This is a genomic window from Microbacterium sp. NPDC060132, assembly GCF_042729675.1.
Taxonomy (GTDB): domain Bacteria; phylum Actinomycetota; class Actinomycetes; order Actinomycetales; family Microbacteriaceae; genus Microbacterium; species Microbacterium sufflavum.
In genome coordinates this window covers 169,884-225,280 of sequence record NZ_JBHWXU010000002.1, presented here as the reverse complement: position 1 = coordinate 225,280, position 55,397 = coordinate 169,884, and the positions used below count along the sequence as shown (strand labels likewise).

Sequence of the window (55,397 nt, the reverse complement as noted above, 5' to 3'; positions counted from 1 at the left end):
GGGACGGGGCCGAAGGCGGCGACACCGGCACTCGACCGCCGCGCACGCGCAGGCAGGAGGGCGGGGTCGCCTAGAGTCGGCGGCCGCGGCGTCGGCGCACAGCGATGACGCTCGGAGCGAGCGTCGAAGGAGCGGTGGCGGCCGAAGGCATGTCGCGACAGTAGCGCGGCCGTCGTCGCCACCGCAAATCCGCACCGTCATCCGACGGCGGCGGCCTCCAGCGGCGCGGCGAAGAACGCCAGCTCGTGTGCGCTCGAGGTGCGGAACGCGCGCCGCATGCGCTCCCGTCCGGAGGCGTCAGACCGCGATGCCGCCGCGGTCGCGAATGCGATGGCCTGCGCCGTCGCCTCCTCGAACGCCGGATCGGCGTAGGTCGACAGCCACGAGGCATAGGGGTGATCGGGATCACGGGCCTCCGCGCCGAAGTCTCCCGCGTGCAGCCGCCTGCCCAGATCGGTGTACAGCCAGAAGCACGGCAGCACGGCGGCGACGAGCTCGGCATGATCGCCGCCGAACGCGACCGATCGCAGATGGTCGAGGTACGCGGTGGTCGCGGGCGCGGGTTCCGCCGCGAACGTCTCCGCGCTCACCCCGCGCTCGGGCGTGAGCCACGACGCGTGCAGCTCCAGCTCCCCCACGATCGATCCGTGCGCCGCGTGCGCCCAGAACGCCTGCTCCGCCGAGGTGGGGGCGGTCCGCGCCGCGGCCGCGAGCACCCTCGCGTACTCGCGCAGATACAGCGCATCCTGCGCGAGGTAGAACAGGAACGGCTCGCGCGCGAGTGTGCCGTCGGCGAGACCGCGGAGGAAGGGCAGCGCGTCGATCCCGTCGCGCACGTCGGCGATGTCCTGCCACCAGTCGCCGGCGATCTCCTCCGCCGTCTGCCGGGTTTCCAGGTCGCCGCGGTCCCACATTCCAGCGAAATGATGGACGGGCCCATGTCCCTGCCCCACGGCGAGCGCACCCGCCGCCCGCAGCGACTCTCGCAGCCAGGCGCGCGCGGCATGCACCGCGTCGGACGGCGTGAGACCGCGGGCGAGCAGGGTGGCGAGCGCCGACGACAGGGAACAGCCGGTGCCGTGCGTGTTGGTGGTGGGGATGCGCGCTCCGGGGAACTCGTCCCGCAGGCCGCGGTCCGCGTCCACAAGCGCATCCGGCGCCTCGTCACCCGTGAGATGCCCGCCCTTCACGAGCACCGCGGCGCCGATGTCGGCCGACAGCTCCTCAGCAGCGGCGAGCGCATCCGGCCAGTCGGTGACGGGGCGACCGACCAGCACGGCGAGCTCGGCGAGGTTCGGCGTGACCACCGTGGCGCGCGTCAGCAGCCCCCGCAGTTCACGCTCCGCGTCGGGGGCGAGCAGACGGTCGCCCGATGTCGCCACCATGACCGGGTCGAGCACCACCACCGGGGGACGCTGCACATCGAGCCAGTCGGCCACCGTGCGGATGACCTCGGCGTCGGCGAGCATCCCGATCTTCACGGCGTCGATGACGATGTCGTCGGACACGGCGTCCAGCTGCGCGCGGAGGAAATCCGCCGGAGGAACGTGGACCGCCCGCACTCCCCGCGTGTTCTGCGCCGTGAGGGCGGTGAGCGCCGCCATCCCGTATCCGCCGTTCGCGGCGATCGCCTTCAGGTCGGCCTGGATGCCGGCGCCGCCCGACGGGTCGCTGCCGGCGATGCTGAGCACACGCGGCACGACCCCCGCCCGCCAACGACGACGGAACGCGGAGGCCGTCTCCGCGGGGTCCGCGGCGGCGCAGAGCGCGGAGACCACGGCGAGCCCCGCCGCGCCTGCGGCCTGGAGCGCCTCGGTGTCATCGATGCCGACCCCGCCGATCGCGACGCACGGGAGCGGGCTCTCGGCCGCGAAGGCCGCGAACCCCTCGACGCCGAGCGGCTCCGGGTGGTCCGGTTTGGTGCTCGTGGGGCGGATCACCCCGACACCGAGGTAATCGATGGTGCCCTGCGGCAGTGCGCGCACGGCATCGAGGTGTTCACGGGTGTTCGCGGTGAGTCCGATGAGCGCGTCCGGACCGAGCAGCTCTCGCGCACGCCGCACCGACGCATCGGCCTGGCCGAGATGCACGCCGTCGACCCGCGCGCCGCGCGCCCGCGCCTCGACAGCGGCGTCCAGACGATCGTTGACCACCAGCAGCGCCCGCCCGTCGATCACGGCGGAGAGCGCGATGAGCTGCTCGACGGTCTCCTCGTGCGCGGCGTTCTTGTCGCGCAGCTGCACGATGCGTGCGCCGCCGTCGACCGCGCGGCGCACGGTCTCGACCACACCGCGCTTCCCGCACAGCCCGGGATCGGTGACGAGATACAGCGAGAAGTCGGCACTCATCGGGTCTCCTCCGACACGCGGGCGCCCGCGGCGACGTCATCCGCGGTCACGGCGTCGAGCGCGTCCAGCAGCGCGACAGCGAAAGTGCCGGGCCCTGCGGCGACCGGGGCGGCGTGCTCGGCCGCCACGGTGTAGACGAGGGTCGCCGCGGCGACCGCCGTGAGCGCATCGTCTCCCGTCTGCCGAGCGGTTCCGAGGAAGGCCGCCATCACGGCGCCCAGAGCACAGCCGCCACCCGTCACGCGCGTGAGCAGTTCGTGGCCGTTGGCGATGCGCACGACGCGATCGCCGTCGGTGATCAGGTCGACGGGCCCGGACACGGCCACCACGGCTCCCGTGGTGCGGGCGAGCTCCTGCGCCGCCCCGGCAGCGGCTTCGGTGCCGTCGGTCGCGTCGACGCCGCGACCGCCGGCCGTGTGGCCTGCCAGGGCGAGGATCTCGGACGCATTGCCGCGGATCGCGGTCGGACGCCGCGCCGCGAGCTCATGCGCGAGGGTCGTGCGCACCGGCAGCACGCCGATCGCGACCGGGTCGAGCACCCACGGGGTGCCGGACGCCGCGGCTCCCGTCACGGCCTCCACGCTCGCGGCGCGCTGCTCGGGCGTCGGCGTGCCCAGGTTGATCAGCAGACCGGAGGCCACACCGGCGAACATCTCGGCCTCGCCGACGATGTCGACCATCGCGGGCGCGGCGCCCAGGGCGAGCAGCACGTTGGCGGTGAAGCCCGTGACGACCGCGTTGGTGACGCAGTGCGTCAACGGAGGCGACTGCCGCAGCGCCTCCCGCAGTCTTCCCGCCGAGGCGGCGAGGTCGGGGGTGGAAACAGGACGCAGAAGATCGCTCATCGCGACATCCCTTCGCTAGTACGAACTAGATCAGGTTCGACGGGTGTGATCTCAGCCGCGGATGCGGCACCCCGTGTCACTGCCTCGCAGTCTAGCGAGCTCCGGCGGGTCCCTCCGTGACGGCCGCGAGGATCCGCAGCTCCTCGGCGCGGGTCAGCCCCGCCCTCCGCTCCCGGTCGACGCCGCGTGCGCGCTCGTCGTCGATCACGCGCGCGATCGTGTCGGCCAGCGGACGCAGCGCCCCGCCGCGCGCCCGATAGGCGGCGTTCGACCGCGTCATGAATCCGGTCATCTCCTCGGGCAACCAGAGCGGGAGCGAATGCGGGCCCATCCAGTACTCCACGCCCTGGGCCACCAGCCGATCCGCGTCGGCGATCACCGTCGCCCCCTCGTGACCCGCGGCACGACGCACGGCGTCCAGCACCTCCCCGAGCGGACGCGCGTCGCCGATCGCATTCACGGGAGAACCGGGAGACGCCGTCACGAGGAACGCCGCCAGATCGTCCACATCGATCACCTGCGCGGTCTTCCCGTCGAGGGGCGGCAGGAGCACCGGACCGTCGGCCGCGCGGAGAAAGGCGGCGGCCCAGTAGCCGAAGCGATCGCTGGGGTCTCCGTCGCCCACGATCAGCCCGGGACGCGCGACGAGCGCGCGTGCGCCGAGGGCCGCGACGGCGTCTTCCGCCGCGACCTTCTGGGCCGCGTAGTCGTCCTCCCCCTGGCCGTCGCGCGCGGGCGCGTGACGCGGCGCGGACTCGTCGGCGCCCGCGGTCATGTCATCGGCGTACACCGACATCGACGACACGTACGTCCACTGCGCCGCACGATCGCCGAGGGCCGCGACGGCCTCCGCGACGTGTGCCGCCCGTGAGGAGACGTCCACGACGTGATCCCACTCGCGGCGGGCGACCTCCGCATAGGCGTCCGGTGCGTCCCGGTCGGCGACGATCAGCGCCGCCCCGTCGGGAGCGGCACGCCCCCCGCGCGCGAGGCAGGTCACGTCCGCGCCCGCCTCCAGCCAGCCGTGGGCGATCCGCCCCGAGAGCCAGCCCGTCCCGCCCAGGATCAGCACATCCGTCATGTGCCCATGCCAGCAGCATCCGGGGAAACGCGGAAGGCCTTCCGCTCAGGGCAGAGCGGAAGGCCTTCGCGACGGGGTCGATCAGTCGCGCAGTGCGGCGCCGAATCGCTCCGCCGCGACCGCGACACCCGCCAGCTTGGCGTCGGTCGCCTCCGCAGCGGTGAGCGTCCGGTCGTCGGCGCGGAAACGCAGCGCGAACGTCAGGCTCTTGGCTCCCTCGGACACGCCCTCACCGCGGTAGTCGTCGACCAGTCGCACCGACTCCAGCAGCGCGCCCGCCCCCTCGGCGAGCGCCGCCCGCACCTCGCCCGCCGGCACATCGGCGGCCACGGTCAGCGACACGTCCTGCGTGGCCGCGGGGAACGTCGACAGCGAGGCCGCCACGATCCGCGTCCCCGCGAGGGTGAGGATGCGGTCGAGGTCGAGCTCGAGCACGGTGGCGCGACCGGGCAGGTCGGCGTCCTCCGCCACCGAGGGGTGCAGCTCCCCGACGTAGCCGACCTCCTCGCCGGCCGCGACGAGCGCCCCGGTGCGGCCGGGATGCAGCGCGGCGCGCTGCGCCTGTCGCACGTCGATGTCGATGCCCGCGGCGGCAGCGATCACGCGCACGGCGTCGAGCGCCTCGACCAGCCCCGACGCCTCGGCGGGACGACCCGGCTGACGCGGCGACACGTTGCCGGTGAGGAGCACCGCGATGTGGCGCTCCTGGGGCGGGATGGACGCGTCGAGCGCGGCGAGCGTCTCGTCGGAGGGGCGCACGCCGAGCGGCGGCACCTCGTCGGTTCCGTACTCGACGCCCGGCTCCGGCAGGAACACGAGGCCCGTCTCGAAGAGGGCCAGGTCGGTCATGCCGCGGGCGATGTTGCGGTGCGCGGTCTGCAGCAGCCCCGGGATCAGCGAGCGGCGCAGGTACGGGGCCTGCCCGTCGAGCGGGTTCGCCAGGCGGATGCTCGGCAGGTGCTCTCCCGACGCGGAACCGTGCAGGTCGTTCTGCGCCTCGGTCGTGAACGGGAAGGCCGGCGTCTCGACGAAGCCCGCCGCCGCGAGCGCGTTCGCCACGCGGCGACGACCCTGCTGGTGGGCGGTGAGGCCGCGACCGGACGGCGGCGTCGGCAAGACCGCGGGGATGCGGTCGAGCCCGTGGATGCGGGCGACCTCCTCCGCGAGCGTCCACTTGTCGGTGAGGTCGGGTCGCCAGGTGGGCGGGATCACGGTCCAGCCGGCTTCCGCCTCCGTCACCTCGGCGCCGATCGTCGTGAGGGCGCCCGTGATCTCGTCGTCGGTGTAGTCCACGCCGATGAGCCCCTGCACGAAGCCGGCCGGCAGCGCGATGTCCTCCACGAACACCTCGGCGAACAGCGCGCCGCCCTCGTCGGTGAGCGTTCCGCCGGCGAGATCGACCATGAGGTCGGCCGCCCGACGCGCCGCCACGAAGGGGATCAGCGGGTCGACGCCCCGCTCGAAGCGCTTGGACGCCTCACTGGGCAGCTTGTGGCGACGGGCCGTCCTGGCGATGGTCGTGGGGTCGAACGTCGCCGCCTCGATCAGCACGTTGCGCGTGGTGTCGCTCATCTCGGTCGTGCCGCCGCCCATGACACCGGCGAGGCCGATGGGTCCGGACTCGTCCGTGATGAGCAGGTCCTCCTCGTGCAGCGCACGCTCCACGCCGTCGAGCGTGGTCATCTTCTCGCCCGGCGTCGCGCGACGGACCGTGATGCCGCCCGCGAGCTTGTCCAGGTCGTAGCCGTGCAGCGGCTGCCCGAGCTCGAGCATCACATAGTTCGTGATGTCGATCAGCACGCCCAGCGACCGCATGCCGGCGAGGCTCAGCCGGGCGATCATCCACGGCGGCGTCGGGCGCGACGGGTCCACGTCCCGCACGACGCGCGTGACGAACTCGCTTGCACCGACGTTGCCGCGCACCGGGGCCCGGTCGTCGACGACGGTCGTGTGACCGGAGCCGGGCTGCAGCTCGGCGAAGTCGCGCTCCGCGGGGTCGCGGAAGGTCGCGCCCGTGGCGTGGGCGTACTCGCGGGCGACACCGCGGACCGAGAAGGCGTAGCCGCGATCGGGCGTCACGTTGATCTCCACCGCGACGTCGTCGAGGCCGAGCAGCGCGATGGCGTCGGTGCCCACCGGGGCATCGATGCCGAGGTCGGACAGCACGACGATGCCGTTGTGCTCGTCGCCGAGGCCGAGCTCGCGCGCGGAGGCGATCATCCCGTCTGACACGTGCCCGTAGGTCTTGCGCGCGGCGATCGGGAACGGGCCGGGCAGCACCGCACCGGGAAGGGTCACGACGACCTTGTCCCCGGCGACGAAGTTGTGCGCCCCGCAGACGATCCCGCGGACGCCGCCGTGCTCCTCCCCGACGTCCACCTGGCACCAGTTGATGGTCTTGCCATTGGACTGGGGCTCCGGTTCGAGCGACACGACCTGGCCGACCACCACGGGACCCGTGATGGCGAAGCGGTGCACGTCCTCCTCTTCGAAGCCGACCGTCACCAGCGCCGCGAGGACATCCTCGGGCGTGGTCTCGGGGGCCAGATCGACGTACTCACGCAGCCACGAAAGCGGGACGCGCATCACACCACCATCCCGTACTGCTCGCTGAAACGGACATCGCCCTCGGCCATGTCGCGCATGTCCTGCACATCGCTGCGGAACATGAGTCCCCGCTCGATGCCCATGCCGAACGCGAAGCCGCTGTAGACCTCTGGATCGATCCCGGCCGCGCGCAGCACGTTCGGGTTGACCATGCCGCAGCCGCCCCACTCGATCCAGCGCGCGCCGCCCTTGAAGGTCGGGTGCCACAGGTCGAGCTCGGCGGACGGCTCGGTGAAGGGGAAGTAGTTGGTGCGGAAGCGCATCTTCGCCTCCGGCCCGAAGAGCTGACGCGCGAAGTGGTCGAGCGTGCCCTTCAGGTGCGCCATCGTGATGCCCTTGTCGATCACGAGCCCCTCGAACTGCGTGAACACCGGCAGGTGCGTGGCGTCGAACTCGTCGGTGCGGTACACCCGCCCGGGGCACAGCACGTAGATGGGCACCTCGCGGTCGAGCATCGAGCGCACCTGCACCGGGCTGGTGTGCGTGCGCATCACCAGGTGACGCGAGGTCGGGTCGACGTAGAACGTGTCCTGCTCCTGGCGGGCGGGGTGGTCGACGTCGAAGTTCAGCGCATCGAAGTTGAACCACTCGTGCTCGAGCTCCGGTCCCTCCGCGATCTCCCATCCCATGCCGACGAAGATGTCCTCGACCTGGTCCTGGAGCAGCGTGAGCGGGTGGCGGGCACCGACGCGCGTGCGCGAGGGGACGGCGGTGATGTCGACCCGCTCGGCCTCGAGCCGTGCGGCGACCTCGGCGGCGGCCAGCTCGGCCTCCTTCGCCGCGAGCGCCTGGGTCACGCGCCCCCGCCCCTGGCCGACGAGCTTGCCGAACGCGGCCTTGTTCTCGGGGGCGACCTGGCGCATCGAGGCGTTCAGGACCGCGAGCGGCGATCCCTCGGCGACGTGCGCGGCTCGGGCGGCTTTCAGCTCGGCGGTGTCGGCGGCCGCATCGATCGCCGCGAGGGCGTCGGCGACGGCGGCTTCGACCGCGTCGGGGGTGATTTCCGGAGACTCTGACACGGGAGTCGAGTCTACCGGCGCGGGACGCGCGTCCCGCGCCGGTCGCGACTCAGAGACCCGGACCTCCGGCGTTGTCGGCGTCGAACTTCCCCGCACCCTTCTGGAGCACGATGAGCGAGGTGTTGGTCTCGCCGCCGTGCTGCCGCGGATCGGGCTCGGCCGGTCCCGCCTTCGGCGAGCGCTTCGCCCGACGCTGCAGCCGGTAGGCGATGTAGGAGAGCAGGAGACAGACCGCGACGTACATCGAGCCGCCGACGATCGCCGCCGGGATCAGCGGCGAGCCGTAGGGCGCCTGGTTGCCGATCTGGTTGATGACGTACAGCAGCTCCTGATACGTGATGATGAAGCCGAGCGCGGTGTCCTTCAGCGCCACCACGAGCTGCGCGATGATCACGGGCATCATGGCCCGCACGGCCTGCGGGAGCAGGATGAGCGACATGACCCCCGTCTTGCGCAGACCGATCGCGTAACCGGCCTCCTGCTGTCCGCGCGGCAGCGACTCGATCCCGGCGCGCAGGACCTCGGCGAGAACGGAGCCGTTGTAGACGATCAGCGCGATGACCACGGCCCAGTAGGGCGGCATCTTGACGCCGAGCACGGGAAGACCGTAGTAGAGCAGCATCATCAGGATCAGGACGGGCACGGCCCGCAGGATCTCGATGATCCACCGCACGGGCTCACGCACCCAGGCGTGCTCGGAGAGCCGGCCGATGCCGAGGACGAAACCGAGCACGAGGGAGCCGACCCCCGCGACCGCGAAGGCGGCCAGGGTGCTCAGCAGTCCCTCGCCGAAGCGCACCCAGACCGCGGAGTAGGTGAAGATGTTCCACTTCTCGGGGGCGAACTGGCCGGTGGCGTACAACCGCCACACCACCCAGCCGAGGACGGCCAGCACCACCAGCACCGTGACGGCGCCGATGAGACGGTTGCGGGCGACCGCGCGGGGCCCGGGGACGTCGAACAGGACGGAACTCATCGCGCGATCCTCCACTTGTTCTCGAGCACGCGCTGCACCCAGCTGAGCAGCAGCACGAGCACGACGAAGATGACCATGACCCACAGCAGCACGACCAGCGCGTTCTCACCGCGCTCGCTCAGTGCCGCCCTGATCGTGCCGAGGTTGACCACCGAGAACCCGGCGGCCACCGTGGTGTTCTTCATGAGGGCGATCAGCACGCTCATGAGCGGCGGGACCACGGACCGCGTCGCCTGCGGGAGCACGACGTAGCGCATGACCTGGCCGAAGTTCAGTCCGATCGCCCGCGCGGCCTCCGCCTGCCCGACCGGGACCGTGTTGATGCCGGCGCGGATGGCCTCCGCGACATAGGTGGCGGTATAGAGGCCCAGCGCGATCACGGCGAGGAGCAGGGCGTTGACCCGCTCCCCCAGCAGGATCGGGAGGCAGAATGCGAAGAAGAACATCACCAGCGTGAGCGGGGTGTTGCGGATCCAGTTCACGTACACGCCGCCGACGGCGCGCGCGATCGGAACCGGCGACACCCTGGCCGCGCCCACGATGAGGCCGAGCACCACGGCGATGAGGCCACCGCCGAGGAACAGCGCGATGGTCCCCCACAGCGCTTCACCCCAGAGATCGAGGTGGTCTGAGATCACTCCCACTGCTGTGCCTTTCGGTTCGTTTCTACGTCAGATGAGGCGACGGAAGCGGGGCGGGCGACCGTGCCGCCCGCCCCGCGGTGATCAACCGACCGGGTCGACCTCGGGCTGCTCCGCCTTCACACCGGAGGCACCGAGGTTGTTGTCGAAGATCTGCTGCCAGATGTCGCCACCGTCGGTCAGCTGCGTGTTGAAGTACTCGACCAGCGCGTCGTCGCCCTTGGCCACGCCGATGCCGTAGCGCTCCTCGCTGAAGGGCTCGCCGACGACCTTCAGGTTGTCGGGGTCCTGCGCGGCGTAGCCGATGAGGATGGCCTCGTCGGTCGTGACCGCGTCGACCTGACCGTTCTTCAGGTCCTCGACGCACTTGGAGTACGTGTCGTACTCCTTGGTCGGGACATCGGGGTAGTTCGTCTTGATGTTCTGGATCGGGGTCGAGCCGGTCGCCGAGCACACCGTGGTGGACGAGCTCAGGTCGTCCACGCTCTCGATGTCGCTGTCGGCGCCGACGAGGAGGCCCTGACCGGTGACGAAGTACGGGCCGGCGAAGGAGATCTGCTCCTTGCGCTTGTCGGTGATCGAGTAGGTGCCGACGTAGTAGTCGATGTCGCCGTTGACGATGGCCTGCTCGCGGTTCGCGGAGGCGATCGCCTGGAACTCGATCTTCTCCGGGTCCACGCCGAGCGATGCGGCCATCCAGCGCGCGATGTCGACGTCGAAGCCGGTGCGGTCGCCGGTCACGGGGTCGAGGTAGCCGAGACCGGGCTGGTCCTCCTTGACGCCGACCTTGACGGTCCCCGACTCCGAGATCCGGTCGAAGGTCGGGCTGCCGTCGATGCTGACGTCCTCCAGCACCGTCCACGGCGTGGCGCTCGAGGTGTCCTCGTCGCCGTCCTCGGGTGCTCCGGTGCTGGACGGGGTGCCGCTGTTGCAGGCGGTCAGGGCGAGCAGCGCCGCCGCCGCGATCCCGATGCCTGCCAGTGTCCGTGTGCGTCGCATGTGCGTCTCCTTCGTGTGCTGTGGGTGCAGGGGTCTGGTGGGGTCAGTGGGTGAGGAGCTTCGAGAGGAAGTCCTTGGCGCGGTCGCTCTTCGGGTTGGTGAAGAACTCCTCCGGCTTCGCCTCCTCGACGATCCGGCCGTCGGCCATGAACACGACACGGTCGGCGGCCTTGCGCGCGAAGCCCATCTCGTGCGTGACGACGATCATCGTCATGCCGTCCTGGGCGAGCTCGACCATGACGTCGAGGACCTCGTTGATCATCTCCGGGTCGAGCGCACTGGTGGGCTCGTCGAACAGCATGACCTTGGGCTGCATCGCCAGGGCCCGCGCGATCGCGACGCGCTGCTGCTGACCGCCGGAGAGCTGCGCGGGGAGCTTGTTCGCCTGCTGCGCGACGCCCACGCGCTTCAGCAGCGTCATCGCCTCGGCCTCGGCCTCCGACTTCTTGAGGCCGCGGACCTTGATCGGCCCGAGCGTCACGTTCTCCAGGATCGTGAGGTGGGCGAAGAGGTTGAACGACTGGAACACCATGCCGACGTCGGCGCGCAGGTGCGCGAGCGCCTTGCCCTCGGCGGGGAGCTCCTTGCCGTCGATGCGGATCGAGCCGCTCGTGATCGTCTCCAGGCGGTTGATCGTGCGACACAGCGTCGACTTGCCCGACCCGGACGGGCCGATCACGACGACGACCTCGCCGGTGTTCACGGTCAGGTCGATGTCGCTGAGCGCCTGGAACTCGCCGTAGTGCTTCTGGACGTTCTCCACGACGACGAGAGGGGTTTCAGAGGTCATCATTTCTCCAAACTAGCCACGCGTTGCGCGCGGTTCCAGGCACCACGGTGAGGTTTACACGTTCGTAATCACCTGATCGCGGCGACAATGCGGCAGTGCAGGGTCGCCCCACGGCCCGCCCCCTCGGGCCGTGGGATCGCCCTGCTGCCACGCTCCCAGCGACAGCAGGCAGCAGGTGTCCGATCGTGTGCGATCGACCTCACCCTGGCAGAGCTGCTCGGGTGCCGTCCGACTTCTTGAGGATTTCTTGAGCAGCCGGACGGCCGCCACGGATCACCCCCGCAGGTCGCGGTAGTACTCCTGCGCGCCGGGGTGCAACGGCACCGGACCCGTGAAGATGGCCGACCTCCGGTCGAGCAGCGCCGCCGCCGGCACCTGTTGCGCGAGAGCCGTCCTGGCATCGAATAGCGTCGCCAGCACATCGCGCACCACCCCCGCGGGCGTCGAGCCCGCCGTGACCAGGTAGTTCGGCACGGCCAGGGTGGTGACCGCGGCAGCGAGCCCGTACGTCCCCGCCGGCACGTCGGCAGGCCTGTACGCGTGCGAGTAGCGGTCGTTGACCTCGTTCACCCACTCCTGCTCGATCGGCAGCAGGCGCACGTCCGCGGTCCGTGCCAGCTGCGCGATCCCCGGGGTCGGCAGCCCGCCCACCCAGAAGAACCCGTCGATCTCGCCCTCCGCCATGGCCGCGATCGACGCACCGAGGTCGAGCTGGGGGTCGCGGATCGACGCCGCGTCCACCCCCGCCGCGTCCAGCACGCGCCCCGCGATCACGTTGACCCCCGAGTTCTCCGCCCCGAGCGACACCGTCATCCCGGCGAGATCGGCGAGGTCGTGCACCGGGGAGTCACCGCGCACGACCACCTGCAGGTACTCGTCGTACAGCCGTGCGACCGCCGTCACGTCCTGCGGCTCGGTGAAAGCCCCCGTCCCGGCCACCGCGTCGGCAGCGGCGTCGCCCTGCGCGAACCCCAGCAGCGCCTCCCCGGCGCTCACCCGCAGCAGGTTGTCGACCGATCCGGCCGTCTGCTCCGCCACCAGGTCGACCGTCCTGGCGCTCGACACCGCGTCGGCCACCGCGGTGCCGTAGGCGAAGTACACACCCGTCGAGCCTCCGCTCGCGATCGTGTACTCCTCGTCGCCCCACTCGCCCGACCGGGTCGCACACGCCCCGAGCGTCAGCGCCAGGCACGTCACGAGCAGTCCGGCGACCAGGCGCCCCACCCGGCTCACGCGGCGCCCTCCGCGGGGAGCACCAGCGCGACCAGCAGCCCGCCGCCGTCGGCCGAGCTCACCCGCAGTTCTCCGCCGACCGTCGTCAGCAGGTCCGTCGCGATCGCCAGCCCCAGGCCCGTGCCCGGCTGGTCGCCGCTGTCGGCGCTGCGCCAGAACCGATCCGTCGCCGCCTCCGCGTCCTCCCGGCTGAGCCCCGCCCCGTGGTCGCGCACGGTGAGATGGCACCCGTCGGCGTGGCGCCGCGCCCCGATCTCGATCGTGCCTCCGGCGGGCGAGTACTTGACGGCGTTGTCGATCGCCGCGTCCAGGGCGGCCTCCACGATCGTGCGGTCCGTGATCGTCATCACCGAGTCCTCGCCGGTGCGGTGCAGCGTCATACCCCGATGCTCGGCCACGTCGCGCCAGGCCTCCAGCCGCCGCGACGCCACGGCCGCCAGGTCGACGGCCGACAGCGTGGAGTCCGTGCGCCCGCCGCGGGCCAGCCCGAGCAGCGTCTCCAGGATGCGGCTCATCCGCCGGCCCTCCTCACGCGTCTCCTCCACGTCGGCGTCCCACTCCGCTCCGAGCCCCGTCGCGAGGTGCTCGACCCGCAGCAGCAGCGCGTTCAGCGGGTTGCGCAGCTCATGCGAGGCGTTCAACGCGAACTCCTGCTGCCGCGTCATCACCCGTTCGATCTCGTCGGCCATGCCGTTGAACACCCGCGTCATGCGCCGCAGCTCCGGGGGTCCGGTGTCCTCTGCGACCCTGGCATCCATCTCGCCGCGCTCGATCGCCACCATCGCCTCGTCCAGCCGTCGCACCGGCGAGAGCACCCACCGCGCGAGCCCGGCCACGAGAAGCACGCCGAGCCCGCTCAGCACCACCACGACGGCGCCCAGGAGCAGCGTCTGCTGCAGGATCGCGGCGCGAGGACGGTCGACGTCGCCGGCCACCAGCACCGCGCCGATCACGTCACCGTCGTCGAACACCGGCTCCACGAGCGCCGCATCCGGTACGGCCCACGGCGGCGCGGGCGCGGGCTGCTCGGCACGACGGCCGGAGAGCGCCAGCCGCACGCGCTCCGCATCCGCCTCCGACAGCACCGCGTCGCCGTGCGCGCCCGCGGCCCACGCGGCCCCCGCGAGGTCGAACACGGTCACCTCGATGCCGTACACCTCCTGGAAGCGCCGTACCTCCGCGTCGACCACCGCGGGGCTGCCCGAGCGCAGCGCCTGTCGTGCGCTGGTGACGAAGTAGCCGAGGTCGCCAAGCTGCTCGGTGTAGAACGCCTGCTGGACACTGCGCGACGCGCTCCACGCCGCCACTCCCCCGAGCGACACCAGGACCGCGACCAGCGGCACCAGGAACATGACGATCAGGCGACGGCGCACGACTCAGGACTCCGCGAGCCGGTAGCCGACACCGCGCACCGTCTCGATGAAGCCGCGGTCGCCGGTCTTGCGTCGGATCGCCGCCACGTGCACCTCGAGCGAGTGCCCGAAGCCGCGCCAGTCCGTGTTCCACACCTCCCGGATCAGCCGCTCCTTCGGTACCGCCACCCCGGGGTAGCGGGCGAGCACACCCACGATGTCGAACTCCTTGCGGGTCAGGCCCACCACGGCGCCGTCGACCCGCACCTCGCGCGCCACCAGGTCGATGTGCACGCTCCCGTCGTGCAACAGCACCCGGGTGTCCGCCTCGGCGCGCAGGGGACGGGAGCGTCGCGTCACGGCCTCGATGCGCGCCAGCAGCTCGTGCACGTCGTACGGCTTCACGACGAAGTCGTCCGCGCCCGCCCGCAGCCCCTTGATGCGCTCGGCCACCTGGTTGCGGGCGGTCACGATCACGATCGGCACGTCGGAGCGCCCACGGATGCGACGGCACAGGTCGATGCCGTCCACGTCGGGCAGCCCGAGGTCCAGCAGCACGACCTCGGTGTCGGCGTCCACGAGGGTGAGCGCCTGCGCACCGTCGGACGCCCGCACCGTCGCGTACCCGGAGCGCGCCAGGAACGCCTCCAGTGCCGCCGCGACCCGCTCGTCGTCCTCGACGATCAGTACCCTCATCGCCCCCGCTTCCCCGCTTCCCCGCTCTTCCCGCCCGCTCAGCCCGTCGGCGCCGCGCGCTGCGCGAACGCGCTCTCGTACAGGCACACGCTCGCCGCCGTGGCGAGGTTGAGCGACTCCGCACGACCGAAGATCGGCAGCCGCAGGACGCGGTCGGCGAGCTCCAGCGCCTCGTCCTCCAGGCCGCGCGCCTCGTTGCCGAACAGCCAGGCGGTGGGCTCGGCCAGCACGCCGTCCGCGCGGGCCTCCAGCAGGTCGTCGCCCTTCACATCTGCCGCGAGGATGCGCAGACCGGCGGCGTGCGCGCGGTCGACGACATCGGGCAGCTCGGCGCCGACCGACACCGGCAGGTGGAAGAGCGAGCCCGTCGTCGCCCGCACGACCTTCGGGTTGTAGGGGTCGACCGTGCGTCCCGTCAGCACCACGGCGTCCGCTCCTGCGGCATCCGCTGCGCGGATGATGGTGCCCAGGTTGCCCGGGTCGCGCACCTCCTCGCAGATCGCGACCAGCCGGGGCGACGCGTCGAAGATGTCGCGTACCGAGGTCGGGGTCTGCCGCACGACAGCGACGAGGCCCTGCGGGGTGACGGTATCGGCCATCGCGTGCAACACGTCCTCGGTGACGTATTCGACCCGCACGTCGGCGTCGGCCGCTTTCGCCCGGATGTCCTGATGCCGCTCCCAACCGCCGGGTGTCGCGAACAGCTCGACGATCGCCTCGGGGCGGTAGGTCAGCGCCTCGCGGACCGACTGCGGTCCTTCCAGCAGGAACAGCCCGGTCTCGGTGCGCGCGCTGCGCTTGGTCAGCTTGGCGACGGCACGGACTCGGGGGGAACGAGGGTTCTCCAGCACGATCTCAGTCTAGGGCGACGACGACGCCCGGAAACGCGGAACGGGCGCCTTCCCGCAGGAAGACGCCCGTTCGGAGCGAGATGCTTACGCAGCCGACTTCGGCGCGTTGACGTCGGAGGGCAGAGCCTTCTTCGCCGTCTCGACCAGCGCGGTGAACGTGGCCGCGTCGTTGACCGCGAGGTCGGCGAGCATGCGACGGTCGACCGTGACGCCCGCGAGGCCGAGGCCCTGGATGAAGCGGTTGTACGTCATGCCGTTCTGACGCGCGGCGGCGTTGATGCGCTGGATCCAGAGGCGACGGAAGTCACCCTTGCGCTTGCGACGGTCCCGGTACGAGTAGACCAGGGAGTGGATGACCTGCTCCTTGGCCTTCCGGTAGAGGCGCGAACGCTGACCGCGGTAGCCGGAGGCGCGCTCGAGGATGACCCGACGCTTCTTGTGGGCGTTGACTGCCCGCTTGACTCTTGCCATTTTCCTGTGTTCCTATCGTGCGTTCGGCGCGTCAGCGACCGAGAAGCTTGTTCGCGACCTTGGTGTCAGCCTTCGACAGCACCTGGTCCTGGTTCAGACGACGGGTGCGACGGCTCGACTTGTGCTCGAGGTTGTGGCGCATGTTCGCCTGCTGCTTCTTCAGCTTTCCGCTGCCGGTGATCTTGAAGCGCTTCTTAGCACCCGAGTGGGTCTTCTGCTTCGGCATCTTCTCTTCCTTCGTGATGGCGCCTTCTCAGGCGACGGTGTCTACCCGCGTTGCGGGAGTTCGTGGGGCGGATGTCACTCCGCGGCGGGTGCGGCCGGGGCGGCCGAGTCGCTCTTGGCGTCGCGGGCAGCCTGCTTGTTCGCCGCACGCTGCGCGTCGCGCACCGCGTTCTGCTCCTGCTTCGCCTCGGACTTGCTCTTGATCGGCGCGACCACCATGACCATGTTGCGGCCGTCGATCGTCGGGTTCGACTCGACGGTGCCGAACTCGGCGACGTCTTCCGCGAACTTGCGCAGCAGACGCACACCCTGCTCCGGGCGCGACTGCTCGCGACCGCGGAAGAGGATCATCGCCTTGACCTTGTCGCCGGCCTTGAGGAAGCCCTCGGCGCGCTTGAGCTTCGTCGTGTAGTCGTGCGCCTCGATCTTCAGTCGGAAGCGGACTTCCTTGAGGATCGTGTTCGCCTGATTACGACGCGCTTCCTTCTCCTTCTGGGCGGCCTCGTACTTGAACTTGCCGTAGTCCATGATCTTGACCACGGGCGGCTTCGAGTTCGGGGCGACCTCAACGAGGTCGAGATCGGCTTCCTGTGCGAGACGCAGCGCTGCCTCGATGCGGACAACGCCGATCTGCTCACCCGAGGGGCCGACGAGGCGGACCTCGGGGACTCGGATGCGCTCATTGGTGCGGGGATCGCTGATGCGGAGCTCCTTAGACGATGTGATTCGGCCACCGTGATGCGGATGCATCCCGGGCGAAATCGAACTCGTCTCCCACCCGCCGGCACTCAGACGCCGGCTCCACACCCTGTCTACCGGTCCTCTCGTGACGAGTGAACCGGCGGAGTGCAAGACCCGGTAGCCTGGAACGGCAAGCGCGGGTGGGAAGTGAATCCTCTTTCGTTCCAGAGCATGACGCTCCGGAGCCCGCCAAAGTCTAACAGAAGGCAAGGCGAAGTGACGAACCAGGCACCCGACGAGGCGGCACGCGAGCGCGAAGAGCGCTGGGCACGACAGGAGGAGGCGGCCTCGTCCGCGGTTCGCGACATCGCGGACGTCCCCGCCGTCGAGGTCATCACGACCGCGGCCGTGCACCTCATGAGCGCCGCCGCCGTCAAGCTCGGCCTGGCCGACGAGCCCGACGCGGCCGAACAGCTCGACCTCGACGAGGCCCGCAAGCTCATCAACGCCCTCGCCGGGCTCATCACCGCCGGCGCCCCCGAGATCAGCGACATGCACGCGCGGTCGCTGCGCGACGGCCTCCGCTCGCTCCAGCTCGCGTTCCGCGAGGCATCGACCATCCCCGACCCGATCGGCAAGGGCCCCGGCGAGAAGTGGACCGGCCCGGTCACCTGAGCCGGCGCCCGTCGCGGTTCAGGCGCTGCGGCGGAGCTTGACCGTGAGCGAGTCCGCGAGCACGGCGATGCGGTCGTCGGCCGCCCAGCGCTGAGCCAGACGACCGAGCACGGCGTCGAGCACCTCGCGCTCGAGCCCGTCGACCAGCTCGAGGATCACGACCAGCTCGGGCCCGCGCAGGCGGGCGTCGGGGTCGCCCGCGGCCACGGCCACGTCGATCACCGCGAGCTCGTGCGCGACGCTCTCCTGCAGCGCCGTGAACACCTCGGGCGACAGGAAGCTCGGCTCCCACGCGTGCCCCTGCGCGACCGCCCAGACCGCCGGGCGCCGGATCACGAACTCCGTGTCGGACGTGGGGTCGAGCACGATCAGGTCGGTGTCCTCCGCGGATGCGGCCAGAGCCGCACGCACCGCCTCCACCGGAATCGGTCGCGCCGTCGCGTCCCACCGCTGCATCGCCTCGACCGAGGAGAACACGGGCTGGACGCGCCGGCCGTCGGGCGCCGCGACCGTGACGATCGACAGCTCCTGGGTCTTGTCGACCGCGAGCCCGCTCGGCGCGACCCCCTCTTCGCCCTTCTCCGCGATCAGCGGGATCAGCACGCGCGCGGCGCGGAAGGCGTCGACGACCTCCGCCTGCGATCCCTCGCCCGCCCGGAAGCGCTGAAGGGCGTCGAGCAGGGCGGGATCGGCGGAGCCGTCATCGGCCGCGTGCGGGTTCGACTCGAAGCTGCGGCCCTCCCACGGAACACCCGCGGAATCGGCGTGGTTGTGCGCCTCCGGGCCGTGGCCGTGGGGGTCAGTCTCCGGCGACATCCAGCGCCTCGGCCAGGGTGAAGGCTCCGGCGTAGAGCGCCTTGCCGACGATGGCGCCCTCGACGCCCAGCGGCACCAGCTCGCGCAGCGCCGCGATGTCGTCGAGGTTGGAGACCCCGCCGGACGCCACGACCGGCTTCGGCGTGCGCGAGGTCACCTCGCGCAGCAGCTCCAGGTTCGGGCCGCGGAGTGTGCCGTCCTTCGTGACGTCGGTGACCACGTAGCGGCTGCAGCCGGCATCCTCCAGGCGCTCCAGCACCTCCCAGAGGTCGCCGCCCTCCTTGGTCCAGCCGCGGGCGGCGAGAGTGGTGCCGCGCACGTCGAGGCCGACCGCGATCGCCTCGCCGAAGCGGCTGATGACGTCGGCCGCCCACTCCGGGTTCTCCAGCGCGGCGGTACCGAGATTGATGCGCGCCGCGCCGCTCTCGAGCGCCGCCTCCAGGCTCGCATCGTCGCGGATGCCTCCGGAGAGCTCCACGTTCACGCCGCGGAACTGCTTGATGACCTTGCGCAGGATCGGTGCGTTGCTGCCGCGGCCGAACGCCGCGTCGAGGTCGACCAGGTGGATCCAGGAGGCGCCCTGCGCGACCCACTCCCCTGCGGCGTCGAGCGGGTCGCCGTAGCTCGTCTCGGTGCCGGCCTCGCCCTGGGTGAGTCGGACGGCCTTGCCGCCGGCGACGTCCACCGCGGGGAGGAGCGTGAGCGAAGGTGACTGCGCGAAGTCGTTCATGGGGTCCTTGGTTCGGGTGTCTCTGCGGCCCGAGCGGGCGCGACACACGAGGCTACCGCGGCGGTCGGCACCCACTCAAATGCATGACGCCGACCGTCGGTCGCAGCGGCGCCGCCGTCCATGCCTGACATTCGTCGGGTAACATGCTACGGATGTCAGCGCGAGAACCAGGGCCCCCGTCCGAGTACCGACGCGTCCGAGCCGACCAGGAGATCGCCGTCCCCCGCCCCCGGTCCGCCATCCGCGGCTCGGCCGCTCCCCGCCCGGCCGCCGAGTCGTCCGCCTCCCCGGCGCCGTGGCCCGCACGCGCTTCGGGGCGCGCGTCCCAGTCCGCGACCTCCGCGGTCACCCCCACCCGCGCACCCGCACAGATCGCGGCACCCACGCGCGCCGCGACGCCGACACCGACCTCGGCACCGGTACCGGCCTCGGCAACGGCACCGAACGCGATACCGACACCGACACCGACACCGACACAGACACAGGCACCGACACCGGCACAGATACCGACACCGACACCGGCACCGACACCGACACAGACACCGGCACCGACACCGGCACCGACCGCGACACCGACACCGACACCGGCACCGGCACCGGCACCGGCACCGGCACCGGCACCGACCGCGACACCGGCACCGACACCGACACCGGTACAGACACCGACACAGGCACAGATACCGGCTGTGGCGCCCACCCCCACCAGCACTCCGGCAGAGATCATCACCCCCGCCCCCGCATCCGCATCCGCATCCGCCGAGTCCCCCGAACCCGTCGCGTCCCCTGCCCTCGCATCCGCATCCGCATCCGCCCGGTCCCCCGAACCCGCCGAGTCCCGCGCCGCCGGATCCGCCGACGCGTCCGCGCAGAACGCATCTGCGCACACCGCATCGTCCGGGCGAAGCCGCCGTCGCTCGCCGCAGCGCGAGACCACGACCCGCCCGTCCTTCCTCACCGAGGAGCTTCCGGCCGAGCCCGCCCGGATGGGGTTCCGCGGCGCCCTCAACCGCATCGGCATGGACTTCGGTCCCGGCTCCGTCGAGGAGGCGTTCCGCCGCGACGAGGCCGCTGTGAGTCGCCAGTGGTCCGGGCCGCGCACGATCGCGATCGTGAACAGCAAGGGCGGCGCGGGGAAGACACCCACCACAGCGCTTCTCGCCGCGGTGTTCGCCCGGTTCGGGGGTGCGGGCGTGCTCGCCTGGGACAACCACCAGACGCGCGGGACCCTTGGCTGGCGCACGGAATCGGCATCACACCGCAACACCCTGCGGGAGATGCTCTCCGACAGCAGCCGCCTGATCAGCCCGGGCGCCCAAGCCGCTGACCTGGCGGACTACGTTCATCACCAGCCGCGCGACCGTTTCGACGTCCTCCGCTCGCAGCCGCCACGCCTGGCACACGACGATCGCCTGGGCCCGGCCGAGGTCGACGTGCTGCACACGGTGGCCTCCCGGTTCTACCGACTCATCTTCGTCGACTCGGGCAACGATGAGACCGACCCGCTGTGGCGCCGGATGATCGACCACACGGATCAGCTCGTGGTCGCGACCACCTCCCGCGGAGACCACGCCGAGGCCGGGGCCCTCCTGCTCGAAGCCCTCGCCGAACGCGACGAGCGCTCGGCTCACCTCGTCGAGCAGGCGGTCGTGATCGTCTCGCAGGCCGATCCCCACGCGACACCGACCGAGATCGGCGCGGTGTCCGACGGGTACCGCTCGCTCTGCCGAGAGGTGCATGCGATCCCGTTCGATCGGGAGATGGTCGACGGCCCGCTGCGCTACACCGCCCTCGCCGGACGGACGCAGCGAGCGTGGCTGTCGGCGGCGGCGGCCGTCGCCAGAGGGCTCTGACGCCGAACGGCCGGACCGGCCGCGTGCGACAGCCCCCGGCTCACGGGCTCAGAGGCTGGTGACCCAGTTGCGCAGCAGCTGGATGCCCGCCTCGCCCGACTTCTCCGGGTGGAACTGCGTCGCCGACAGCGGTCCGTTCTCCACGGCCGCCAGGAAGGGATCGCCGTAGGTGGCCCAGGTCAGCACCGGCTGGGGGAACGGCGGGATCACGTCGAGCTCCCACGACTGCGCCGCGTAGGAGTGCACGAAGTAGAACCGCTCCTCCTCGATGCCGCGGAACAGCACCGTGTCCTCGCCGGGGTCGACCGTGTTCCAGCCCATGTGCGGCAGCACGGGAGCGTTGAGCTCGGTGACCGCGCCCGGCCACTCCCCCAGGCCCGCGGTGTCGTGGCCGCGCTCGACCCCGTGCTCGAACAGCACCTGCATGCCGACGCAGATGCCCAGCACGGGGCGACCGCCCGCGAGACGCCGCCCGATGATCTCGTCGCCCCCGTGCGCGTGCAGCGCATCACGCACGGCCTGGAACGCCCCGACCCCCGGCACGACGAAGCCGTCGGCCTCGAGCGCCTCACTGCGGTCGCGCGTGAGCACCGCGTCGGCACCCGCGGCCACGAGCGCCTTGACCGCGGAGTGCACGTTGCCGGACTCGTAGTCGAAGACCGCGACGCGGGGTGCCGCGCTCACAGGGCCCCCTTGGTGGACGGGATGCCGTCGACGAGCGGGTCGAGCGCCTTCGCCTGACGGAACGCGCGCGCGAAGGCCTTGTACTCCGCCTCGGCGATGTGGTGCGGGTCACGGCCGCCGAGCACGCGCACGTGCACCGTCAGCGCCGCGTTGAACGCGATGGCCTCGAAGGAGTGGCGCACGAGCGAGCCCGTGAAGTGCCCGCCGATGAGGTGCTGCTCGAAACCGACGGGCTCGCCCTCGTGCACGAGGTACGGACGACCGGAGATGTCGACGACGGCCTGCGCCAGCGCCTCGTCGAGCGGCACGAGCGCATCGCCGTAGCGGGAGATGCCCGCCTTGTCACCCAGCGCCTCCAGGATGGCCTGACCCAGCACGATCGAGACGTCTTCCACCGTGTGGTGCGCGTCGATGTGCGTGTCACCGGAGGCGCGGACGGTGAGATCGGTCAGCGAGTGCTTCGCGAACGCCGTCAGCATGTGGTCGAAGAACGGCACGGAGGTGTCGATGCGGCTCACCCCGGTGCCGTCGAGGTTCAGCTCCAGCTCGACGGTCGACTCCGACGTGCTGCGCACGCGACGCGCGGTGCGGGCGGGGTTCGCGGGGGTGGTCATGATGCCGATCCTATCGAGGCCAGGGCGTCCAGGAACGCGGTCGTCTCGGCCTCGGTGCCCGCGCTGACGCGGAGGTGGCCGGGGATGCCGACGTCGCGCACGAGCACACCGCGGTCGTACAACTGCCGCCACGTGGCCTGCGGGTCGGCCACGCCACCGAACAGCACGAAGTTCGACCAGGTCTCGTGGGGCGTGTACCCCAGTGCCTCCAGCGTCGCTGTGATGCGATCGCGCTGCTCGACGATCTCCTCGACCATGCCGAGCATCACGTCGGCGTTGCGCAGCGCCGCCACCGCCGCGGCCTGCGTGAGCGCGCTCAGGTGATACGGCAGCCGCACGAGGCGGAGCGCGTCGATGAACGCGGGGTCTGCGGCCAGGTAGCCGACGCGCGCTCCGGCGAATGCGAAGGCCTTGCTCATGGTGCGCGACACAGCGAGCCGCGGACGGCCCTCGAGGAGCGTGAGCGCGGACGGCGCGTCATGCGGTGCGAACTCCTGATACGCCTCGTCGACGATCACCACGCCGCGCGCGGCCTCGTAGACCGCCGCGACGACGTCGAGCCCGAGCGGCGTACCGGTGGGGTTGTTGGGCGAGCACAGGATCACCACGTCGGGGTCGGTGGCGCGCACCTGTGCCGCGGCTTCCTCCGGGGTGATCGAGTAGTCGGGGTGCCGGGTGCCGGCGACCCATGACGCACCCGTGCCCTGCGCGATCAGCGGATACATCGAGTAGGTCGGAGCGAAGCCGAACGCCGTCCGCCCCGGTCCGCCGAACGCCTGCAGGATGTGCTGCAGCACCTCGTTCGAGCCGTTGCCCGCCCAGATCTGCTCGGCCGTGAGCCCGTGACCGAGGTAGTCCGCGAACGCCTCCCGCAGCGTGGTGAACTCCCGGTCGGGATAGCGGTTGACGTCGCGGATCGCCACGGCGATGTCGTCGAGGATGTCGCTGGCGACCTCGTCGGGAACGGGATGCGTGTTCTCGTTGACGTTGAGGGCGATCGGGAGCGGTGCCTGCGGTGCGCCGTACGGAGTGAGTCCGCGCAGATCGTCGCGCAGCGGGAGATCGTTGAGGGAGAGGGTCACCCTATCCATGTTAAGAGGACGAGGCGGCACCGACGGCCATGCGTCACTCCGCGTACTGCGCCGGGATCGCGAGCTCCTGACCGATCTGGATCTCTCCGCCGCGGAGCAGGTTCATGCGGCTGATGTCGCCGATCACGTCGCGCGGGTCGGCCTCGGGAGCGATCGAGCCGGCGATCGACCAGAGGGTGTCACCGGGCATGACCGTGATGGTCTCGACGGCGGCCACGGGCTTGTCGGCACCGGAGGCGATGGCGCTGCCGCCGCTGATCGCCGCGAAGGCGATGCCGACGGCGAGCGGGACGGACGCGACCGCGAGCAGCACACCGCGACCGCGAGCCGTGAGCCGGAGCCGCGTGGCCGGACGGGCCGTGGCGGAGATCGCGGTCGCGGTGCTGAGGCTGATGGTGCTCATGTCTGCTCCTTCACTGTCCCGGCGCCGCGAGGGCCCGGGGAGGTTGGCGTAGCGTTCGCATCCGCGACTCGGCCGGGAGCCGTGAATGCGAAGCTACGTTCCGAAGATATCTTCGAGTTCGAACATCTGTCAAGCTGTCTTCGAAACCCTGTCCACGAATCGTCCGACACGCTCGAACAGATCTTCCAGATCGGCGCGATTCTCGGATACGGTTTCGACAAGGACACCCCACCACGGGCCACCGACATTCGAAGAGCGACGTCGGATCTCACGCACTGAAGGAGCATCATGAGCGAGACCACAGCCCCGGAGTCGGAGGCGCCGCGGACCCGCCGTCGCAAGAGCCTCAGCCCCAAGCAGATGGCGATCCTGGAGGTCATCCAGGCCGCCATCGCCCAGAACGGCTACCCGCCGAGCATGCGCGAGATCGGCGACGCCGTCGGGCTCAAGTCGCTCTCCAGCGTCACGCACCAGCTCGGCCAGCTGGAGCTGAGCGGCTACCTGCGTCGAGACCCGGGCAAGACGCGGGCCATGGAGGTGCTGATCGACCTGCCCGGCACCGGCTCCGGCGCCGAGAACCCGGCCGATGTCACGACTCCCGTCGGCGACGCCGCGCTCGTGCCCCTCGTCGGCCGCATCGCCGCCGGCGTGCCCATCACCGCGGACCAGCAGGTCGAGGAGATCTTCCCGCTCCCCCGGCAGCTCGTCGGCAAGGGCGACCTGTTCATGCTCAAGGTCTCCGGCGAGTCGATGATCGACGCCGCCATCTGCGACGGCGACTGGGTCGTCGTCCGCTCGCAGCACGACGCCGAGAACGGCGAGATCGTCGCGGCGATGCTCGATGGCGAGGCCACCGTCAAGGTGCTCCGTCGCCGCGATGGACACACGTGGCTGCTGCCGCGGAACACCGCCTTCGAGCCCATCCTCGGCGACGAGGCCGTGGTGCTCGGCAAGGTCGTCGCGGTGCTGCGAGCCGTCTGACCCGGACACGAGGAAGGCCCTCCCCGATCGCTCGGAGAGGGCCTTCGTCACGTGATCAGACCGAGGCGCCCACCTCGGCGCGCACGCGGCGCGTGGCCTCGACGATGTTCCGCAGCGACGCGGTGGTCTCCTCGTAGCCGCGGGTCTTGAGGCCGCAGTCCGGGTTGACCCAGAGCTGCCGCGTGGGGATCTCCTCCACGGCGCGACGCAGCAGGGACTCCACCTCCTCCACCGCGGGAACCCGCGGGGAGTGGATGTCGTAGACGCCGGGGCCGATGCCGTGGTCGAACCCGGCCTCGGCGATGTCCGCGACGACCTCCATCCGGCTGCGGGCGGCCTCGATGGACGTGACGTCGGCGTCCAGCGCGCGGATCGCGTCGATCACGACACCGAACTCCGAGTAGCAGAGGTGCGTGTGCACCTGCGTGCCCGGTGCTGCCCCACCGGTCGCCAGACGGAACGACGCCACCGACCAGTCCAGGTAGGACGGCTGATCGGCCTTCTTCAGCGGCAGCAGCTCGCGCAGGGCCGGCTCGTCGACCTGGATCACGGCGATGCCCGCCGCCTCGAGGTCGGCGATCTCCTCGCGCAGCGCCAGGGCGACCTGGTTCGCGGTCTCCCCCAGCGGCTGGTCGTCGCGCACGAACGACCACGCGAGGATCGTCACCGGCCCCGTGAGCATGCCCTTGAGGTGCTTCGCGGTGAGCGACTGCGCGTATCCGGACCAGTCGACCGTGATCGGTGCCGGCCGGGAGACGTCGCCCCACAGGATCGACGGTCGTGTGGCGCGGGAGCCGTACGACTGCACCCACCCGTGCTCCGTGACCGCGAAGCCGTCGAGGTTCTCGGCGAAGTACTGCACCATGTCGTTGCGCTCCGGCTCCCCGTGCACCAGCACGTCGAGCCCGAGATCCTCCTGCAGCGACACGACCGCGGCGATCTCCCGGCGCAGGAAGTCGTCGTAGTCGTCGCGGGGGATCTCACCGCGCGTGAACCGCGCCCGTGCGCGACGGATGTCGGCGGTCTGCGGGAACGACCCGATCGTCGTCAGGGGCAGGACCGGGAGGCCGAGGGCCTCCTGCGCACTCTCCCGCTCCTCGTAGGACACCCGAGAGAAGTCGGCGTCGACCAGCGCCCGCTTGCGCACCGCGCCGTCGCGCACGCCGGGCGCATCCAGCCGGTCGCGCAGGGCCGCCGAGGCCTCGTCGAGCTCGGCGGCGATCGCCTCGGGGCCGTGCGACAGCCCGCGGGCCAGCACGCCGACCTGCTGCACCTTCTGATCGGCGAACGCCAGCCACGACACCAGGCGGGGGTCGAGCGAGGTCTCGTCGGCGACGTCGTGCGGCACGTGCAGCAGCGAGGTCGAGGTGGAGGCCGACACGGCCGCGGCCCCCAGGTCGCGCAGACGCTCGAGCGTGGCGAACGCCGCGGCCAGGTCGCCCCGCCAGATGTTGTGCCCGTCGATCACGCCGCCGACGAGCGTCTTGTCCGCGAGACCCTCCGCCGCGGACGGCACAGCGCCACGGACCAGGTCGACCGCGATCGCCTCGACGGGCGCGGCCGCGAGGACCGGGAACACGGCGTCGAGCGCCGCGTACGGGGCGGCGACGAGGATCGACGGACGGTCCTCCGCTCCCCCGAGCACGGCGAGTGCACGTTCGGCCGCGGTCGCCAGGGCGGCGGTGTCGGCGGGGAGCGACTCGCTCACGAGCGCCGGCTCGTCGAGCTGCACCCAGGTCGCTCCCGCGGCCCGGAGGCGGGCGAGCAACTCCCGGTACACGGGGAGCACGTCGTCCAGGCGCGACAGCGGCTCGAAGCCCTCGGGGGCGTCGTCCGAGGCCTTCGCGAGCGCCAGCAGGGTGACCGGGCCGACCACGACCGGGCGGGTCGTGAAGCCTGCGGCAGCGGCCTCTGCGACCTCGCGCACGAGCCGGTCGCTGGACAGCGAGAACACCGTCTCCGGACCGATCTCCGGCACGAGGTAGTGGTAGTTCGAGTCGAACCACTTCGTCATCTCCAGCGGCGCGCGCTCCCCCTCGCCCCGCGCGATCGTGAAGTACGCCGGGAGGCCGACCGTGCCGTCGGCGGCGCGCAGGTGCTCGAAGCGCGAGGGGATCGCGCCCACGGTCACCGCGGCGTCGAGCACCTGGTCGTAGAACGAGAAGGACTCCGGGATCGCGGAGTCGTCCCGGCCGAGGCCGAGCGCGGCGAGCCGCTCTCGGGTGGCGGCGCGCAGCTCGGCGGCCGTGCGCTCCAGCTCCTGCTCGTCGATGCGGCCCGCCCAGAACGCCTCGACGGCCTTCTTGAGCTCGCGGCGACGGCCGATGCGGGGGTAGCCGAGGATGGTTCCCTCGGGGAATGCGGTCATGGTGTTTCCTTTCGGCGGGGGTCTAACGGCGCAGAGCCGGGAGGATGCCGGCTTCGGCGAGGACGGTGAGGACGGTCTCGTGCTGGTTGAAGGCGTAGAGGTGCACGCCGGGGGCGCCGCCGGCCACGACCTGCGCGGCCAGGCGCGCGGCCCAGGCGATGCCGATCTCGCGGCGGCCCTCGGCGGTCGGCTCCACGTCGAGGGCGATGGAGAGCTCTCCGGGCAGCTCCTCTCCCGTGAGCTCCAGCACGCGGGAGAGCCGAGCGGGCGAGGTGATGGGCATGATGCCGGGCAGGATCGGGATGGTCACCCCGGCCGCGCGGGCACGCTCCACGAAGGCCAGGTAGTCGTCGGCGTGGAAGAACAGCTGTGTGATCGCGAACGTCGCACCGGCGGCCTGCTTCGCGAGCAGGGCCTCCACATCCTGCGTGCGGTGGGTCGCCCGCGGGTGGCCCTTCGGGAACGCGGCCACCGCGATGTTCACCCTCCGCCGCGGCGCGACCCGGGCGGCACCGGGGATCCCGGGAACCGGCGACTCCTCGTACGGCGCACGCTCGGCCTGCACGCGGTCGATCAGCTGGACGAGCTGGGCCGCGCTCTCCAGGTCGCCGAGGAAGTCCTCGGTCTGCCCGGCGGGCGGGTCGCCCCGCAGGGCGAGGAAGCTGAGGATCCCCGCGTCGAGGAACTCGCGGATGAGCGCGGTCGCCCCGACGTAGGTGTTGCCGACGCACGTGAGATGAGCGAGGGGCTCGACGTCGGTGTGGGTGCGGATGAAGCGCAGCACATCGAGCGAGCGCCCCCCGGTGGAGCCGCCGGCACCGTAGGTCACCGACAGGAACTCCGGACCGGCTGCGGCCAGGCGCAGGACGGTCTCGTGCAGCGCCTCCTCGCTCGACGCGTTGCGCGGAGGGTAGAGCTCGAAGGAGAACGGCACGCGGGCGGTGCCGGTGGTGTCGATCTCGGTGGACATCTTCACTCCTGGGGACAGGGGGCCGGGGCGCGCGGACGGCACGGGAGGCGTGTCGTTCGCGGGCGGGTGCCGGGCTCGGCTGTCGCTCCACGCCCTGGACGAACCGGGCGTTTCCAGCAACCTAGAACAGCCCCGCGCGGGGCCGCACGTGTGTGACGCCGTGTGTCGGTCCGCCTAGGCTCGAGGCATGTCGTCGCTGCCCTTCGGTTCCTGGCCCTCCCCCTTCACCGCCGCGTCTGTCGCGACCTCCGCACCGCGCATCGACGGCGCCCGGTTCGCCGGGTCGGAGATCTGGTGGGGCGAGTCCGTGCCGGCCGAAGCCGGACGCGTGACCGTACGCAGCTCCTCCGGCGCCGAGATCCTGCCGGCTCCGTGGAGTGCGCGGTCGCGCGTGCACGAGTACGGCGGCGGGGCGTGGACGGCCGGCGACGGTGCGCTGTTCTTCGTCTCGGGCGCGGATCAGCGCGTGCATCGCCTCGTCCCCGGGGGCGAGCCCGAGCCGCTCACGCCCGCCGGTGCGTCGTACGGCGGACTCCGACTGCAGAGCGGACGACTGCTGGCCGTGCGCGAAGACCTCCGTCCGGACCCGCACCGGCGCGGCATCGTCGAGATCCCGGTGGACGGATCCGCGGCCGAGGACGACGGCGCGCTCCGGGTGATCGCGGAGGGCACGGGCTTCTTCGCGCACCCGGCGCTGTCGCCCGACGGCACGCGGGTGGCCTGGGTCGAGTGGCACGAGCGGACGATGCCGTGGGACGAGGCGCAGCTCGCGATCGCGTCGCTCGCCGACGGCGAGATCGTGCGCATCGCGTCGTCCGCCGCCCTGCAGCCGGAGTGGCTCGACGACACCGCGCTCGTGTACGCCGACGACGCGTCCGGGCGCTGGCAGGTGCAGCGCCTTCACGTCGACGGCGTGACACCCGCAGCCGCACCGATCGCCCTGACCGGGACCGACGCCGACACCGGCTACGGCCTGTGGGTGCTGGGCAACCGGTGGTTCCAGCCGCTGGCGGACGGACGCGTGGTCGCCGCGCGCACGAACGGCCGCGACGAGGTGCACGTGCTCCCGGCGGACGGCACGACGAGCACCGCGCTGGACCTCCCCGCCGACGGGCACGTGAGCGTGGACGACGTGTCCGGCTCCCGCGTGCTGCTCAGCGGCAACAGCTCGGGCACCACGCCCGGGGTGTGGTGCGTTGACCTCGACTCGGGCCGCGTGGAGGCCGTGGCGGGCGGGGTCCCGTCCGATCCGGAGTGGATGCCCGGCGCGCAGCCGATCGTGGTGGACGGCGCGCACGGCTCGGTGCACGCGTTCGCCTACCCGCCCGCGAACCCCGCGCACACCGCGGCTCCCGGCGAGCTTCCGCCGTACATCGTGTTCGTCCATGGAGGACCGACCGCGCATGTGACGGGGGCCGCGTCGTCCGAGGTCGCGTTCTTCACGAGCCGCGGCATCGGCGTGCTCGACGTGAACTACGGCGGCTCCACCGGCTACGGCCGCGCCTACCGCGACCGCCTCGTCGGGCAGTGGGGTGTGGTCGACGTGGACGACGTGGTCGCCGCCGCGCGGGGCCTGGCCGATGCGGGGCTCGCCGACCCCGCGCGCATCGCGATCCGCGGCGGTTCGGCCGGCGGCTGGACCGTTCTGTCGGCGCTGGTGCGGGGCGGGACCTTCGCGGCGGGCATCAGCCGCTACGGTGTGGCGGACCTGCGCCTGCTGGCCGCCGAGACGCACGACTTCGAGGCGCCGTACCTCGACGGTCTGGTCGGGCGGCTGCCGGAGGACGAGCACGTGTACGTCGAGCGTTCACCCCTCACGCACGCCGACCGGATCGACGTGCCCGTGCTGCTGCTCCAGGGCGGCGAGGACCGCGTGGTGCCTCCGTCGCAGTCCGAGGCGATCCGCAACGCCCTCGCCGCGAACGGCATCGAGCACGAGTACGCGCTGTATCCGGCAGAGGGGCACGGCTTCCGCAGCGCGGAGAACATCGTGGACGCTCTGCAGCGCGAGCTCGCGTTCCTCGGCCGCGTGTTCGGCTTCACCCCGGCGCCCTGACGGCGCGGGCTACTCGCCGACGCGGTTGCGCAGGCGCATGGCCCGCTCGGCCTCGCGCGTGTCCTGCCGCTCGCGCAGCGTCTGCCTCTTGTCGTACTCGCGCTTTCCCTTCGCGAGAGCGATCTCGACCTTGGCCCTGCCGTCGGAGAAGTAGAGCTTCAGCGGGATCAGGGTGTATCCACCGGCCGAGACCGCGTGGGAGAGCTTGGCGATCTCCTCACGGTGCAGCAGCAGCTTGCGGATGCGCTTGGCGGAGTGGTTGGTCCAGTGCCCCTGCGAGTACTCCGGGATGTGCACGGCGTCGAGGAACACCTCGTTCCCCTTGACGAACGCGTATCCGTCGCTGAGGTTCGCGCGCCCCTGACGGAGTGACTTGACCTCGGTGCCGGTGAGCACCATTCCCGCCTCGTACGACTTCTCGATGGTGTAGTCGTGACGCGCGCGACGATTGGTCGCGACGACCTTCTCCCCGCGTTCCCTGGGCATGATGCTCTCCTGTTGCCGTGACGAGCTCGACCGAGGATCCGGCCGAGCAGCCTTTCAGGGTATCAGGTGCGCAGCCAGCGACGGATCGCGAAGCCGGCCGACAGCGCCGCCAGCACGACGCCGATCCCCACCAGCACGGGCACCACGAGGAACGCGTCGTTCATGGTGACCCAGGTCGTGATGAACGGGACCCGCCCGCGCAGGTAGCCGTTGACGCCGAAGTGCACCCCGGCGACGACTGCCGCACACGCGAGCGCCGAGCCGAGGAAGGCCGCGAAGACGCCCTCCAGCACGAACGGCGTCTGGATGAACCGGTTGGACGCGCCCACCAGGCGCATGATCCCGATCTCCTTGCGTCTCGCGTAGGCCGATAGTCGGATGGTCGTCCCGATCAGGAGGGTCGCGGCGATCAGCATCAGCACGGCGATCCCGACCGCGATGTAGGTCGCGACGGTGAGCGCGGAGAACAGCGGCTCGAGGTACTGCAGCTGGTCCTGCACCTGCTCCACGCCCGCCTGTCCGCTGAACGCCTCGGCGAGCACCTGCGACTGCCCCGGATCCTTCATCGTCACGAAGAACACCTCGAACGCCTGGTCGGGCGTGAGCACGCTCGCCTGCTCCTCGCCCACCTGCTCGACGAGCTTGGCGTACGTCTCCTCTTTGGTGTCGAACGTCATGGAGCTGATCAGCGGCGCCAGCGCGTCGCCCTCGAGCTGGGCGCGCACCGCGGCGACCTGCTCCTCGCTGGCGGCGCCGTCGACGCAGGTGTCCGACTCCGACACCGCCGAGCACATGTACACCGCCACCTGGGCACGCTCGGCCCAATAGCCCCGCATCACGCCGATCTGGGACTGCATGAGGATCGCCGCGCCCACGAAGGTCAGCGACACGAACGTCACCAGCACGACGGAGATGACCATCGAGATGTTGCGACGGAGACCAACGAGGGCCTCGGTCAGGATCAGGCCGATTCTCATGAGGTCGGGCCCACTTCCTCGTCGTCCTGGTCGGAGAGGCCGAGACGGTCGGCCACGCCGAGCTCGGCGACGTCGACCTCCGGCAGCACGATCGGGTGTGTGCGAGGGGTGGCCGGACGCTCGACCGGAGCCTTCTCCGCGGCCGGGGTACGCTCCGCCTCATCCGGCGGTTCCACCACTCCGCGACGCGGCGGCTCGGGCGGCTCGACCACCTGCGGCTCACGTTCCGGCTGCGGGGCCGCGGCTGCGGCGGCGCGGCGCTGCGCGTCGAGCTCCTCCGCCAGGGCGGCACGCACCACCGACAGGTCGGCGGTCTGCCGCTGCACCTCCTGCACCGCGGTGAGGGCGGCCGCGGCGGCGGCTCCCCGCACCTCCTCCGGCGCGAGTCGCGGGATGTTCGAGGTGTCGCCGTAGCCGCCGTGGACCTCGTCGCGCACCATCTCGCCGTCGCGCAGCTCGATCACGCGGCGACGCATCTGATCGACGAACCCCGCCTCGTGCGTGGCCATGAGCACGGTCGTGCCACCGGCGTTGATGCGGGCGAGCAGCTGCATGATGTCGACGGAGGTCGCGGGGTCGAGGTTTCCGGTGGGCTCGTCGGCCAGCAGCACCTGCGGACGGTTCACGAGGGCACGGGCGATCGCGACGCGCTGCTGCTCACCGCCGGAGAGCTCGTGCGGCATGCGCTTCTCCTTGCCCTCGAGCCCGACCAGTGCCAGGGCCTCGGGCACGGCCTGCTGGATGAAACCGCGCGAGGAGCCGGTGACCTGCAGCGTGAACGCGACGTTTTGGTGCACGGTCTTGGACGGCAGCAGGCGGAAGTCCTGGAACACGGAGCCGATGTGGCGACGGAAGTACGGCACCTTCCGGTTCGCGAGGGAGCGGAGATCGCGACCGAGGACGGCGACGCGACCGCTGGTGGGCACGTCCTCCCGCAGGATGAGCCGCAGGCAGGACGACTTGCCCGATCCCGAAGCGCCGACGAGGAAGACGAACTCCCCGCGTTGCACTTCGAAGTCGACTCCGGACAGGGCGGGCTTCGACGTCCCGCGGTAGCGCTTCGTGACGTTCTCGAACCGAATCATGGCGATTCGAGCCTAAGCGCGGGCTCTGCGCTGACCCGCTGCGACACCCCGCGCGGCCTCAGGCCGTCGACCTGTGCAAACGGTGTCGGCGTCGCTGCCCACTGCTATACATGGAGAGTCGATTCGCGTCACCCACGCGAGCGCGCACACGGAGGGGACTTCCATGACGACACCTGCTGGCTGGTACGACGACGGCTCCGGTCGGCTGCGGTGGTGGGACGGCCAGCAGTGGACCGAGCACTTCGCGCCCGAGACGCCCGCTGTGCCCGCCCAGGAGTCCCCGTCATCCGAGTCCGAGACGATGCCGGGTGCGCCCGCCGCGGCGGTGCCCGACGCGCAGCCCGAGGCCACGGCCGCCGACGCCACCGCACCCGACGCCACCGCGCCCGAGACCACCACGCCCGACGCCACCGCGACCGCCGCCGACGCCACCGCACCTGACGCCGCCACTCCCGACGCCACTGCACCCGACGCCACCGCCGCCACCGCCGCCGCTGACGCGCCAGAGGCCGTGGTCGCACCCGAGCCCGCGAGCGACTGGGCCGCGCCAGCCTCGGGCGCCCACGAGCTTCCCGGTGCCGCGCCGGTGGCCGACTGGTCTGCGCCCGGAGCCACGGCGGCCGGGACGGTCACGCCGCCTCCGACCGGAGTGCAGCCTCCCGCCGGACTGGCCGCCTCTCCGCAGGGCGGCTACCCCGGGCAGTACTCCCCCGCCGCGCAGCCTGCGGGCCAGGGCGGCTACCCGGGGCAGGCGGCCTACCCCACCGCGCAGACGTATCCCGCTCAGGGCGGCGGCTACCCCGGCGCTCCGGCTTACGCCGCGGCAGCCCCGGCGCCGGCGAAGATCTCCGTGCTGGGCCTCGTCGGCCTCGGTCTCGCCGCCCTCGGCCTGCTCCTCGCCTTCACGCCGTTCACGGTCGTCTTCTCGTGGCTGTTCCTCGGCGCGGGCTTCATCGTGTCGCTCATCTCCCTGTTCCTGAAGGGCAAGAAGTGGCCGGGCATCACGGGCCTGGGCGTCTCGGTGCTCGGCGCGATCATCGCCGCGATCATGAGCTTCGTGTTCTTCCTCGGTGCCGTCGCCAGCCAGGTCGACCGCTCCGACTCGCTGCCCGACGACGGCTCCGACACGGGGACGAGCGACTCAGGCACGGATTCCGGAACGGACGACGGCACCGGCTCCGGCACGGTCGTCGAGGGCAGCCTCGGCGATCCGATCACCGTGACGCAGATGTCCGGCAGCGCGGAGCTGACGATCACGTCCGCCACCTGGGGCACCACCAACGGCTCGGACTTCGAGGCGACCAACGGCGGCTACCTGGTGATCGACCTCACGTGGGAGACGCTCGAGGGCACGACCTATGTGAACCCGCTGTACTTCTCGGTCGAGACCGCGGAGGGTGCCGAGGGCGACTACGACATCTTCGGCGATGCGACACTCGAATCGAGTGAACTCCCGGCGGGTGAGACCACGCAGGGCACCGTGTCGTTCGATGTCGCCCAGAGCGGATCGTACGTCGTGATCGTCAGCGACGAGCTGTTCCAGGAGGTCGCCCGCGTGACCGTGGAAGCCACCGCGCGCTGAGCGTCGCCCGAAGAAGACAGAGGCACCGCTCATGACGACACCCGAGGGCTGGTACGACGACGGCTCCGGCAGCCTGCGGTGGTGGGACGGCCAGCAGTGGACCGCGCACGTCCGCAGCATCGACCCGCACCCCTCTGCGCCCGAGATCCCGGCGTCGTCGGGCGTACCGCAGCCTCCCGCCTCCACCGCGGGGACCGAGCCCGCACCCGCGGTGCCGACGCCCGCGATGCCGACGCCCGCGGTGCCCACGCCCGCGATGCCGACACCCCCGGTGCCGCTCGCAGCCACCCCGGTCCAGGCGGCCTTCGAGCCGTTCGTCCCGCCGTCCTCGCCGTTCACCCCGTCCTCCCCGTACACGGCGCCCCCGTACGCCGCAGCCCCGGGGTCCGCAGCCACCGCGGCCCCGGGCAACGGAGCGGCCGTGCCACCGGGCCCCGGCCCCCCGGGCGCACCGACCGCCGCATCGAGCACGACCGCGCGGCGTCCGTCGATCCCCGGCCTGGTCGGGCTCGCGGTCGCGCTGGTCGGGGTCGTGCTCGCGTGCGTGCCCCTCACGGCGCCGATCGGATGGGTCGTCGTGGCTGCCGGCTTCGTCGTGTCGCTCGTCTCGCTGTTCCTGCGGGGAACGAAGTGGCCGGGCATCGCCGGGCTCGCCGTGGCCGTGCTCGGCTCGACCCTCGCTGGCGCGGTCGCCCTGATCGCGGTCGGGCTCACGTCGGTCGAGGCGTCCGGAGACCCGGTGCCGTCGCCGAGCGCGCCGGCGACGGAGTCCGGTTCGCCCGTCGACCCGTCGACGATCGACGGCGCCGAGATGGTCGCGTTCGAAGACCTCGAGGTGGGCGATTGCCTCCCCTACGTGGACTACACCGGCGAGGACACGATCTTCGAGCTCCCGGTCGTGCCGTGCGATCAGCCGCACACCGACGAGGTGTACTTCATCTACGAGGTCGACGATCAGACCTTCCCCGGCGAGAGCGCACTGCTCGACGAGGCGTGGGACGGCTGCCTGGCGCAGTTCGAGGGATTCGTCGGCGTCCCGTACGAGCAGTCGGAGCTGGACTTCTACAGCTACCAGCCCACGAAGGCGTCGTGGACCCGTGCGGGTGACCGCGCGATCCAGTGCATCGCCTACAGCTACGACGATGTGACCGGCACGCTGCGCGGCGCCGCTCGCTGACCGCCGCACACGACGAAGGCCCCGGAGCGATCCGGGGCCTTCGTGCGTCAGTCGTCGTCGTCGCGGCGCTTGCGCCAGCGGATGCCGGCAGAGATGAAGTCGTCGAGGTCGCCGTCGAACACCGCGGCGGGGTTACCCGACTCCTGCCCCGTGCGGAGGTCCTTCACCAGCTGCTGGCCGTAGAGGAAGTAGGAGCGCATCTGGTCGCCCCAGCTCGCGGTGATGTTGCCCGCCAGCTCCTTCTTCTTCGCCGCTTCCTGCTCCTTCTGCAGCAGCAGCAGGCGGTTCTGCAGCACGCGCATGGCGGCTGCCCGGTTCTGGATCTGCGACTTCTCGTTCTGCATCGACACGACGATGCCGGTCGGGAGGTGCGTGATGCGCACGGCGGAGTCGGTCGTGTTGACCGACTGCCCACCCGGGCCCGAAGAGCGGAACACGTCGACGCGGATGTCGTTCTCCGGGATGTCGACCTCGGTGGCCTCCTCCATCAGCGGGATCACCTCGACGGCGGCGAACGACGTCTGCCGCTTGTCGGCCGAGCCGAAGGGGCTGATGCGCGCGAGGCGGTGCGTGCCGGCCTCGACGGAGATCGTGCCGAACGCGTAGGGGGCATCGATCTCGAAGGTCGCCGACTTGATGCCCGCACCCTCGGCGTACGAGGTGTCCATCACCTTGACGGGGTACTTGTGCCGCTCAGCCCACCGCAGGTACATGCGCATGAGCATCTCCGCGAAGTCGGTGGCGTCGTCGCCACCCGCCCCGGAGCGGATCGTGACGATCGCGCTGCGCTCGTCGTACTCGCCGTCGAGGAGCGTCTGCACCTCGAGCTGGTTGATGAGGTCGGTCAGGGTGCCGAGCTCGTTGCGCGCCTCGATGGCGGAGTCCTCGTCGCCCATCTCGTTGGCCAGGTCGACGAGCACCTCGAGGTCGTCGAGGCGCTGGGCGATGCCGGTGATGCGCGCGAGCTCGGACTGACGGTGGCTCAGTGCACTCGTCACCTTCTGCGCGTTCTCGGTGTCGTCCCAGAGGTCGGGCGCACCGGCCTCCTCGCTGAGTCGCGCGATGTCCTCGCGCAGACGGTTGACATCGACGACCTCGCTGATGTCGCCGAAGGTGTGCCTGAGCGCCTGGATTTCGGCGGAGAGATCTAGTTCGAGCATGACACCTCAGCCTAACGTGCCGCCCGCGCCCGCGGGGACGCCGTCGTCGGGTGCTACTCCCGCGCGGGAGTAGCGTGAGCAGGGTGAGCAGCGCATCCACGGTCCTTCGTCAGTTCGGACCGATGGTGTATCTGCCCACCGTCCTCTTCGCTCTCGGCGAGGGGGCCGTCATCCCCCTGATCCCGGTGATCGCCGCGTCGATGGGCGCAGACGTGGCGACGGCGGCGCTGGTCGCGTCGGCGCTCGTGGTGGGACAGCTCTGCGGGAACCTCCCGGCCGGCTGGGCCGTGGGCCGCATCGGCGAGCGATACACGATGGTGATCGCCGGAACGGCGGCGCTGCTGTCCGGAGCGGGCATGCTGTTCGCGCCGTCGCTCGGCGTGCTCGCGGCCTCCGTGTTCGTGCTCGGGCTGTGCGCGGCCGCGTTCGGGCTGGCGCGGCACGCGTTCATGACCACGCGCGTACCCCTGCCGTTCCGTGCGCGCTCACTGTCCCTGTTGGGCGGCAGCTTCCGTCTGGGCATCTTCATCGGCCCGTTCGTCGCCGCGGGGCTTCTGCAGCTGTTCGGCAGCGAGTCCGCGGCGATCTGGTTCTTCGCCGTCTGCCTCGTGGTGATGGTGCTGCTCGTGCTGTTCGGGCCGGACCCGGAGGCGACGATCCCGCCGGTGCGTTCGACCGAGCGTTTCGTGGAGGACAGCGGAGAGGCCGTGAGCGGCTCGATCCCGACGATCGAGCGCGCGGGCATCTTCCAGACCATGTGGCGGCAGCGACGACTGCTGTCACGGCTCGGTCTCGCCGCCGCGTCTCTGTCCGCCGTCCGCTCCGCCCGGCAGGTGGTCCTGCCGCTGTGGGGCCTGTCGCTGGGGCTCGACGCGTCGACGATCGCGCTGGTCGTCGGGGTCTCGGGCGCGATCGACTTCGCCCTCTTCTACGCGAGCGGGCAGGTGATGGACCGGTTCGGGCGGCTGTGGGCGGCCATGCCGGCGATGCTGCTCATGGGTGTCGGGTTCCTCGCCCTGGCCTTCACCCACGACGGGGATGCCGCGGTGCTGTGGTTCGGGACGTTCGCCGCCGTCCTGGGCGTGGGCAACGGGCTCTCCAGCGGCATCCTGCTCACGCTCGGCGCCGACGTCGCCCCGGAGCGCGAGCCCGCCGCCTTCCTCGGCTCCTGGCGCACCCTGACCGATGCCGGCGGCGCCGTCGCCCCGCTGCTCGTCTCCGCCATCACCGCGGTGTCGACGCTCTCCGTCGCCGCGGGCGCCATCGGCGTGATCGGACTGCTCGGCGCCGTCGGTTTCCTTCGGTGGATCCCCCGCTTCGTCCCCCGCCCGGATCCGCCCGCGGAGGCCTGAGGCCCCGGCCGGTCACCGCAGGGCGGTGCGGCTCGTCGCGGTCGCCTGCAGCGTGAGACCCTCCGGCACGAACGGCGACACGAGCGGTGGATGCCACGCCGTGCGAACGGTCACGCGGGCCGAAGCCCCGTCCGGGGAGGTCGCCGACACCAGCACCTCCTCCCCGCCCGCACCTTCGACGAGCGGCCGGGCCTGCGCCGCCACCGCCTCGTCCGTGAGTTCCGCGCGCGGCGTCTCCCCCTGCACCGTGAGGACGAAGCCGTCGGTTCCGGCGAGCGCGGCCGCATCGGCGAGGGCGTCCAGGCGCTTCTGGGCGATGTACAGGTCGGTGGCGCAGGCGCACACGAAGATCACGGCGAGCGCGAGCAGCACGTAGCCGAGCACGAGCAGCAGCACGCTCCCCTCCTCCGCGTCCGTGCCCCGGGCGGCGTCCCCCGCCTTCACTCGGCACCCCACTGACGCGACACCTTCTGCGCCGACACGGCCTCGATCGGCACCGACACGGCTCTGTCCAGGCCCAGGACCGCGGGTACGAACGGCAGGCGGGCGCTGGTGGCGACCGAGACCATGACGGTCGCACCGGCGGACGGGCACGGAACGCCCTGTGGCAGACACGTCACGGCCAACTGCACGTCGTCGTCGTCGATGCCGTACTGCGATGCGATGCTCGACAGCACCGCATCACCCTGGGAGGCGGCCGTCCTCGCGTCGGGAGCGGTCGCGATCACGCGCGCCGCGTGCCGGGCGGCGGCCTCGACCCCCAGCGTCTGCTCCTGAACGGAGCCCAGCACGATCACCAGATACAGCAGCGGCACGAGCATCAGAACCCCGGCGGCGATGAACTCCAGGGAGCTCGAGCCGCGATCATCCCGCATCGAACGACTCCGCCGGTGCGTGAGCCTCGACCTGCAGCCCATACGGCACGCCGATCAGGCCGAACACCGGCAGGCTGGTCCGCACCCGCACGTCGACCGACTCCCGGTCCGCGACGCGCGACGTCCCGACGGCGACGTCGTCCGCGTAGGCGGGGCCGATCGCGCGGGTGATCACGTCCTGCGTGCGCTGCTTCCCCTCGCCGAGCGAGACGTCTGCGAGGGCCGCATAGTAGGCGCCCTCCACCGCCGCGTCGTGCACCACGTTGCGCACGTAGACCGCGAGCGCCAACTGCAGCACCGCGAGGGTGAGGGCGGTGAGGAGCGTGCCGACCAGGACGAACTCCACCGGGTTCGACCCGCGGTCATCGATCACGGCCGCACGGAGGGGCACGTCAGAGACCCGACACCCGCTGGATCGCCTGCTCGAAAAGCGACGTCAGCGCGGGCCCCGCGACCGCCCAGATCACCACGACCAACCCCGCCGTCATGAGCGTCACGAGCACCCAGCCGGGGACGTCTCCCCTCTCGTCGTCGGCGAGGGCACGGAGCGGGGAACGCAGGCGTGTGATCATGCCCTCAGTCTGCCCGGGAGCGCCCACCCGCGTCCGCGGTTATCCACAGGCCCTGCGCCCGGCGCGTCAACCGAGGCCGAGCCGCAGGATGAACAGCCCGGGATAGATCGCGAACACCACCGACAGCGGCAGGATCAGGAACACCAGCGGCAGGAGCATCAGGATCTCCTTGCGCCCCGCCTGCTCGATGAGGGTGCGCTTGGCCTCCTCCCGCGCGTCCCCGGCCTGGGCGTGCAACACGGCGGCCAGCGGTGCTCCGTGCTCCAGTGCGGCGACGATCTGGTCCACCGCGCGCGAGAGGCCGGGCAGCTCCAGCCGTGCGGCCATATCGCCCAGCCCCTCCGCGAGCGTCGACCCGGTCCCCACCTCCAGCACGACGCGGCGCAGTTCCCCGGTCAGCTCACCCGACCCCAACCCGGCCACGCGCCGCACCGCGTCGAGGAAGCTCTCGCCGGCCGAGAGGCACAGCGCCAGGAACTCGAGGGTCGTCGGCAGTTCGTCGGCGAGCCGCGTGCGCCGAGCCCTGACGCGGGCGGAGAGCTGCATGTCGTAGCCGATCGCGGCCGTCGTGCCGGCGAGCACCGGGATCACACCGATCGGCACCGACCAGCGACCGGTGAGCACGAGCACGATCACCGCGATCGCACCGGTCGCGATGCCCGCCAGCGTCCAGGCGAGCTGTCTGCCCCGGAACGCGACAGGACTCAGCGCCGACCCCGCCTGCGCCAGGCGCTTGCGCAGCACGTCGCCGTCGCCCACCAGACGCTCGAGGGCATCGCGCACCCGCTCGCCCGGCGAGCTCCGGTGCGCGGGGAGGCGTCCGACGCCCGGAAGCGCCGTCGCCGGCAGCCGCTCATCGTCCACCACGTCGCGCACGTAGGGGGCGATCCGAGACATCAGCGGTGCCGCCCGCCACCGAGGCAGCCGCGCGAGCAGAAGGAGGACCCCGGCCGCGAAACCGCCTCCCAGCAGGACCGCGGCCGCGAGCGCCGTGATCCCGGTCATCCGAACCACCGCCGCGGCTCGGGGAGACGCCCGATGCGGACCATGATGCGGAAGGCCGCGACCGACACCACGGCGCCGACGCAGATCACCACCACCCCCTCGGGGGTGCCGTAGGCCTTGGCTCCCTCGGGTCGCAGCACCAGCAGCGTCAGGATGACCCAGGGCGCGACCGCCCCCAGCACCGCGGCCCCGCGGATCCACGACTGCCGTGCCTCGACCTCTCCGCGCAGCGCCGCATCCGCCCTGACCGACGCCGACAGGGCGCGCAGCACCCCGATCAGCTCGGTGCCCCCGACCTGCCGCGCCATCCGCAGGGTCTCGACGATGCGATCGCCGATCGGGTCGGCGAGCGCATCCTTCAGCCGGTCGAGGCTCGACTCGAACCGGCCACTGCCTTCCAGGTCCCGAGCGAACGCGCGGAAAGCGGGGCGGAGTGCGGGCGGTGCGGACTCGCCGAGCGACGCCACCGCGTCCGGGAGCGACAGCCCGACCCTGATCGACGCGATCAGCAGATCGCACACGTCGGGCCAGAGCTGCCGGCGCAGTCGCCGCAGCCGCCGCCTCCGGCCGCGCAGGAAGGCGACGGGGGCGACCCCTCCCGCGAGGATCGCCAGCGCGGCGAGCACCACGACCCCGGTCATGAGCCAGACGATCGATCCGGCGATGAGGGCCGCCGCGGCGATCGCGGCGATCAGCGCCGAGGCGGGAAGCGCGGGAAAACCGGCCTCCTCCCCGAGCCGCGTCAGGCGCCCCTGCGCAATCGCACGGGGTGCCCGTCGCTCCACCGGCCACAGCCAGGGCGCAAGCAGCAGGAGCAGGCCGGCCGCCAGCATCGCCCCGAGCAGCACGCTCACGCCTGTGCTCCCCCGACGAGGTCCGCGAACGATGCCACCCGGTCCCGCGCTTCCGCGGTCGCGTCGTACACCGTCCGGCAGTGCACACGGCCGTCGCGGACCTCACCCGACGGGGCGAGGATCTCGCGGACGCGGCGTCGTCCTTCCCGATCCCGCTCGCAGTGCACCACGAGGTCGATCGCGGATGCCAGGGCGGGAGCGATGAAACCTCGGTCGATGTTCCGTCCGGCGAGCAGGGGCAGCAGGCAGAGCTTCTCGATCGCCTCGGCCGCGCTGTTGGCGTGCACCGTGCACGCCCCCGGCACGCCGGTGTTGAGCGCCAGGACGAGGTCGAGAGCCTCGGCGTCGCGCACCTCGCCGACCACGAGCCGATCCGGGCGCATGCGCAGCGCCTCCTTCACCAGCCGTCGCAGGGTGATCTCCCCCGTGCCCTCCAGACTGGGCTGCCGTCCTTGCAACGCCACCACGTCGGGCCCGCCGACCGCGAGCTCGAAGGTCTCCTCCACCGTGACGATGCGCTGAGACGACGCGCACGCCGCGAGAAGCGCCCCGAGGATCGTCGTCTTGCCCGCGTGCGTCGCCCCGGACACGATCACGGTCGCCCCCTCGCGCATGGCGGTCGCCAGCTCCGCCGCCGTCGCGGGCGGCAGCGAGCCCTGCGCGACGAGCTCGTCCAGCGTGCGGTGCCCGGTGAGGAATTTGCGGATGTTCACGCTCCACGCGCCGCGCACCACGTCGGCGATCGCGACGTGCAGCCGAGAGCCGTCGGGCAGCGACGCGTCGACGAACGGCCGGCCGATGTCGACGCGGCGTCCCGAGGAGTGCAGCATGCGCTCCACGAGGTCGCGCACGACGGTCTCGTCGAGGCGCAGGCCGGTGCGCTCGGATGTGCCGCCGCGGGCCACGTGCACGCCGCCGTCGCCGTTGACCCAGATCTCCTCGATGTCCGGCGCATCGAGGAGCGGCTGCAGGACCCCGAAGCCGCCGATCGCGGCGAGCACCTCCCTGATGCACGCGCTCTCGTCGTCCACGGGCTCCGCCCCGCGCGCCAGCGCGAGATCGTCGTAGCGCCGCACCTCCGAGCGCGCGATGGATCTCGCACGCTCCGGGTCGTCGGCCGGGTCGACGCCCTCGGCACGCAGGCGACGACGGACGTGTTCGGCGATGGCCGTGGAGGGATGGATCACCCGAGCATCCTGACAAGGATCGCCGCGGCCCCTCCGGAGTTATCCACACCGCCCTATCGACCACCCCCGGGCGCTGTCAACCGTGTCGCGGCAGGTCCCACCCGCCGCCTACGCTGGGCCGACGAGCCGCGAGGAGACGACGTGCAGCGCGCCACACCAGCCACCCCCGACCCCACCGTCACGGTGGTGATCCCGGTCAAGGACGACGCCGCCGAACTGCACCGCTGCCTCACGGCACTCGCCGCGCAGACGCGCGCCCCGGACGAGATCCTGGTGGTCGACAACGCCTCCACCGACGCGTCCGGCGCGGTCGCGTCCGCCCACGGCGTGCGGCTCATCCACTGCGCGACACCCGGCACGGCCGCGGCGAGCGCAGCCGGCTACGACGCCGCGTCGGGAGACGTGCTCCTGCGTCTCGATGCCGACTGCATCCCGGACCGGCAGTGGGTCGAGGTCATGCTCGCGGCCTGCGTGCGCGACCCCGGGGTCGCGGCGTGGACCGGGGGCGCGCTCTTCCTCGACGGACCGCGACCGCTGCGCCGCCCGCTCGCGACCGCGTATCTGCTCGCCTACGCCCTGGTGTGCGGCAGCGCCCTCGGACATGCACCGCTGTTCGGCTCGAACCTCGCGCTCCGGCGCTGGGCGTGGCGCGACGTGCGCGACCGCGTGCACCGCGACGACCCCGAGGTGCACGACGACCTCGACCTCGCGTTCCACCTCGGCGAACGCCACCGCATCCGCTGGGCGCGCGAGGCGGGGATGGGCATCTCGATGCGTCCCTTCCACAGCGGCCGTTCGTTCGCCCGCCGCGTGCACCGCGGCGTCCGCACGGTGCTGATCCACTGGCCGGAGGACTTCCCGCCCGTGCGGTGGACGCGGCTGGCCCTGCGCCGCACGCTGCATCGGCTCGGCGTCGCCGCTCCAGCGAGGTGGCGGGCGTGAGCGCGCCGCTCCTCGGCCGTCCGCGCGACACCGAGCTGCTGATCATGAGCGTCAACGTGCGCCGCGACCTCGGTGTGCTGGCGGTGCGGGCGGCCGACCGCTGGGCCACCCGCCGGGACCACGTCGCCGCGATGCTGCGCGCCGAGCAGCCGACGGTGCTCGCGGTGCAGGAGTCGCTGCCCGCGCAGGCGCGTGCGATCCGGGCGGCCCTCGGCCCCGCATACGGCTCGATCGGCCACGGTCGGCGTCCCGGTCCCCGCGGCGAGGGATGCCCGGTGTTCTACGACAGGGAGCGGCTCGAGCTGCTCGACGGATGGCAGCGCGCGCTGTCCGACCGTCCCGAGGTGCCGGGCTCGATCGCGTGGACGAGCGTCCTTCCGCGGGTCGTCGTGGGCGCGCGGTTCCGCGACCGTCGCTGCGGGGTCGAGTTCACGCTCCTCAACACGCACCTGGACGCGTTCTCGCCGTGGGCGCGGAGGCGGCAGGCCGCAGAGGTGCACGCCGCGGCGGTCGCAGCGGGGACTCCGGTCGTCGTCACCGGAGACCTCAACGCGGCCGAGGGCTCGGCGCCGTGGCGGGCGCTCACCGCGGACGGGGTGCTGCGCGACACCTGGCGTGTGGCAGACACCAGGGCGACGCCGGCGTGGGGCACGTTCGCGCACTACCGGACGCCCCGGGTCGGCCGACGCATCGATGCGATCCTCGCGTCCGCGGAGGTGCACGTGGTCCGGGCGGGGGTCGATCCGCGGCAGCACGGTGGCGGCTGGCCGTCGGACCACCTTCCGGTTCAGGCCCTGGTCGACTTCGCTCCGCCGGCACCGGGTCCCCTCGGGGAGGGCGCATGAAAGACGACTTCCTCCGCCCGCCCCGCACCGTCGCCGAGTACGCGGCCGACGGCGTGCGGGCGATCGGCGTGCTGAGCGTGATCATCGCGGCGATCTGGTCGACCCCCACCGACGCGGGCGTGCTGGCGTTCGCGCTCCCGGCGCTCATGCTGCCCCGTGCGCTCGGCTTGCGCGGGGGAGCCGACCTCGCGGTCGGAGCGATCGTGCTGATCGCGGCCGTGAGCAACGTGTTCGACCTGTACCGCTCGCTGCCGGGCTGGGACCTCGTGGTGCACTTCCTCTGCACGGGTGTGATCGCCGCCACCGGCTACGTGGTGCTCGCGCGCCTCGGCATCGTCCCTCCCCAGGGCTCCCCCGCGTTCCGCCCGCGTCTCCCGCTCGTCGTCTGCCCGCTCATCGGACTCGCGGCCAGCGCGCTGTGGGAGATGGTCGAGTGGGCGGGCCGCACGTTCATCACGACGGAGATCTTCGTCACCTACGAGGACACGATCGGGGACATGGCGATGGGCGGGCTCGGCGCCCTGGTCGCGGGAGCCGTCGTCGCGGCGGTCGGACTCGAGCGCGATCCGCGCCGCTGAGACGGGAAACTGCGGGCCGATCCCCAGAGTGGAGCTCGGCCCGGGTCAGTAGACTGAACCCACCGCGCGGGAGTGGTGGAATTGGCAGACACGCAGGATTTAGGTTCCTGTGCCTCACGGCGTGTGGGTTCAAGTCCCACCTTCCGCACGACGGGTGCTGTGGCATCCCTCATCGCACTACCGCCGACAATTCACGACCGACGGGACTCCTTCCGTGCTCGAAAGCATGCTGCACGCACCGACCGCCCTCATCCCCTGGCTGGATCCGCAGACGATCATCGCCGCGGCAGGGCCCTGGGCACTGCTCGTCGTGTGCTTCATCGTGTTCGCCGAGACCGGGCTCCTGGTCGGCTTCCTGCTCCCCGGTGACACGCTCCTGATCATCGCCGGGCTGCTCACCCACACCAGCAACGTCTTCGGCGTGAACATCTGGGTCGTCACGCTCCTCATCGCGCTGTCGGCGTTCATCGGCGGCGAGGTCGGCTACTACATCGGCCACAAGGGCGGTCCGGCCATCTTCGAACGCAAGGAGTCCGGCCTCTTCAGCAGGAAGAACGTCGAGCGCACCAACGCCTTCTTCGAGCGGTTCGGCGGCATCACCGTGATCCTCGCCCGCTTCGTCCCCATCGTGCGCACCTTCGCCCCGGTCGCGGCCGGCGTGGGCCACATGCCGTGGCGGCGCTACACCCTCTATAACCTCATCGGCGCGATGCTGTGGGGCTTCGGACTCACGATGGTCGGCTACCTGATCGCGTACATCCCCTGGGTGCGCGACCTCGTCGTCGACTACATCGACGTGATCCTCCTGATCGCCGTCGGTGGCACGGCCGCGGTCACGCTGTGGCACTACCTCACGGAGCGTCACAAGGCGAAGAAGGCCGCGGCGGCGGGCGAGGATGTGGTGACCGACCACCGCGAGGCCGAGGAGCTCGCCCTCGATCCCGAGGTGTTCGACCGCGCGCCCGACCTGGACGGCGACGGCAAGCACTGACCCGGTCCGCCGGGTCCGGCACGTCAGCCGGCGCTCTTCGCGCGCTTCTCCTTCGACCGCGCCACGCTCGCCCGCAGGGCCTCCATGAGGTCGATCACCTCGCCGCCGTCCGCCGCCTTCTCGGTGTCTCCGAAGGTCTCCGCGACATCGAAGGTCTCCCCCGCGTCGATCTTCGCGTCGATCAGGGTCCGGAGCTCCTTCTGGTACTCGTCGACGAACTCCTCCGGGTCGAAGTCGGCGGAGTAGCTGTCGACCAGGGAGGACGACAGCTCGAGCTCCTTCTTCGAGATCCGCACGTCCTCGTCGAGCGAGGGGAACTCCGCCTCGCGCACCTCGTCCGACCAGAGCAGCGTCTGCAACACCAGCACCTTGCCCCGCACGCGCAGCGCCGCGAGTCGCGTCTTCTGCCGCAGGGTGAAGCGCACGATCGCCGTGCGGTCGGTCTGCTCGAGCGTCTTGCGAAGCAGCACGTACGCCTTGGGCGACTTCGAATCCGGCTCGAGGTAGTAGGGCTTGTCGAGCGTGAGCGGGTCGACCTGGTCGGACGGCACGAACTCGACCACGTCGATCTCCCGGCTCTTCTCCGCCGGGAGGGCCGCGAGGTCGTCCTTGGTGAGCACGACCGTCTGTCCGTCCTCCACGTAGGCGCGGTCGATGTCGGAGTACGCGACGGTCTCGCCGCACACCTCGCACGTGCGCTGATAGCGGATGCGCCCGCCGTCCTTGTCGTGCACCTGATGCAGCGGCACGTCGTGGTCCTCCGTCGCCGAGTACACCTTGACCGGGACGTTCACGAGCCCGAACGTCAGTGCGCCCTTCCAGATGGTCCTCATCCCACCAGTAGACACCAGCCCCACCTGTCACGACCAGCCCTTGACTACGCTGGGCCCATGGTGGGAGAGGCGCAGGTCGTGCAGATCGACGGCCGACGGCTGCGCGTCACGAACCTCGACAAGATCGTGTACCCCGCCACCGGCACCACCAAGGGCGAGATCATCGCCTACTACACCGCGATCGCGCCGCAGCTGCTGCCGCTCCTGCACGGTCGCCCCGTCACCCGGAAGCGCTGGGTGGAGGGGGTGGGAACCGCAGAGGCCCCGGCCGACGCGTTCTTCACGAAGCAGCTCGAACCCGGCGCCCCGGAGTGGATCGCCCGCCAGGCCATCCAGCACTCCGACGGACCGAAGGAGTATCCGCTGGTCGACGACGTGCCGACGCTGGTGTGGCTCGCCCAGGTGGCCGCGATCGAGCTGCACGTGCCGCAGTGGCGGTTCACGGCGGACGGTCTGCCCGGACGCCCCGACCGCCTGGTGCTCGACCTCGATCCCGGTCCGGGCGTCGGGCTGCCCGAGTGCGCCGAGGTCGCCCGCCTGGCCCGGGTGCTCCTGCGGGGCATGGGGCTCGATCCGCTCCCGGTGACCAGCGGCAGCAAGGGCATCCACCTCTACGCCGCCCTGCCAGGGGAACAGACCAGCGCCGAGGTCTCCGCGGTCGTGAAGGAGCTCGCCCGCATCATCGAGAACGAGCACCCCGACCTCGCCACCAGCGTGATGTCGAAGGCCGTCCGCGGCGGGCGCGTGTTCCTCGACTGGAGCCAGAACAACGCCAAGAAGACCACGATCTCCCCGTACTCGCTGCGGGGGCGCGAGCGGCCGTGGGTCGCGGCGCCGCGCACGTGGGACGAGCTCGACGATCCGGGGCTCGCGCACCTCGAACTCGACGAGGTGCTGGCACGGGCCGCCTCGGGCATCGATCCGCTCGCATCGCTCCACCCGTCCACCCACACCGCCGCTCCGGTCGCGGCGCCTCCCGCGCGCGAGTCCGCGGTCGCCGCCACATCCCGGCCGGCCGAGTCCCCCGCCCGCAAGCGGCGCCCGCTGGCCACCGCCGCCGCGCCCACCGCGGGCACCACACTGCCCTCGCTCGACCCGATGCTCGCCGAGACCGGCACGCCGGCGCTCGCTCGGGGCCTCAGCTCCCCGTCGTGGGTCGAGGTGAAGTGGGACGGGATCCGGGCGATCGGCACCTGGCGCGACGGTCGCATGCTGCTCCACGCCCGGCGCGGCACCGACATCACCGCGCGATACCCCGAGCTCACGGCCGATGGGGCGCCGTTCCTCCCGGTCGACGAGGCGATCGTCGACGGGGAGATCGTCGCGTTCGACGCCCACGCACGGCCGAGCTTCTCCCTGTTGCAGAACCGGATGCACTTGACCCGCCCGCGCGAGATCGAGCGCGAGGTGGTGCGCACGCCCGTCGTCTACATGCTGTTCGACCTGCTCCGGCTCGACGGGCACGACCTCACGGGCATGCCGCTGCGCGAACGCCGCACGCTGCTGGAAGACCTGGTCGCCGACCTCGAGGCGCCGGTCCAGGTGCCGCCGGTGTTCGACGACGTGGACGCGGCCCTCGGCGCGAGCGACGAGTTCGGTCTCGAGGGCGTCGTGGTGAAGGACCCCGCGTCCCGCTACCGCCCCGGCGTCCGCTCACCGTCCTGGCTCAAGCTGAAGAACACGCGCATGCAGGAGGCCGTGATCGTGGGCATCCGTCCGGGCAAGGGCGAACGCGACGGCACGCTCGGGTCCCTGCTGCTGGCCGTGCCCGACGAGGGAGAACTGCGCTACGTCGGACGGGTCGGCACGGGGTTCAGCGACCGGATGCTCCGCGAGCTGATGGCGCGCCTCGAGCCGCTGCGGGTGTCCGCTCCGCCGCTCGACGGCGTGCCGAGGCCCGACGCCTCGGACGCGCTGTGGGTGCGACCGGAGCTCGTGGGCGAGGTCGAGTTCGGCAACTGGACACCGGACGGCATCCTCCGTCACGCGCGGTGGCGGGGCCTCCGGCCGGACAAGACCCCCGACGAGATCACCGTCGAGGAGTGAGCGCCGGTCGCCGTGTCACGCGTGGTGCGGCTCGCAGTCCGACTGCTCGGCTGGCTCGATCTGGAAGGTGGAGTGCGCCACGTCGAAGTGGTCGGCGAGGCACGACTGCATCTCGGCGAGGAGAGCGGCGGAGCGCCCGTCCGCCAGGAGTGCGGGCTCCACACTCACGTGGGCGGTGAACACCGGGGCTCCGCGCGTGAGCTGCCACACGTGCACGTCGTGCACGCCGACCACCCCTGCATAGCCGAGCAGGTGTGTGCGGATCTCGCTGACGGCCGTGCCCTTCGGAGCCGATTCGGACAGCACCGAGAAGACCTCGCGCAACAGCGAGATCGCCCGCGGGATGATCATGGCCGCGATGAACAGCGAAGCGATGGCGTCGGCCGGCATCCAGCCCGTGAGCAGGATCACGGCGGCCGCGACGATGACAGCCAGCGAGCCCAGCAGGTCGCCCATCACCTCGAGATAGGCCCCGCGCACGTTGATGCTGGTCTTCTGGGCTCGGCTGAGCAGCCACATCGACACGGCGTTGGCCACCAGGCCGACGACCGCGACGACGAGCATGAGACCGCCGGCGACCTCCACCGTGTTCGGATTCAGCAGGCGCTCGACCCCCTGGACGGCCACCACGGTGGCCAGCGCGATCAGGATCACCGCGTTGATCAGCGCGCCGAAGACCTCGGCGCGCTGGTAGCCGAACGTCCGACGGTCGTCCGCGGGTCGGGCGGCGACGGTGGCCGCGATGAGCGCGATCACGAGCGCGGAGGCGTCGGTGAACATGTGGGCCGCGTCGGCGAGCAGCGCCAGCGATCCGGTGAGCAGAGCGCCGACCACCTGCACGATCATGACCGTGGCGGTCAGCGTCAACGAGATGGCGAGCAGGCGTCTGCTGCTCGCCGAGCGGAGACCGCCGGGCGCGGGCGCGTGATCGTGCATGCCTCCAGGCTAGACCGGGGATCGCCCCGGAACGGCCGATCCTGGCTAGTCGGGAAGGGTAACGATTCTCACCGTCAGCAGGACTTCTCCGCGACCGCCCAGGTCAGAGTCCTGCGAGCAGGGGCATCAGGGCGGTGAAGGCGCGGGCGCGGTGCGACTGCGCCTGCTTCTCCTCGGCGGTGAACTCCCCGACCGTGCGCTCGGCTCCCGCGTCCTGGCCGTCCGGGACGAACACGGGGTCGTAGCCGAAGCCGCCGTCGCCGGACGCCGCGTGCGCGAGCCGTCCCGGCCAGATCCCCTCGACCACGTGCTCGGCCCCACCCGGGACCACGAGCGCGATCGTCGACGTGAAGTGTGCGGCTCGGTGCGGGTCGGCGATGTCGCGGAGCTGGTCGAGCAGCAGCTCCCGGTTCGCCACCGCGTCCTTCTTCTGTCCGGCCCAGTACGCGGAGAAGACACCGGGTGATCCGCCGAGCACGTCCACGCAGATGCCCGAGTCGTCGGCGAGCGCCGGAAGCCCGGTGTGCGCGGCGGCCGCCCTGGCCTTGAGCAGCGCGTTCTCCGCGAAGGTCACGCCGTCCTCCACGGGCTCGGGGCCGTCATAGCCGACCACCTCCAGGTCGGGCCTGGCCTGGGCGACGATCTGCTGGAACTCCTCGACCTTGTGCGGGTTGTGGGTCGCCAGGACGACGCGCACGGTCACTCCCCCGCCAGCGCCGCGAGCTGCCGCGCCTTCAGGTCTTCGCAGCCCGCGAGTCCCAGCTCCAGGAGCGCGTCGAGCTCGCGCTTGTCGAACGGCGCCCCCTCGGCGGTGCCCTGCACCTCGACGAACAGGCCGCGACCGGTCACGACCACGTTCATGTCGGTCTCGGCGCGCACGTCCTCGACGTACGCGAGGTCGAGCAGGGGCTCGCCGTCGACGATCCCGACCGACACCGCCGCGACCGAGTCGAGCAGCGGCGTCGAGTTGCGCCCGATGAACTTCTTCTCGCGGCCCCACTCGATGGCGTCGGCAAGGGCGACGTAGGCGCCCGTGATGGCCGCCGTGCGGGTGCCGCCGTCGGCCTGCAGCACGTCGCAGTCGATCACGATCGTGTTCTCGCCGAGCGCCTTGGTGTCGACCACGGCGCGCAGGGCACGGCCGATGAGCCGCGAGATCTCGTGCGTGCGACCGCCGATGCGACCCTTCACGCTCTCGCGGTCGTTGCGGCTGTTGGTCGCGCGCGGGAGCATCGCGTACTCGGCCGTCACCCAGCCCTTGCCCTTGCCGGTGAGCCAGCGCGGCACGCCGTTCGTGAACGAGGCGGTGCACAGCACTTTGGTGCCCCCGAAGCTGATTAGGGCCGATCCCTCGGCCTGCGCGCTCCAGCCGCGCTCGATGGTGATCTCGCGCAGCTGCGAGGCGAAACGGCCGTCGGCACGGACGATGTCGGTCATGGGCTTCTCTCGGTTCGGGACGGGCGAGCGGATCAGCGCGCGTCGAGCGCGGGGTCGGGGAGGGTGATGACGCCGGTGTGGACGAGCTGCACGTCGCGCACCTCGCGGCCCATCAGCCGGTTGGCGAGCGCGGTGAAATCGTCGGCCGAGTCGCCCGTCGCCTCGTAGACGTAGGTGGCGGTGGCATCCGCAGGGGCCAGCAGATCGCCGCGCACGAGCTGACGGTAGACGTCGCCGGCCGTCTCGTCATCGCTCGACACGAGGGTCACGCCTTCGCCCATCACGTAGCTGATGGCACCGCGGAGGAACGGGTAGTGCGTGCAGCCGAGGACGAGCGTATCCACGTCGGCCTCTCGCAGCGGCGCGAGGTACTCCTCCGCGACGGCGAGCACCTCCGGGGTTCCGGTGACCCCGGCCTCAACGAACTCGACGAACCGCGGACAGGCGGCCGTGAAGACCTGCAGGCGCTCGTTCACCTCGAGCATGTCCTGGTACGCGCGGGAGCCGATCGTGCCGACCGTGCCGATCACGCCGACCCGGCCGTTGCGCGTGGTCGAGACGGCTCGGCGCACCGCGGGGCCGATGACCTCCACCACCGGGACGTCGTAGCGCTCGCGCGCATCGCGCAGCATCGCCGCCGAGGCCGTGTTGCAGGCGATCACGAGCATCTTCACGCCCTGGTCGACCAGGGTGTCGAGCACCTCGAGAGCGTAGCGGCGCACGTCGGCGATCGGCTTCGGGCCGTAGGGCGAGTGCGCGGTGTCGCCGATGTAGACGAAGGATTCTCTGGGCAGCTGGGCGCGGATGGCCCTGGCCACCGTGAGCCCGCCGACACCGGAGTCGAAGATCCCGATCGGCGCGTCATTCATGACTCCCCAGCCTACCCGCGCGCGGCAGGGCGCGCGTATCGCGGCTCACTATGCTGGGCGGATGACCACGTCGACGGCGCTGCTCACCGACCGTTACGAGCTCACGATGCTCGCCGCCTCGCTCCGGGACGGCACCGCGTTCCGTCCGAGCGTGTTCGAGCTGTTCTCGCGTCGCCTGTCCGGCGGCCGGCGCTTCGGCGTCGTCGCGGGCACCGGGCGCCTGCTGAGCCTGCTCCGCGACTTCCGGTTCGGCGACGACGAGCTGCGCTTCCTGCGCGACGAGCAGGTCGTCGACACCGAGACGCTCTCCCACCTCGAGCGTTACCGCTTCACGGGCTCGGTCCGCGGGTACCGCGAGGGCGAGCTCTACTTCCCCGGCTCCCCCATCCTCACGGTGGAGGGATCCTTCGCGGATGCCGTCGTCCTGGAGACCCTCGCGCTGAGCGTGCTCAACCACGACTCCGCGGTCGCGACGGCCGCGGCGCGCATGAGCATCGCGGCCGGTGAGCGACCGCTGGCCGAGATGGGATCTCGCCGTGCGGCCGAGCGCTCCGCCGTCGCCGCGGCCCGCGCCGCCTACATCGCGGGTTTCACCGCCACGAGCAACCTGGAGGCCGGCCGCACGTGGGGCATCCCCACGATGGGCACGGCGGCGCACTCCTGGACGCTGCTGCACGACTCCGAGGAGGACGCCTTCCGCGCCCAGGTCGCGAGCATGGGCGTCGACACCACCCTGCTGGTCGACACGTACGACATCCGCAGCGGCGTCGAGACGGCGATCCGCGTGGCAGGAACCGAGCTGGGCGGCGTCCGGATCGACTCCGGTGACCTGCCGATCGTGGCCGCCGAGGTCCGCGCACAGCTGGACGAGCTGGGAGCGACGGGAACGCGCATCACCGTCACCAGCGACCTCGACGAGTACGCGATCGCCGCTCTCGCCGCGTCACCCGTCGACGCGTACGGCGTCGGCACCTCGGTCGTGACCGGGTCCGGCTACCCCACTGCGAGCATGGTGTACAAGCTGGTCGCGCGGCAGGATGCCGACGGAGCCTGGATCGGGGTGGCCAAGGCCTCCGCCGACAAGGCGTCGTTCGGGGGGCGGAAGGCAGCGTTCCGGACGCTGTCCGACGGCGTCGCGACGGCGGAGACCGTCGTCGTCTCGGACGGGTTCGAAGAGCTCGACACGCCCGCTGAGCACGCGGACGGCCGGCCGCTCCAGGTCACTCTCGTCGAGGACGGCGACATCGACACCGCGCACGAGGGTGTCGCCGGGACGGCGGCCGCCCGCGCACATCACCTTCGCGTGCGCGAGGAGCTGCCGGTGCGCGCCCTGGCGCTCAGCAAGTCCGACCCGGCGATCCCGACCGTCTACCTCGAGGCCGACTGAGGTCAGCCGACCATCGACTCGTAGATCTCCTTGCACGTCGGGCAGATCGGGAACTTCTCCGGATCGCGGCCCGGCGTCCACTTCTTGCCGCAGAGAGCGCGTACCGGCTTCCCGGTGATCGCGGACTCGAGGATCTTGTCCTTCTTCACGTAGTGCGAGAAGCGCTCGTGGTCGCCCGGTTCGAGGTTCTCCTCCCGGAGGAGCTCTTCCAGTTCGCGATCAAGCGTTGCCACGCCGCCCTGATCGGGGCTGTCCAGCGGAGTACTCATTCCGCGATTCTAGCCGCGTCGGGGGGCCGGTGGGCGGCCGTCACGCGGTCTCGACGAACTCCATGAGCCGCTCTCCGCTGTGCTCGAAGATGCGCCCGCCGAGCACAGCCCCGGCGACGAGCACGATCGCGCCGGTGAACAGCCCCACCCAGAACGCCGCGGGCGCGAACGCCGAACCGGAGACGATCGTGGCCGCGAAGAGCCAGATCGTCGGCACGCTCAGGACGATGGATCCGAGGAACGCCGCGGCGGGGCCGTAGGCACCGTGGGACGTCGGCCGCTGCGGCTGCTGGAAGGGGCTGTCCCCGGGTCGCGACACCGCGTACGGTGCGACCACCGACACCACGCTCGAGATGCCGAGGGCGCACAGCAGGAGACTGACCGCGAGACCCACCAGCGGAAGGAGGAGGGTCCAGCTCCCCACGAGCAGCAACGACAGCGGCACCGCGATCGCGAGCACCGGCACGGCCACGAGGAGCACCGGGACGAGCCGTCCGAGGCGGTCGGGAAGGCCGCGTACCCCGCTCGCCACGTGCGTCCACAGCGCGGTCGAGTCGTAGGCGATGTCGTTGTGGGGCAGCCAGCCGAAGAACAGCGCCATCACCGGAACCGGGATGAGGGCCGCGATCTCGATCGGGACACCGGCGACGATGAGCGGCAGCACCGTCAGCACCCCGGCGACGGGCACGACGATCACGTTCATGATGTAGCGACGGTCCCGCAGCCAGTACACGAGGCTGCGCGACGCGATCGCTCCGAAAGCGTTGGACGGCAGCAGGCCGAACCAGCCGAGGCCCGTGCGCTCCCGTGCCGTGACGGGCCGCTCGGTGGTCGTCAGCAGACGACGGACGAACCACGCCCAGACGAGGGCGAGGGCGATGGCCGTGACCACAGCGACGGCACCGCTCGCCCACGCCGTCCCGGTCTCTCCTGCCGCCGCGGCGAACGCAGAGGCCGGAGCCGCAGCGAACGGAGTGACGCCGATCACCGACGTGAGCGTCGCGATCGACGCGGGCACGTCACCGTCCCATCGCAACGAACCGAGGAACACGGCGACGGGGAATGCGATCACGATCAGGGCGAGCGCGAACAGGGCGGTGAGCTCCCTCGATCGACGCTCCGGGAGCAGCATCGCGTTCAGCGCCATGCCGATCCGGGCGATCAGGGCCGTGATGAACAGGCCGAGCAGAGACATGATCACCGCGAGTGGCCACGGCGCGCCCGCCTCGATCGCGACGATGCACACGCTGGCATAGACGGCGAGAAGGGCGAGGCTCGGCACGCTCACCAGCGAGGCGAGCATGAGCACCCAGGGCAGCCGGCTCTCGTCGACGCCGAACACCGCGAACCGACGGGGGTCGAGCTGGTCCACCGCCCCGACCAGCAGCGGCCCCACGAGGAAGCCGAGCAGCACCGCCGCGCCGCCGAGCACGGTGACCGCGCTGGCGACCGGCACGGAGGCGTCGGTCAGGCTGAACACCGCGACGCAGACCACGACCGTCACGGCGACGACGGCCCCGAAGGACAGCAGTGTGCGGATCCGGCGTTCACCGCGGAGTGCGCCGAGGAGGAGCGCGAACCTCAGTCGGAGAACGTGTGCAGCCATTCCAGCCCCTCCACCTCGCCGCTGGAGCCCGCGAGCTCGACGAAGCGCGATTCGAGGGTCTGCCCCGCGCGGACCTCGTCGATCGTCCCCTCCGCGAGCACCTCGCCGTTGACGATGATCGCCACACGCGAGCACACCCGCTCGACCAGGTCCATGCCGTGGCTCGACAGGATCACGGTGCCCCCGTGGGCGACGTAGGCGCGGAGGATGTCAAGGATGACGGCGGATGACACGGGGTCGACCGACTCGAAGGGCTCGTCGAGCACCAGCACGCGGGGCGAGTGGATCATCGC

General features: G+C 71.5%; 56 protein-coding genes, 1 tRNA gene and 1 riboswitch (1 of these 58 only partly in view). Of the genes, 14 read left to right on the top strand and 43 right to left on the bottom strand.

Features of this window, described 5'->3' with window-relative positions; all coding sequences use genetic code 11:
• Window positions 1-197: 197 nt before the first annotated feature.
• The 16 genes from ACFWCH_RS17575 to infC form a co-directional block, all read right to left on the bottom strand.
• The gene (locus tag ACFWCH_RS17575) at window positions 198-2,348 is read right to left on the bottom strand and encodes a bifunctional hydroxymethylpyrimidine kinase/phosphomethylpyrimidine kinase (RefSeq protein ID WP_378803946.1); all 2,151 of its coding nucleotides are present in this window, start codon (window positions 2,346-2,348) and stop codon (window positions 198-200) included.
• Window positions 2,345-3,193 carry a hydroxyethylthiazole kinase gene (gene thiM, locus ACFWCH_RS17570; RefSeq protein WP_136044253.1) on the bottom strand — a complete coding sequence of 283 codons (849 nt, stop codon included), beginning with the start codon at window positions 3,191-3,193 and terminating at the stop codon, window positions 2,345-2,347. The genes ACFWCH_RS17575 and thiM overlap by 4 nt, the downstream gene beginning before the upstream one ends.
• Window positions 3,184-3,277: riboswitch (TPP riboswitch) on the bottom strand. Its footprint overlaps the gene before it by 10 nt.
• Before the next feature lie 7 nt (window positions 3,278-3,284).
• Window positions 3,285-4,274, bottom strand: a complete 990-nt coding sequence (locus ACFWCH_RS17565) for an NAD-dependent epimerase/dehydratase family protein (protein WP_378803945.1) — start codon at window positions 4,272-4,274, stop codon at window positions 3,285-3,287.
• A gap of 81 nt (window positions 4,275-4,355) precedes the next feature.
• The gene (gene pheT, locus ACFWCH_RS17560) at window positions 4,356-6,860 is read right to left on the bottom strand and encodes a phenylalanine--tRNA ligase subunit beta (RefSeq protein ID WP_378803944.1); all 2,505 of its coding nucleotides are present in this window, start codon (window positions 6,858-6,860) and stop codon (window positions 4,356-4,358) included.
• On the bottom strand, window positions 6,860-7,900 hold the full coding sequence (gene pheS, locus ACFWCH_RS17555; protein WP_136034273.1) for a phenylalanine--tRNA ligase subunit alpha: 1,041 nt from the start codon (window positions 7,898-7,900) through the stop codon (window positions 6,860-6,862). Before pheS ends, pheT begins: the two co-directional genes overlap by 1 nt.
• 49 nt (window positions 7,901-7,949) lie before the next feature.
• Complete coding sequence (locus ACFWCH_RS17550; RefSeq protein WP_136034275.1) at window positions 7,950-8,876, bottom strand: amino acid ABC transporter permease; 927 nt, start codon at window positions 8,874-8,876, stop codon at window positions 7,950-7,952.
• On the bottom strand, window positions 8,873-9,520 hold the full coding sequence (locus ACFWCH_RS17545) for an amino acid ABC transporter permease (RefSeq protein ID WP_136034277.1): 648 nt from the start codon (window positions 9,518-9,520) through the stop codon (window positions 8,873-8,875). The genes ACFWCH_RS17550 and ACFWCH_RS17545 overlap by 4 nt, the downstream gene beginning before the upstream one ends.
• Before the next feature lie 81 nt (window positions 9,521-9,601).
• Window positions 9,602-10,516 (bottom strand): glutamate ABC transporter substrate-binding protein, encoded by a 915-nt coding sequence (locus tag ACFWCH_RS17540; RefSeq protein WP_136034279.1) that lies wholly within the window; start codon window positions 10,514-10,516, stop codon window positions 9,602-9,604.
• A 43-nt stretch (window positions 10,517-10,559) separates the two neighbouring features.
• Window positions 10,560-11,306 carry an amino acid ABC transporter ATP-binding protein gene (locus tag ACFWCH_RS17535; protein WP_136034321.1) on the bottom strand — a complete coding sequence of 249 codons (747 nt, stop codon included), beginning with the start codon at window positions 11,304-11,306 and terminating at the stop codon, window positions 10,560-10,562.
• Window positions 11,307-11,579: 273 nt separating this feature from the next.
• Entirely contained in the window at window positions 11,580-12,539 is a 960-nt protein-coding gene (locus ACFWCH_RS17530) for a TAXI family TRAP transporter solute-binding subunit (RefSeq protein WP_240753075.1), read from the bottom strand.
• Entirely contained in the window at window positions 12,536-13,912 is a 1,377-nt protein-coding gene (locus tag ACFWCH_RS17525) for a HAMP domain-containing sensor histidine kinase (protein ID WP_168443078.1), read from the bottom strand. The genes ACFWCH_RS17530 and ACFWCH_RS17525 overlap by 4 nt, the downstream gene beginning before the upstream one ends.
• Window positions 13,913-13,915: 3 nt before the next feature.
• Complete coding sequence (locus ACFWCH_RS17520; RefSeq protein WP_136035893.1) at window positions 13,916-14,587, bottom strand: response regulator transcription factor; 672 nt, start codon at window positions 14,585-14,587, stop codon at window positions 13,916-13,918.
• A gap of 38 nt (window positions 14,588-14,625) precedes the next feature.
• Window positions 14,626-15,438, bottom strand: a complete 813-nt coding sequence (locus ACFWCH_RS17515) for a TrmH family RNA methyltransferase (RefSeq protein WP_378803943.1) — start codon at window positions 15,436-15,438, stop codon at window positions 14,626-14,628.
• A gap of 84 nt (window positions 15,439-15,522) precedes the next feature.
• A complete protein-coding gene (rplT, locus tag ACFWCH_RS17510) occupies window positions 15,523-15,909 on the bottom strand; it encodes a 50S ribosomal protein L20 (RefSeq protein WP_378803942.1) in 387 nt (128 codons plus the stop codon).
• 31 nt (window positions 15,910-15,940) lie between these two features.
• Window positions 15,941-16,135 (bottom strand): 50S ribosomal protein L35, encoded by a 195-nt coding sequence (gene rpmI, locus ACFWCH_RS17505; protein ID WP_136034285.1) that lies wholly within the window; start codon window positions 16,133-16,135, stop codon window positions 15,941-15,943.
• 74 nt (window positions 16,136-16,209) lie between these two features.
• Entirely contained in the window at window positions 16,210-16,884 is a 675-nt protein-coding gene (infC, locus tag ACFWCH_RS17500; RefSeq protein WP_136034288.1) for a translation initiation factor IF-3, read from the bottom strand.
• A gap of 207 nt (window positions 16,885-17,091) precedes the next feature.
• Between infC and ACFWCH_RS17495 the strand changes: the two genes are divergently transcribed.
• Window positions 17,092-17,490, top strand: a complete 399-nt coding sequence (locus ACFWCH_RS17495) for a DUF1844 domain-containing protein (RefSeq protein WP_136035894.1) — start codon at window positions 17,092-17,094, stop codon at window positions 17,488-17,490.
• An 18-nt stretch (window positions 17,491-17,508) separates the two neighbouring features.
• Here ACFWCH_RS17495 and ACFWCH_RS17490 read toward each other — a convergent pair whose 3' ends face one another.
• Complete coding sequence (locus ACFWCH_RS17490) at window positions 17,509-18,306, bottom strand: SseB family protein (RefSeq protein WP_136035895.1); 798 nt, start codon at window positions 18,304-18,306, stop codon at window positions 17,509-17,511.
• Entirely contained in the window at window positions 18,290-19,036 is a 747-nt protein-coding gene (priA, locus tag ACFWCH_RS17485; protein WP_136034294.1) for a bifunctional 1-(5-phosphoribosyl)-5-((5-phosphoribosylamino)methylideneamino)imidazole-4-carboxamide isomerase/phosphoribosylanthranilate isomerase PriA, read from the bottom strand. The genes ACFWCH_RS17490 and priA overlap by 17 nt, the downstream gene beginning before the upstream one ends.
• Before the next feature lie 686 nt (window positions 19,037-19,722).
• Here priA and ACFWCH_RS17480 point away from each other — a divergent pair.
• A complete protein-coding gene (locus tag ACFWCH_RS17480) occupies window positions 19,723-20,886 on the top strand; it encodes an AAA family ATPase (protein ID WP_378803941.1) in 1,164 nt (387 codons plus the stop codon).
• Between the two features lie 48 nt (window positions 20,887-20,934).
• Here the strand turns inward: ACFWCH_RS17480 and hisH are convergent, their stop codons facing one another.
• The 4 genes from hisH to ACFWCH_RS17460 are packed head-to-tail and all read right to left on the bottom strand — an operon-like array spanning window position 20,935 to window position 23,678.
• Window positions 20,935-21,570 (bottom strand): imidazole glycerol phosphate synthase subunit HisH, encoded by a 636-nt coding sequence (hisH, locus tag ACFWCH_RS17475; protein WP_136034296.1) that lies wholly within the window; start codon window positions 21,568-21,570, stop codon window positions 20,935-20,937.
• Entirely contained in the window at window positions 21,567-22,184 is a 618-nt protein-coding gene (gene hisB, locus ACFWCH_RS17470) for an imidazoleglycerol-phosphate dehydratase HisB (RefSeq protein WP_136034298.1), read from the bottom strand. The genes hisH and hisB overlap by 4 nt, the downstream gene beginning before the upstream one ends.
• Window positions 22,181-23,275 (bottom strand): histidinol-phosphate transaminase, encoded by a 1,095-nt coding sequence (locus tag ACFWCH_RS17465; protein ID WP_378803940.1) that lies wholly within the window; start codon window positions 23,273-23,275, stop codon window positions 22,181-22,183. The genes hisB and ACFWCH_RS17465 overlap by 4 nt, the downstream gene beginning before the upstream one ends.
• A gap of 34 nt (window positions 23,276-23,309) precedes the next feature.
• On the bottom strand, window positions 23,310-23,678 hold the full coding sequence (locus ACFWCH_RS17460; protein WP_136034301.1) for a LysM peptidoglycan-binding domain-containing protein: 369 nt from the start codon (window positions 23,676-23,678) through the stop codon (window positions 23,310-23,312).
• Window positions 23,679-23,966: 288 nt separating this feature from the next.
• On the opposite strand from ACFWCH_RS17460, the gene lexA reads away from it, so the two are divergent.
• Complete coding sequence (gene lexA / locus ACFWCH_RS17455) at window positions 23,967-24,659, top strand: transcriptional repressor LexA (RefSeq protein ID WP_136034303.1); 693 nt, start codon at window positions 23,967-23,969, stop codon at window positions 24,657-24,659.
• A gap of 55 nt (window positions 24,660-24,714) precedes the next feature.
• On the opposite strand, the gene metE is transcribed toward lexA, so the two are convergent.
• Window positions 24,715-27,027 carry a 5-methyltetrahydropteroyltriglutamate--homocysteine S-methyltransferase gene (metE, locus tag ACFWCH_RS17450; protein ID WP_378803939.1) on the bottom strand — a complete coding sequence of 771 codons (2,313 nt, stop codon included), beginning with the start codon at window positions 27,025-27,027 and terminating at the stop codon, window positions 24,715-24,717.
• 22 nt (window positions 27,028-27,049) lie between these two features.
• A complete protein-coding gene (locus ACFWCH_RS17445) occupies window positions 27,050-27,997 on the bottom strand; it encodes a methylenetetrahydrofolate reductase (protein ID WP_378803938.1) in 948 nt (315 codons plus the stop codon).
• Window positions 27,998-28,184: 187 nt separating this feature from the next.
• Between ACFWCH_RS17445 and ACFWCH_RS17440 the strand changes: the two genes are divergently transcribed.
• Window positions 28,185-30,053 (top strand): S9 family peptidase, encoded by a 1,869-nt coding sequence (locus tag ACFWCH_RS17440; protein ID WP_378803937.1) that lies wholly within the window; start codon window positions 28,185-28,187, stop codon window positions 30,051-30,053.
• Between the two features lie 9 nt (window positions 30,054-30,062).
• Here ACFWCH_RS17440 and smpB read toward each other — a convergent pair whose 3' ends face one another.
• The 3 genes from smpB to ftsE all read right to left on the bottom strand — a co-directional run bounded on the left by smpB (window position 30,063) and on the right by ftsE (window position 32,601).
• Window positions 30,063-30,539 carry an SsrA-binding protein SmpB gene (smpB, locus tag ACFWCH_RS17435; RefSeq protein WP_136034311.1) on the bottom strand — a complete coding sequence of 159 codons (477 nt, stop codon included), beginning with the start codon at window positions 30,537-30,539 and terminating at the stop codon, window positions 30,063-30,065.
• Window positions 30,540-30,601: 62 nt separating this feature from the next.
• A complete protein-coding gene (gene ftsX, locus ACFWCH_RS17430; protein ID WP_136034313.1) occupies window positions 30,602-31,516 on the bottom strand; it encodes a permease-like cell division protein FtsX in 915 nt (304 codons plus the stop codon).
• Window positions 31,513-32,601 carry a cell division ATP-binding protein FtsE gene (gene ftsE / locus ACFWCH_RS17425; RefSeq protein WP_206253175.1) on the bottom strand — a complete coding sequence of 363 codons (1,089 nt, stop codon included), beginning with the start codon at window positions 32,599-32,601 and terminating at the stop codon, window positions 31,513-31,515. Before ftsE ends, ftsX begins: the two co-directional genes overlap by 4 nt.
• A 163-nt stretch (window positions 32,602-32,764) precedes the next feature.
• Between ftsE and ACFWCH_RS17420 the strand changes: the two genes are divergently transcribed.
• Together ACFWCH_RS17420 and ACFWCH_RS17415 are read left to right on the top strand one after the other, a co-directional pair.
• Window positions 32,765-34,183: a DUF2510 domain-containing protein gene (locus ACFWCH_RS17420; RefSeq protein ID WP_378803936.1), complete on the top strand. Its 1,419-nt coding sequence runs from the start codon at window positions 32,765-32,767 to the stop codon at window positions 34,181-34,183.
• Between the two features lie 31 nt (window positions 34,184-34,214).
• Window positions 34,215-35,360, top strand: a complete 1,146-nt coding sequence (locus ACFWCH_RS17415) for a DUF2510 domain-containing protein (RefSeq protein WP_378803935.1) — start codon at window positions 34,215-34,217, stop codon at window positions 35,358-35,360.
• A 47-nt stretch (window positions 35,361-35,407) separates the two neighbouring features.
• Here the strand turns inward: ACFWCH_RS17415 and prfB are convergent, their stop codons facing one another.
• Window positions 35,408-36,520 carry a peptide chain release factor 2 gene (gene prfB / locus ACFWCH_RS17410; protein ID WP_136030651.1) on the bottom strand — a complete coding sequence of 371 codons (1,113 nt, stop codon included), beginning with the start codon at window positions 36,518-36,520 and terminating at the stop codon, window positions 35,408-35,410.
• A gap of 122 nt (window positions 36,521-36,642) precedes the next feature.
• On the opposite strand from prfB, the gene ACFWCH_RS17405 reads away from it, so the two are divergent.
• Window positions 36,643-37,872, top strand: coding sequence for an MFS transporter (locus ACFWCH_RS17405; RefSeq protein WP_378803952.1), 1,230 nt, complete (start codon window positions 36,643-36,645; stop codon window positions 37,870-37,872).
• 12 nt (window positions 37,873-37,884) lie between these two features.
• Here ACFWCH_RS17405 and ACFWCH_RS17400 read toward each other — a convergent pair whose 3' ends face one another.
• The 7 genes from ACFWCH_RS17400 to ACFWCH_RS17370 all read right to left on the bottom strand — a co-directional run bounded on the left by ACFWCH_RS17400 (window position 37,885) and on the right by ACFWCH_RS17370 (window position 42,365).
• Window positions 37,885-38,316, bottom strand: coding sequence for a hypothetical protein (locus ACFWCH_RS17400; RefSeq protein ID WP_136035714.1), 432 nt, complete (start codon window positions 38,314-38,316; stop codon window positions 37,885-37,887).
• On the bottom strand, window positions 38,313-38,747 hold the full coding sequence (locus ACFWCH_RS17395) for a TadE family protein (protein WP_136045844.1): 435 nt from the start codon (window positions 38,745-38,747) through the stop codon (window positions 38,313-38,315). The genes ACFWCH_RS17400 and ACFWCH_RS17395 overlap by 4 nt, the downstream gene beginning before the upstream one ends.
• Window positions 38,737-39,138, bottom strand: a complete 402-nt coding sequence (locus ACFWCH_RS17390; RefSeq protein WP_378803934.1) for a TadE/TadG family type IV pilus assembly protein — start codon at window positions 39,136-39,138, stop codon at window positions 38,737-38,739. Before ACFWCH_RS17390 ends, ACFWCH_RS17395 begins: the two co-directional genes overlap by 11 nt.
• Window position 39,139: 1 nt before the next feature.
• Entirely contained in the window at window positions 39,140-39,319 is a 180-nt protein-coding gene (locus ACFWCH_RS17385; RefSeq protein WP_136030645.1) for a hypothetical protein, read from the bottom strand.
• Between the two features lie 66 nt (window positions 39,320-39,385).
• The gene (locus ACFWCH_RS17380; protein ID WP_378803933.1) at window positions 39,386-40,324 is read right to left on the bottom strand and encodes a type II secretion system F family protein; all 939 of its coding nucleotides are present in this window, start codon (window positions 40,322-40,324) and stop codon (window positions 39,386-39,388) included.
• A complete protein-coding gene (locus tag ACFWCH_RS17375; RefSeq protein WP_378803932.1) occupies window positions 40,321-41,178 on the bottom strand; it encodes a type II secretion system F family protein in 858 nt (285 codons plus the stop codon). Before ACFWCH_RS17375 ends, ACFWCH_RS17380 begins: the two co-directional genes overlap by 4 nt.
• Window positions 41,175-42,365 (bottom strand): CpaF family protein, encoded by a 1,191-nt coding sequence (locus ACFWCH_RS17370; RefSeq protein ID WP_378803931.1) that lies wholly within the window; start codon window positions 42,363-42,365, stop codon window positions 41,175-41,177. Before ACFWCH_RS17370 ends, ACFWCH_RS17375 begins: the two co-directional genes overlap by 4 nt.
• Before the next feature lie 141 nt (window positions 42,366-42,506).
• Between ACFWCH_RS17370 and ACFWCH_RS17365 the strand changes: the two genes are divergently transcribed.
• The 5 genes from ACFWCH_RS17365 to ACFWCH_RS17345 all read left to right on the top strand — a co-directional run bounded on the left by ACFWCH_RS17365 (window position 42,507) and on the right by ACFWCH_RS17345 (window position 45,721).
• Window positions 42,507-43,307, top strand: coding sequence for a glycosyltransferase family A protein (locus tag ACFWCH_RS17365; protein ID WP_378803930.1), 801 nt, complete (start codon window positions 42,507-42,509; stop codon window positions 43,305-43,307).
• The gene (locus tag ACFWCH_RS17360; protein ID WP_378803929.1) at window positions 43,304-44,152 is read left to right on the top strand and encodes an endonuclease/exonuclease/phosphatase family protein; all 849 of its coding nucleotides are present in this window, start codon (window positions 43,304-43,306) and stop codon (window positions 44,150-44,152) included. Before ACFWCH_RS17365 ends, ACFWCH_RS17360 begins: the two co-directional genes overlap by 4 nt.
• Window positions 44,149-44,730, top strand: a complete 582-nt coding sequence (locus ACFWCH_RS17355) for a hypothetical protein (RefSeq protein ID WP_378803928.1) — start codon at window positions 44,149-44,151, stop codon at window positions 44,728-44,730. The genes ACFWCH_RS17360 and ACFWCH_RS17355 overlap by 4 nt, the downstream gene beginning before the upstream one ends.
• Window positions 44,731-44,796: 66 nt before the next feature.
• Window positions 44,797-44,878: transfer RNA gene (locus ACFWCH_RS17350), tRNA-Leu, on the top strand.
• A gap of 78 nt (window positions 44,879-44,956) precedes the next feature.
• Window positions 44,957-45,721, top strand: a complete 765-nt coding sequence (locus ACFWCH_RS17345) for a DedA family protein (protein ID WP_136030635.1) — start codon at window positions 44,957-44,959, stop codon at window positions 45,719-45,721.
• Window positions 45,722-45,744: 23 nt separating this feature from the next.
• Here ACFWCH_RS17345 and ACFWCH_RS17340 read toward each other — a convergent pair whose 3' ends face one another.
• Window positions 45,745-46,554: a Ku protein gene (locus tag ACFWCH_RS17340; RefSeq protein ID WP_136030633.1), complete on the bottom strand. Its 810-nt coding sequence runs from the start codon at window positions 46,552-46,554 to the stop codon at window positions 45,745-45,747.
• Between the two features lie 57 nt (window positions 46,555-46,611).
• Here ACFWCH_RS17340 and ligD point away from each other — a divergent pair, with 57 nt between their 5' ends.
• Complete coding sequence (gene ligD, locus ACFWCH_RS17335) at window positions 46,612-48,600, top strand: non-homologous end-joining DNA ligase (protein ID WP_378803927.1); 1,989 nt, start codon at window positions 46,612-46,614, stop codon at window positions 48,598-48,600.
• Between the two features lie 15 nt (window positions 48,601-48,615).
• Here the strand turns inward: ligD and ACFWCH_RS17330 are convergent, their stop codons facing one another.
• From ACFWCH_RS17330 to murI, 4 genes are all read right to left on the bottom strand, one after another.
• On the bottom strand, window positions 48,616-49,536 hold the full coding sequence (locus ACFWCH_RS17330; RefSeq protein WP_378803926.1) for a cation diffusion facilitator family transporter: 921 nt from the start codon (window positions 49,534-49,536) through the stop codon (window positions 48,616-48,618).
• A gap of 103 nt (window positions 49,537-49,639) precedes the next feature.
• Window positions 49,640-50,239, bottom strand: a complete 600-nt coding sequence (rdgB, locus tag ACFWCH_RS17325; RefSeq protein ID WP_136030627.1) for an RdgB/HAM1 family non-canonical purine NTP pyrophosphatase — start codon at window positions 50,237-50,239, stop codon at window positions 49,640-49,642.
• On the bottom strand, window positions 50,236-50,973 hold the full coding sequence (rph, locus tag ACFWCH_RS17320) for a ribonuclease PH (RefSeq protein WP_378803925.1): 738 nt from the start codon (window positions 50,971-50,973) through the stop codon (window positions 50,236-50,238). Before rph ends, rdgB begins: the two co-directional genes overlap by 4 nt.
• Window positions 50,974-51,005: 32 nt before the next feature.
• Window positions 51,006-51,842, bottom strand: coding sequence for a glutamate racemase (gene murI / locus ACFWCH_RS17315; RefSeq protein WP_136030623.1), 837 nt, complete (start codon window positions 51,840-51,842; stop codon window positions 51,006-51,008).
• A gap of 61 nt (window positions 51,843-51,903) precedes the next feature.
• Here murI and ACFWCH_RS17310 point away from each other — a divergent pair, with 61 nt between their 5' ends.
• Entirely contained in the window at window positions 51,904-53,229 is a 1,326-nt protein-coding gene (locus ACFWCH_RS17310) for a nicotinate phosphoribosyltransferase (protein ID WP_136030621.1), read from the top strand.
• 2 nt (window positions 53,230-53,231) lie between these two features.
• On the opposite strand, the gene ACFWCH_RS17305 is transcribed toward ACFWCH_RS17310, so the two are convergent.
• The 3 genes in view from ACFWCH_RS17305 to ACFWCH_RS17295 are tightly spaced (at most 40 nt apart) and all read right to left on the bottom strand, a layout consistent with a single transcriptional unit that may run on beyond the window.
• Window positions 53,232-53,498 carry a DUF3039 domain-containing protein gene (locus ACFWCH_RS17305; protein ID WP_028503536.1) on the bottom strand — a complete coding sequence of 89 codons (267 nt, stop codon included), beginning with the start codon at window positions 53,496-53,498 and terminating at the stop codon, window positions 53,232-53,234.
• Between the two features lie 40 nt (window positions 53,499-53,538).
• The gene (locus ACFWCH_RS17300) at window positions 53,539-55,104 is read right to left on the bottom strand and encodes a hypothetical protein (RefSeq protein WP_378803924.1); all 1,566 of its coding nucleotides are present in this window, start codon (window positions 55,102-55,104) and stop codon (window positions 53,539-53,541) included.
• Window positions 55,080-55,397, bottom strand: partial view of an ATP-binding cassette domain-containing protein gene (locus ACFWCH_RS17295; RefSeq protein ID WP_308194378.1) — the 3' end only. Its footprint extends 837 nt past the window's final position; only the last 318 of its 1,155 coding nucleotides appear in the window; its start codon lies beyond the right edge, outside the window — the gene reads right to left on this strand; its stop codon occupies window positions 55,080-55,082. The genes ACFWCH_RS17300 and ACFWCH_RS17295 overlap by 25 nt, the downstream gene beginning before the upstream one ends.

Bases quoted from the DNA above. Each gene is read 5' to 3' on its own strand.
- ACFWCH_RS17575 (WP_378803946.1), bottom strand. From the start codon at position 2,348: ATGAGTGCCGACTTCTCGCTGTATCTCGTCACCGATCCCGGGCTGTGC.
- thiM (WP_136044253.1), bottom strand. From the start codon at position 3,193: ATGAGCGATCTTCTGCGTCCTGTTTCCACCCCCGACCTCGCCGCCTCG.
- ACFWCH_RS17565 (WP_378803945.1), bottom strand. From the start codon at position 4,274: ATGACGGATGTGCTGATCCTGGGCGGGACGGGCTGGCTCTCGGGGCGG.
- pheT (WP_378803944.1), bottom strand. From the start codon at position 6,860: ATGCGCGTCCCGCTTTCGTGGCTGCGTGAGTACGTCGATCTGGCCCCC.
- ACFWCH_RS17550 (WP_136034275.1), bottom strand. From the start codon at position 8,876: ATGAGTTCCGTCCTGTTCGACGTCCCCGGGCCCCGCGCGGTCGCCCGC.
- ACFWCH_RS17540 (WP_136034279.1), bottom strand. From the start codon at position 10,516: ATGCGACGCACACGGACACTGGCAGGCATCGGGATCGCGGCGGCGGCG.
- ACFWCH_RS17535 (WP_136034321.1), bottom strand. From the start codon at position 11,306: ATGACCTCTGAAACCCCTCTCGTCGTCGTGGAGAACGTCCAGAAGCAC.
- ACFWCH_RS17520 (WP_136035893.1), bottom strand. From the start codon at position 14,587: ATGAGGGTACTGATCGTCGAGGACGACGAGCGGGTCGCGGCGGCACTG.
- rplT (WP_378803942.1), bottom strand. From the start codon at position 15,909: ATGGCAAGAGTCAAGCGGGCAGTCAACGCCCACAAGAAGCGTCGGGTC.
- rpmI (WP_136034285.1), bottom strand. From the start codon at position 16,135: ATGCCGAAGCAGAAGACCCACTCGGGTGCTAAGAAGCGCTTCAAGATC.
- infC (WP_136034288.1), bottom strand. From the start codon at position 16,884: ATGCATCCGCATCACGGTGGCCGAATCACATCGTCTAAGGAGCTCCGC.
- ACFWCH_RS17490 (WP_136035895.1), bottom strand. From the start codon at position 18,306: ATGTCGCCGGAGACTGACCCCCACGGCCACGGCCCGGAGGCGCACAAC.
- priA (WP_136034294.1), bottom strand. From the start codon at position 19,036: ATGAACGACTTCGCGCAGTCACCTTCGCTCACGCTCCTCCCCGCGGTG.
- hisB (WP_136034298.1), bottom strand. From the start codon at position 22,184: ATGACCACCCCCGCGAACCCCGCCCGCACCGCGCGTCGCGTGCGCAGC.
- ACFWCH_RS17465 (WP_378803940.1), bottom strand. From the start codon at position 23,275: ATGGATAGGGTGACCCTCTCCCTCAACGATCTCCCGCTGCGCGACGAT.
- ACFWCH_RS17460 (WP_136034301.1), bottom strand. From the start codon at position 23,678: ATGAGCACCATCAGCCTCAGCACCGCGACCGCGATCTCCGCCACGGCC.
- lexA (WP_136034303.1), top strand. From the start codon at position 23,967: ATGAGCGAGACCACAGCCCCGGAGTCGGAGGCGCCGCGGACCCGCCGT.
- metE (WP_378803939.1), bottom strand. From the start codon at position 27,027: ATGACCGCATTCCCCGAGGGAACCATCCTCGGCTACCCCCGCATCGGC.
- ACFWCH_RS17445 (WP_378803938.1), bottom strand. From the start codon at position 27,997: ATGTCCACCGAGATCGACACCACCGGCACCGCCCGCGTGCCGTTCTCC.
- ACFWCH_RS17440 (WP_378803937.1), top strand. From the start codon at position 28,185: ATGTCGTCGCTGCCCTTCGGTTCCTGGCCCTCCCCCTTCACCGCCGCG.
- smpB (WP_136034311.1), bottom strand. From the start codon at position 30,539: ATGCCCAGGGAACGCGGGGAGAAGGTCGTCGCGACCAATCGTCGCGCG.
- ftsX (WP_136034313.1), bottom strand. From the start codon at position 31,516: ATGAGAATCGGCCTGATCCTGACCGAGGCCCTCGTTGGTCTCCGTCGC.
- ftsE (WP_206253175.1), bottom strand. From the start codon at position 32,601: ATGATTCGGTTCGAGAACGTCACGAAGCGCTACCGCGGGACGTCGAAG.
- ACFWCH_RS17420 (WP_378803936.1), top strand. From the start codon at position 32,765: ATGACGACACCTGCTGGCTGGTACGACGACGGCTCCGGTCGGCTGCGG.
- ACFWCH_RS17415 (WP_378803935.1), top strand. From the start codon at position 34,215: ATGACGACACCCGAGGGCTGGTACGACGACGGCTCCGGCAGCCTGCGG.
- prfB (WP_136030651.1), bottom strand. From the start codon at position 36,520: ATGCTCGAACTAGATCTCTCCGCCGAAATCCAGGCGCTCAGGCACACC.
- ACFWCH_RS17405 (WP_378803952.1), top strand. From the start codon at position 36,643: ATGGTGTATCTGCCCACCGTCCTCTTCGCTCTCGGCGAGGGGGCCGTC.
- ACFWCH_RS17395 (WP_136045844.1), bottom strand. From the start codon at position 38,747: ATGCGGGATGATCGCGGCTCGAGCTCCCTGGAGTTCATCGCCGCCGGG.
- ACFWCH_RS17385 (WP_136030645.1), bottom strand. From the start codon at position 39,319: ATGATCACACGCCTGCGTTCCCCGCTCCGTGCCCTCGCCGACGACGAG.
- ACFWCH_RS17380 (WP_378803933.1), bottom strand. From the start codon at position 40,324: ATGACCGGGATCACGGCGCTCGCGGCCGCGGTCCTGCTGGGAGGCGGT.
- ACFWCH_RS17355 (WP_378803928.1), top strand. From the start codon at position 44,149: ATGAAAGACGACTTCCTCCGCCCGCCCCGCACCGTCGCCGAGTACGCG.
- ACFWCH_RS17345 (WP_136030635.1), top strand. From the start codon at position 44,957: ATGCTGCACGCACCGACCGCCCTCATCCCCTGGCTGGATCCGCAGACG.
- ACFWCH_RS17340 (WP_136030633.1), bottom strand. From the start codon at position 46,554: ATGAGGACCATCTGGAAGGGCGCACTGACGTTCGGGCTCGTGAACGTC.
- ligD (WP_378803927.1), top strand. From the start codon at position 46,612: ATGGTGGGAGAGGCGCAGGTCGTGCAGATCGACGGCCGACGGCTGCGC.
- ACFWCH_RS17330 (WP_378803926.1), bottom strand. From the start codon at position 49,536: ATGCACGATCACGCGCCCGCGCCCGGCGGTCTCCGCTCGGCGAGCAGC.
- rph (WP_378803925.1), bottom strand. From the start codon at position 50,973: ATGACCGACATCGTCCGTGCCGACGGCCGTTTCGCCTCGCAGCTGCGC.
- murI (WP_136030623.1), bottom strand. From the start codon at position 51,842: ATGAATGACGCGCCGATCGGGATCTTCGACTCCGGTGTCGGCGGGCTC.
- ACFWCH_RS17310 (WP_136030621.1), top strand. From the start codon at position 51,904: ATGACCACGTCGACGGCGCTGCTCACCGACCGTTACGAGCTCACGATG.
- ACFWCH_RS17305 (WP_028503536.1), bottom strand. From the start codon at position 53,498: ATGAGTACTCCGCTGGACAGCCCCGATCAGGGCGGCGTGGCAACGCTT.
- ACFWCH_RS17300 (WP_378803924.1), bottom strand. From the start codon at position 55,104: ATGGCTGCACACGTTCTCCGACTGAGGTTCGCGCTCCTCCTCGGCGCA.